The 57,671-nt window shown below is 55.0% G+C and carries 50 protein-coding genes and 1 other RNA gene (1 of these 51 running past the window's edge); 12 read left to right on the plus strand and 39 right to left on the minus strand.

What is annotated here, in order from left to right; translation table 11 throughout:
- Positions 1-134 precede the first annotated feature (134 nt).
- Positions 135-2,702, minus strand: a complete 2,568-nt coding sequence (locus ACFQ14_RS07425) for a calcium-binding protein (RefSeq protein WP_377212094.1) — start codon at positions 2,700-2,702, stop codon at positions 135-137.
- Positions 2,703-2,954: 252 nt separating this feature from the next.
- On the opposite strand from ACFQ14_RS07425, the gene ACFQ14_RS07430 reads away from it, so the two are divergent.
- From ACFQ14_RS07430 to ptsN, 8 genes are all read left to right on the plus strand, one after another.
- The gene (locus ACFQ14_RS07430; RefSeq protein WP_377212095.1) at positions 2,955-3,758 is read left to right on the plus strand and encodes a LytTR family DNA-binding domain-containing protein; all 804 of its coding nucleotides are present in this window, start codon (positions 2,955-2,957) and stop codon (positions 3,756-3,758) included.
- A 96-nt stretch (positions 3,759-3,854) separates the two neighbouring features.
- Positions 3,855-4,469 (plus strand): ribonuclease D, encoded by a 615-nt coding sequence (locus ACFQ14_RS07435; RefSeq protein WP_377212096.1) that lies wholly within the window; start codon positions 3,855-3,857, stop codon positions 4,467-4,469.
- 115 nt (positions 4,470-4,584) lie between these two features.
- A complete protein-coding gene (gene lptC / locus ACFQ14_RS07440) occupies positions 4,585-5,274 on the plus strand; it encodes an LPS export ABC transporter periplasmic protein LptC (RefSeq protein WP_377212097.1) in 690 nt (229 codons plus the stop codon).
- Positions 5,271-5,867, plus strand: coding sequence for an LptA/OstA family protein (locus ACFQ14_RS07445; protein WP_377212098.1), 597 nt, complete (start codon positions 5,271-5,273; stop codon positions 5,865-5,867). Before lptC ends, ACFQ14_RS07445 begins: the two co-directional genes overlap by 4 nt.
- A gap of 166 nt (positions 5,868-6,033) precedes the next feature.
- Positions 6,034-6,750, plus strand: a complete 717-nt coding sequence (gene lptB / locus ACFQ14_RS07450) for an LPS export ABC transporter ATP-binding protein (protein WP_377212313.1) — start codon at positions 6,034-6,036, stop codon at positions 6,748-6,750.
- Between the two features lie 95 nt (positions 6,751-6,845).
- On the plus strand, positions 6,846-8,387 hold the full coding sequence (rpoN, locus tag ACFQ14_RS07455; protein ID WP_377212099.1) for an RNA polymerase factor sigma-54: 1,542 nt from the start codon (positions 6,846-6,848) through the stop codon (positions 8,385-8,387).
- A gap of 113 nt (positions 8,388-8,500) precedes the next feature.
- Positions 8,501-9,076 (plus strand): ribosome hibernation-promoting factor, HPF/YfiA family, encoded by a 576-nt coding sequence (gene hpf / locus ACFQ14_RS07460; protein WP_377212100.1) that lies wholly within the window; start codon positions 8,501-8,503, stop codon positions 9,074-9,076.
- A gap of 35 nt (positions 9,077-9,111) precedes the next feature.
- The gene (gene ptsN / locus ACFQ14_RS07465; RefSeq protein WP_377212101.1) at positions 9,112-9,585 is read left to right on the plus strand and encodes a PTS IIA-like nitrogen regulatory protein PtsN; all 474 of its coding nucleotides are present in this window, start codon (positions 9,112-9,114) and stop codon (positions 9,583-9,585) included.
- A gap of 9 nt (positions 9,586-9,594) precedes the next feature.
- Here ptsN and ACFQ14_RS07470 read toward each other — a convergent pair whose 3' ends face one another.
- The 4 genes from ACFQ14_RS07470 to ACFQ14_RS07485 form a co-directional block, all read right to left on the minus strand.
- On the minus strand, positions 9,595-9,864 hold the full coding sequence (locus ACFQ14_RS07470; protein WP_377212102.1) for a DUF1150 family protein: 270 nt from the start codon (positions 9,862-9,864) through the stop codon (positions 9,595-9,597).
- Positions 9,865-9,942: 78 nt separating this feature from the next.
- Complete coding sequence (locus ACFQ14_RS07475) at positions 9,943-11,205, minus strand: hypothetical protein (RefSeq protein WP_377212103.1); 1,263 nt, start codon at positions 11,203-11,205, stop codon at positions 9,943-9,945.
- Positions 11,206-11,241: 36 nt separating this feature from the next.
- Positions 11,242-12,972 (minus strand): hypothetical protein, encoded by a 1,731-nt coding sequence (locus ACFQ14_RS07480; RefSeq protein WP_377212104.1) that lies wholly within the window; start codon positions 12,970-12,972, stop codon positions 11,242-11,244.
- Entirely contained in the window at positions 12,969-14,252 is a 1,284-nt protein-coding gene (locus tag ACFQ14_RS07485) for a glycosyltransferase (protein ID WP_377212105.1), read from the minus strand. The genes ACFQ14_RS07480 and ACFQ14_RS07485 overlap by 4 nt, the downstream gene beginning before the upstream one ends.
- Before the next feature lie 319 nt (positions 14,253-14,571).
- On the opposite strand from ACFQ14_RS07485, the gene ACFQ14_RS07490 reads away from it, so the two are divergent.
- On the plus strand, positions 14,572-15,963 hold the full coding sequence (locus ACFQ14_RS07490; protein WP_377212106.1) for a nucleotide sugar dehydrogenase: 1,392 nt from the start codon (positions 14,572-14,574) through the stop codon (positions 15,961-15,963).
- Positions 15,964-16,107: 144 nt separating this feature from the next.
- Here ACFQ14_RS07490 and ACFQ14_RS07495 read toward each other — a convergent pair whose 3' ends face one another.
- From ACFQ14_RS07495 to ACFQ14_RS07520, 6 genes are all read right to left on the minus strand, one after another.
- A complete protein-coding gene (locus ACFQ14_RS07495) occupies positions 16,108-16,320 on the minus strand; it encodes a cold-shock protein (protein ID WP_377212107.1) in 213 nt (70 codons plus the stop codon).
- 269 nt (positions 16,321-16,589) lie between these two features.
- On the minus strand, positions 16,590-17,036 hold the full coding sequence (locus ACFQ14_RS07500; RefSeq protein WP_377212108.1) for a universal stress protein: 447 nt from the start codon (positions 17,034-17,036) through the stop codon (positions 16,590-16,592).
- A 94-nt stretch (positions 17,037-17,130) separates the two neighbouring features.
- Complete coding sequence (locus ACFQ14_RS07505) at positions 17,131-17,940, minus strand: ABC transporter permease (protein ID WP_377212109.1); 810 nt, start codon at positions 17,938-17,940, stop codon at positions 17,131-17,133.
- Positions 17,933-18,700 (minus strand): ABC transporter ATP-binding protein, encoded by a 768-nt coding sequence (locus tag ACFQ14_RS07510; RefSeq protein ID WP_377212110.1) that lies wholly within the window; start codon positions 18,698-18,700, stop codon positions 17,933-17,935. The genes ACFQ14_RS07505 and ACFQ14_RS07510 overlap by 8 nt, the downstream gene beginning before the upstream one ends.
- 48 nt (positions 18,701-18,748) lie before the next feature.
- Entirely contained in the window at positions 18,749-19,774 is a 1,026-nt protein-coding gene (locus tag ACFQ14_RS07515; protein WP_377212111.1) for an ABC transporter substrate-binding protein, read from the minus strand.
- Positions 19,775-19,823: 49 nt separating this feature from the next.
- On the minus strand, positions 19,824-22,004 hold the full coding sequence (locus ACFQ14_RS07520; RefSeq protein ID WP_377212112.1) for a malate synthase G: 2,181 nt from the start codon (positions 22,002-22,004) through the stop codon (positions 19,824-19,826).
- A gap of 153 nt (positions 22,005-22,157) precedes the next feature.
- On the opposite strand from ACFQ14_RS07520, the gene ACFQ14_RS07525 reads away from it, so the two are divergent.
- Both ACFQ14_RS07525 and ACFQ14_RS07530 read left to right on the plus strand, forming a co-directional pair.
- Positions 22,158-23,993, plus strand: coding sequence for a cation:proton antiporter (locus tag ACFQ14_RS07525; RefSeq protein ID WP_377212113.1), 1,836 nt, complete (start codon positions 22,158-22,160; stop codon positions 23,991-23,993).
- Complete coding sequence (locus tag ACFQ14_RS07530) at positions 23,990-24,868, plus strand: 50S ribosomal protein L11 methyltransferase (protein ID WP_377212114.1); 879 nt, start codon at positions 23,990-23,992, stop codon at positions 24,866-24,868. Before ACFQ14_RS07525 ends, ACFQ14_RS07530 begins: the two co-directional genes overlap by 4 nt.
- Before the next feature lie 57 nt (positions 24,869-24,925).
- On the opposite strand, the gene ACFQ14_RS07535 is transcribed toward ACFQ14_RS07530, so the two are convergent.
- Positions 24,926-25,090, minus strand: a complete 165-nt coding sequence (locus ACFQ14_RS07535) for a hypothetical protein (protein ID WP_377212115.1) — start codon at positions 25,088-25,090, stop codon at positions 24,926-24,928.
- 262 nt (positions 25,091-25,352) lie between these two features.
- Between ACFQ14_RS07535 and ACFQ14_RS07540 the strand changes: the two genes are divergently transcribed.
- Positions 25,353-27,209: an aminopeptidase P family protein gene (locus ACFQ14_RS07540; RefSeq protein WP_377212116.1), complete on the plus strand. Its 1,857-nt coding sequence runs from the start codon at positions 25,353-25,355 to the stop codon at positions 27,207-27,209.
- Between the two features lie 6 nt (positions 27,210-27,215).
- On the opposite strand, the gene ACFQ14_RS07545 is transcribed toward ACFQ14_RS07540, so the two are convergent.
- From ACFQ14_RS07545 to ACFQ14_RS07675, 27 genes are all read right to left on the minus strand, one after another.
- Positions 27,216-27,512: an AzlD family protein gene (locus tag ACFQ14_RS07545; RefSeq protein WP_377212117.1), complete on the minus strand. Its 297-nt coding sequence runs from the start codon at positions 27,510-27,512 to the stop codon at positions 27,216-27,218.
- Positions 27,509-28,252 (minus strand): AzlC family ABC transporter permease, encoded by a 744-nt coding sequence (locus ACFQ14_RS07550; protein ID WP_377212118.1) that lies wholly within the window; start codon positions 28,250-28,252, stop codon positions 27,509-27,511. The genes ACFQ14_RS07545 and ACFQ14_RS07550 overlap by 4 nt, the downstream gene beginning before the upstream one ends.
- Positions 28,249-30,402 carry an NAD-dependent DNA ligase LigA gene (gene ligA, locus ACFQ14_RS07555; protein ID WP_377212119.1) on the minus strand — a complete coding sequence of 718 codons (2,154 nt, stop codon included), beginning with the start codon at positions 30,400-30,402 and terminating at the stop codon, positions 28,249-28,251. Before ligA ends, ACFQ14_RS07550 begins: the two co-directional genes overlap by 4 nt.
- A 44-nt stretch (positions 30,403-30,446) precedes the next feature.
- Positions 30,447-32,129, minus strand: coding sequence for a DNA repair protein RecN (gene recN / locus ACFQ14_RS07560; RefSeq protein WP_377212120.1), 1,683 nt, complete (start codon positions 32,127-32,129; stop codon positions 30,447-30,449).
- Between the two features lie 143 nt (positions 32,130-32,272).
- A complete protein-coding gene (locus ACFQ14_RS07565; protein WP_377212121.1) occupies positions 32,273-33,142 on the minus strand; it encodes an outer membrane protein assembly factor BamD in 870 nt (289 codons plus the stop codon).
- Positions 33,143-33,291: 149 nt separating this feature from the next.
- Positions 33,292-34,260: a UDP-3-O-acyl-N-acetylglucosamine deacetylase gene (gene lpxC / locus ACFQ14_RS07570; protein ID WP_377212122.1), complete on the minus strand. Its 969-nt coding sequence runs from the start codon at positions 34,258-34,260 to the stop codon at positions 33,292-33,294.
- 419 nt (positions 34,261-34,679) lie between these two features.
- Positions 34,680-36,356, minus strand: a complete 1,677-nt coding sequence (gene ftsZ / locus ACFQ14_RS07575; RefSeq protein WP_377212123.1) for a cell division protein FtsZ — start codon at positions 36,354-36,356, stop codon at positions 34,680-34,682.
- Positions 36,357-36,491: 135 nt separating this feature from the next.
- Positions 36,492-37,817, minus strand: a complete 1,326-nt coding sequence (gene ftsA, locus ACFQ14_RS07580) for a cell division protein FtsA (RefSeq protein WP_377212124.1) — start codon at positions 37,815-37,817, stop codon at positions 36,492-36,494.
- Entirely contained in the window at positions 37,814-38,758 is a 945-nt protein-coding gene (locus tag ACFQ14_RS07585) for a cell division protein FtsQ/DivIB (RefSeq protein ID WP_377212125.1), read from the minus strand. The genes ftsA and ACFQ14_RS07585 overlap by 4 nt, the downstream gene beginning before the upstream one ends.
- Positions 38,746-39,666: a D-alanine--D-alanine ligase gene (locus tag ACFQ14_RS07590; RefSeq protein ID WP_377212126.1), complete on the minus strand. Its 921-nt coding sequence runs from the start codon at positions 39,664-39,666 to the stop codon at positions 38,746-38,748. Before ACFQ14_RS07590 ends, ACFQ14_RS07585 begins: the two co-directional genes overlap by 13 nt.
- 252 nt (positions 39,667-39,918) lie before the next feature.
- Complete coding sequence (locus tag ACFQ14_RS07595) at positions 39,919-40,935, minus strand: nickel/cobalt transporter (RefSeq protein ID WP_377212127.1); 1,017 nt, start codon at positions 40,933-40,935, stop codon at positions 39,919-39,921.
- Complete coding sequence (locus ACFQ14_RS07600) at positions 40,926-41,579, minus strand: DUF1007 family protein (RefSeq protein ID WP_377212128.1); 654 nt, start codon at positions 41,577-41,579, stop codon at positions 40,926-40,928. Before ACFQ14_RS07600 ends, ACFQ14_RS07595 begins: the two co-directional genes overlap by 10 nt.
- 103 nt (positions 41,580-41,682) lie before the next feature.
- Entirely contained in the window at positions 41,683-42,636 is a 954-nt protein-coding gene (murB, locus tag ACFQ14_RS07605; protein ID WP_377212129.1) for a UDP-N-acetylmuramate dehydrogenase, read from the minus strand.
- Positions 42,633-44,036 (minus strand): UDP-N-acetylmuramate--L-alanine ligase, encoded by a 1,404-nt coding sequence (gene murC / locus ACFQ14_RS07610; RefSeq protein WP_377212130.1) that lies wholly within the window; start codon positions 44,034-44,036, stop codon positions 42,633-42,635. Before murC ends, murB begins: the two co-directional genes overlap by 4 nt.
- 5 nt (positions 44,037-44,041) lie before the next feature.
- The gene (gene murG, locus ACFQ14_RS07615; RefSeq protein WP_377212131.1) at positions 44,042-45,208 is read right to left on the minus strand and encodes an undecaprenyldiphospho-muramoylpentapeptide beta-N-acetylglucosaminyltransferase; all 1,167 of its coding nucleotides are present in this window, start codon (positions 45,206-45,208) and stop codon (positions 44,042-44,044) included.
- Positions 45,209-45,211: 3 nt separating this feature from the next.
- On the minus strand, positions 45,212-46,363 hold the full coding sequence (locus ACFQ14_RS07620) for an FtsW/RodA/SpoVE family cell cycle protein (RefSeq protein ID WP_377212132.1): 1,152 nt from the start codon (positions 46,361-46,363) through the stop codon (positions 45,212-45,214).
- A 25-nt stretch (positions 46,364-46,388) separates the two neighbouring features.
- Positions 46,389-47,771 carry a UDP-N-acetylmuramoyl-L-alanine--D-glutamate ligase gene (gene murD, locus ACFQ14_RS07625; RefSeq protein WP_377212133.1) on the minus strand — a complete coding sequence of 461 codons (1,383 nt, stop codon included), beginning with the start codon at positions 47,769-47,771 and terminating at the stop codon, positions 46,389-46,391.
- A gap of 10 nt (positions 47,772-47,781) precedes the next feature.
- Positions 47,782-48,891 (minus strand): phospho-N-acetylmuramoyl-pentapeptide-transferase, encoded by a 1,110-nt coding sequence (mraY, locus tag ACFQ14_RS07630; protein ID WP_377212134.1) that lies wholly within the window; start codon positions 48,889-48,891, stop codon positions 47,782-47,784.
- Between the two features lie 68 nt (positions 48,892-48,959).
- Positions 48,960-50,378 (minus strand): UDP-N-acetylmuramoylalanyl-D-glutamyl-2,6-diaminopimelate--D-alanyl-D-alanine ligase, encoded by a 1,419-nt coding sequence (locus tag ACFQ14_RS07635; protein WP_377212135.1) that lies wholly within the window; start codon positions 50,376-50,378, stop codon positions 48,960-48,962.
- The gene (locus tag ACFQ14_RS07640) at positions 50,375-51,814 is read right to left on the minus strand and encodes a UDP-N-acetylmuramoyl-L-alanyl-D-glutamate--2,6-diaminopimelate ligase (RefSeq protein WP_377212314.1); all 1,440 of its coding nucleotides are present in this window, start codon (positions 51,812-51,814) and stop codon (positions 50,375-50,377) included. The genes ACFQ14_RS07635 and ACFQ14_RS07640 overlap by 4 nt, the downstream gene beginning before the upstream one ends.
- A gap of 10 nt (positions 51,815-51,824) precedes the next feature.
- Entirely contained in the window at positions 51,825-53,534 is a 1,710-nt protein-coding gene (locus ACFQ14_RS07645; protein WP_377212136.1) for a peptidoglycan D,D-transpeptidase FtsI family protein, read from the minus strand.
- Positions 53,531-53,938, minus strand: coding sequence for a cell division protein FtsL (gene ftsL / locus ACFQ14_RS07650; protein ID WP_377212137.1), 408 nt, complete (start codon positions 53,936-53,938; stop codon positions 53,531-53,533). Before ftsL ends, ACFQ14_RS07645 begins: the two co-directional genes overlap by 4 nt.
- Positions 53,935-54,954 carry a 16S rRNA (cytosine(1402)-N(4))-methyltransferase RsmH gene (gene rsmH, locus ACFQ14_RS07655; RefSeq protein ID WP_377212315.1) on the minus strand — a complete coding sequence of 340 codons (1,020 nt, stop codon included), beginning with the start codon at positions 54,952-54,954 and terminating at the stop codon, positions 53,935-53,937. The genes ftsL and rsmH overlap by 4 nt, the downstream gene beginning before the upstream one ends.
- A gap of 297 nt (positions 54,955-55,251) precedes the next feature.
- Positions 55,252-55,652, minus strand: an RNA gene (gene rnpB / locus ACFQ14_RS07660) — RNase P RNA component class A.
- Between the two features lie 55 nt (positions 55,653-55,707).
- Entirely contained in the window at positions 55,708-56,586 is an 879-nt protein-coding gene (locus tag ACFQ14_RS07665; protein ID WP_377212138.1) for a lytic transglycosylase domain-containing protein, read from the minus strand.
- A gap of 297 nt (positions 56,587-56,883) precedes the next feature.
- Entirely contained in the window at positions 56,884-57,483 is a 600-nt protein-coding gene (locus ACFQ14_RS07670; protein ID WP_377212139.1) for a lytic transglycosylase domain-containing protein, read from the minus strand.
- A gap of 162 nt (positions 57,484-57,645) precedes the next feature.
- Positions 57,646-57,671 carry the 3' end of an N-acetylmuramoyl-L-alanine amidase gene (locus ACFQ14_RS07675; protein ID WP_377212140.1) on the minus strand. Its footprint extends 724 nt past the window's final position, so the window shows 26 of its 750 coding nt (coding positions 725-750); the start codon falls outside the window, past its right edge; it ends in the stop codon at positions 57,646-57,648.

Here is a 57,671-nt window from a genome sequence, read left to right on the forward strand (position 1 = left end):
AACCCGAAAAGGAAACATGCGAGAAACGGGATGCTGTCACCCGTCGACTTCGAACGACAGCAGAAAATGAACGCCGAGGGTGTCTAAGAAACTCGGGGCTATTCATAATGACTGCAAGGTCTTTCATAACCGGATCAGTAGAATGTGAAGTCTCCTGCATCCAGCGAGACCACAGATCCAGCATCACCCGCGATATCTATGAAGTTGGATGTGTCCGAATTCAGCGTCACGCGGGCGCTAGATGTGCCGTTGCCGGTGATTGTGAAGTCAGAAAAACTGTCAGCAACTGCCGAAAAAAAGCGCAAATAATCAAGTCCTTGTTCCCAGTCATGGATTGTATCCTGACCGAAGTCTTCGCTGACAAATCTGAATTGGTCACGGTCTTTGCCGCCACGAAGGTCGTCGTCTCCGATGCCTCCTATAAGCGTGTCACGGGCGTTGCCACCGCGAAGGTCATCTTCGCCCGCATCGCCTTGGAGGTAGTCGATGTTGTTGCCGCCAAACAGCCTGTCGTCTCCACCGGAACCGGCAAATCGAGCACGTCCATCGCCGGCACGCATAATGTCATCGGCAGTGCTGGAACCGAGCAGCAATTCTATAGAAGCAAATTGGTCGCCAGTCGTCGCGCCACCGTTCAAAGCTTGGTTGTTGAGATAAACGCGAATGCCCTCATCGCTTGAACGGGCATCGAAACTGTCTCGACCGTTGCCGCCGGAGAAAATGTCCGCTCCCCCTTCATCAATGATGAAGCGATCAATACCTGAATTGCCGTTGAGGCGGTTATCAAGCTCATTGCCCTTTCCGACATGGTTTCCCGCATCGGTGAAAATCAACCGTTCGACATTCGACGTGAGCGTATAGGAGGCGACATCGGTGTAGACGATATCATAGCCACTACCCGCATCTTCGATCACCTCATCACCAGAATTGGAAATATAGTAACGGTCGTTTCCAAGCCCGCCGATAAGATCGGCAGCCCGAACCTCGTCACCCGTGATCGCGTTGGAAAGATCGTTGCCAATAACTGATAATTCATAGCCACCATCGGCGTCGAATTGCAGCGTTGAAATATCGCCATCCGCCTGATCATCCAGTTGGAAAATGAGCTTCGTAAGCGAGCTGGTAAGTTGCCCATCAATTTCTGCATCAAACGCCAAGCCGCTGCCGATTTGCGCTGTATGGAACTCCATAGAATTCTCAAAGAAGTCCAGATCAAGCATAACGCGCTCAAAAGAGCGCAATTCTACAGAGCCGAATGCATATTCTGCCACATCAGGACCAACTGTCATGAAGTTGCTCAAAGTGTCGTTGTCGTCACCACCGTCAAAGACTGCTCCAGCGACCAATTGCTCTGAACTGCTGAAATAGAATGTGTCGTCTCCGTCCCAACCGTAGACTTGCCTGTCGCCATTACCGACCACCAATTCGTCATTGAAAATCGTGCCGATCACTTGGCCCGTCGTATAGGCCGGCGACCCGTTGGGGTCATCGCGCGGGTCAAAAATGGCTGCAAACACATTTGCGTTGATGCTCGCCGTAATGGTGGTGACATAGGTTCCTCCAGCGATAAACCGTCCATCATCAAGCGCCGCGATCGAAGGCTCGCCAACAAAGCCAAATCTAAATAAATCCTGAAGAATGACAAAGTCGCTACCCACTGGCAGTCCGTCGTCATCAAACCGCTGTCCGACTATCTGGTCAGTCGCACCTTTTGTGTAGGCGATTACGAACCCACCGCCCGCAAGAGCAACGACTTCTGGTTCATAATTGTTGTCACTCCCTCCAGTGTTCCCCACAAATTGAACGGGACCGTCAGCAAAGCCTGCATTGTCGAAAAGCTGGAAGCGGATATCCCTGTCGAGGGCATCATCCTCTCTCCACGCAACGACGAAACCACCATTTGTCAAAGCAGCTACGGATACACTGATATCCTCATTAGAATTGGCCGTCGTGCCACCAACCTGAATGTTGCCTCCAATCAACGTCCCATTGGCGGCAATCAGATTGAAGTAGACCCCAAACTCCAGGGTAAACGGATCAAATACAGAAGCCGCTAGAACATGATTGCCATTTGACAGTCGGGCCAGCGCCATACTGTCGATTTCATCGTAGAATAGAAAAGGACTGCTGACACTAGACGATGGCGTGCCATTGGCGCTAACGAAAGTAATCTTCGTATCGTAGAAACCAGTGCTCGCTTGATCGTTGATAGCAACTATGAATGAACCATCAGCGTTCGCGGAAATGGCTGGATCGTAGTCATTCGCAGCGCCAGTTCCGGCATCGATGATAGCTCCGTTTCCAACCAGGTCGATACCTTCTTCATCGGTTCCGAAAATATCCCACCGGCTTTCAGTGTTCGGGACGGGCGGAAATCCGATTTGGTTTGCATAGTTCGTGGCGATCGCGAATTTACCGTCATTCAGAGCAACAAGTTCGAAGTTTGCTGCTGTAAGGTCTTTGGACTTTCCAACGATGGTCTGCGCGCCAATCTGATTGCCCAAGGAATCGAACAATCCACCAATCAGCAAAGCATTGTTTAAGCCATCAGTGGTATCGGCGCTGTTGCTTTTCCAGACCATCAGGATGTTGCCGTTGTCGAGCACAACCGACTTCAAGTGTGTCTGGTCATCGCCGTCAGGACCAACGTCGCCATTGTTCACTCGAAAGCTTTGACGCCAAGTTTCTGGTGTAATGGACATAGGGATTTCCTCCAGTTCATATTGGTGAACAGGCAGAACAGTCCGACTTACGGTGCGCAGGATAGTTGTTGAAACACCCATGCGTGTGCAGCCGCCATTCAGCTCTGCTCACGCCCCTCAACGTCCACGCTATTGCCCTTGTCAGTTAGCGTCTCATATAATTCGTGAACACTTCGATTTATTCGTGAATTCACAGGGTTGGTTCTCAACGCCGACTTAAAAGCACAACAAAGCGAAGAACGGTTTGATCCAATGTGGCGATTACTAACCACAAACTCAGTCGGTCATCATGTTTTGATGGTGTCCGTGCTCACGCTTGTGTTTGCCCGTCTCGGACCTTTCGGCACCTACTATCTCGGACCGTTCCAAAAGCTGTTCTATTGGGGATTGGCGCTGTCTCTGTGTGGCGTCATTTTCCGCAGAATGATCGGTTTTGCGCACAATGGAACCTGGTTGCAAGAACACCATTGGGCCGCGCGTATTTTGGCCGGGGCTGCATTGGCGGCATTTCCCGCTGGTCTCGTGATTGCCGGCCTTGAGGTTGCGTTTCGAGACAATCAAACACCTCTGGCAGACTATCCCCGTTTTGTGTTCCACACGTTTATCATCGGATCGGTCATCGGCACGCTTTGGTTCAAGGTCTTGCTACAACCTGAACCGCAGACCGCAGAAGCCTTCATCGACGCCGACGCAAACAGTCTTCATGCATCCCCACCACAAAACAATCCTTTTCTGAGCCGCCTTCCAGTCAACGAGCGTGACAACCTGCTATCGCTTTCGATGCAGGACCACTACGTCGAGACGTACACAACGCAGGGGAGACACATGCTGCTGATGCGTTTCTCGCAAGCGATGGACGAATTGAAGGGCTTCGCCGGAATTCAAATCCACCGCTCCCACTGGGTCTCTCTCGATGCCGTCATTCGCCTATACCGAAGCAAAGGTCGCACTTTCGTTCTTCTGAAAGATGACCGCTCACTGCCGGTCAGCGAGACGTTCCGAAAAGTTGCGATTGAAACTTTAGGACCAGAAATGAAACCGCCAGCCAAGGTTTAAGCGAGGGTTGATGCACGGCCGCAAACAAGCGTCTCCTTGCATTTCGCCGCCCGTTTGGCATGTAAGGGCATTGTTGATCCACTTTGGGTGATTTGTTTGACCATTACTGTCCACAAGGGCGATTTGCCCGATCTCACGCGCTACGGTGCAAGCGTTGCCATAGACACCGAAACTCTGGGTCTGCAAATCGCACGCGACAGGCTGTGCGTTGTCCAGCTTTCGCCGGGCGATGGCACCGCTGATGTGGTGCAGATCGAAAAGGGCCAGACCAGTGCGCCCAATATTGAAAAGCTGTTGAACGACACGAGCGTCACCAAGATCTATCATTTTGGCCGCTTTGACATAGCCGTACTCTACAACGCTTTCGGCGCAATGAGCGTCAACAATTTCTGCACCAAAATCGCTTCACGGCTCACCCGCACCTATACAGATCGCCACGGTTTGAAAGACCTGTGCCGCGAGTTGTTGGCGGTCGACCTATCGAAGCAGCAGCAATCCTCAGATTGGGCCGCAGAGACGTTATCCGATGCTCAACTCACTTACGCAGCATCCGATGTGCTCTATCTCCACCGTCTGCGCGAAGTCTTGATCGAGCGGCTGTCACGCGAAGAGCGCATGGAAGTTGCAGAAGCCTGTTTTGATTTTCTACCCATGCGCTGCAAGCTCGATCTAATCGGTTGGGACGAAACTGATATTTTCGCTCATTCTTGAGGCGCAAGCGGACGCAAAGGGGGACGGCCCCAAAAACACCGCATTGCTGCGCCAGAGCAAATACCGCGCAGCATCGGGCGCCGTGGGCAGTAAGGTAACGGGGGCAGTTTTCGATATGACAACACAATTGCCAAACCCCGCTGCCGCTCCTGCGGTTCAATCGCAGCCCCGGCAAGCCAACAAGCGCTCCGATGCGGATTTCTCTCACGCCAAACGCCACTCGCGCATAGTTTCTATTTTGCGCAAAGCGCTGCCTGCTTTGGCGGTGGCATGGGGCGTTCTATTCCTGTCCAATGCCACCTTTTCTCTGGCAAACCTGCCAGATATCGCCGTGGATTCCGCTGGCATAGAGGGCGGGAAACTGGTGATGAACGCACCCGTGCTCAGCGGTTTTGACAAACAAAACCGTCCTTTCGATATCAAAGCCGACCGCGCGATCCAGGACTTGACGGACTCATCCGTGGTCGATCTGGAACAGATTAATGCGCTGCTGCCGATTGATGCGAATACCAAAGCGCGTGTCATCGCTGATTTCGGCACATACAACGCAACATCCGAAACCATCACTTTGCGCGAAAACATTTTTATCAATGGTGCGCACGGCATGGATATCACACTGAAAAGCGCCAACATCGACATCAAGAGCGGCACTATGAAAAGCGATGATGCGGTGACTGTGGTATCGAAAGACATGAAAATCAGCGCTGATTCCATTAGTGTGGAAGACAACGGCAAGCGCGTTGTCTTCAAAAACCGCGTTATGACGACGATCAATCCAAGACAGACGGACAAAGCCAAGAAATGACTTTTACTACTTCCCCGCGAACGAATTTTGCTCCGTCAAAACTTGCGATGATTGCAACAGTTGCGTTGGCAACACTCGTGGTCAATGTGCCCGCTGACACTGCCTTCGCTCAAGCATCGGGCAAGGCGTTCAGCGGCTTTTCAGGGAGCAGTAAAGATCCAATCCAGATCGGCGCGGACGAACTGGAAATTGTCGACAGTGAAAACCGCGCAACCTATTCCGGTCGCGTTCAAGTCACACAGGGCTGTTCCACACTCAAAGCGGATAAGTTGACCGCCTTTTACGCGCGCAACAGCAGCGGTGGCGACGGAAACTCGCAAGGCAACATCGAAAAACTGGCGTTCTCCGGCAACGTCTTCGTCTCATCTGGCGAAAACACTGCGACCGCTAAAAGCGGCTCTTTCAACACAGTCACAGAAGACGTTGTGCTTGAAGGCGATGTCATCGTTTCGCAAGGGCGCAACGCCGCGAAAGGTTGCAAGCTGACCGCTAATTTGAAAACCAATGTCGCCAAATTGCATTCTTGCGGCAAACGGGTGGTTACAATGATCAATCCCAATGCCGTTAGACAAGCGGCGAAGCCGTGCAACTAGCACGAACCCTGCCCCAATTGCCGCAACAGGATATATTTCCGTTTTGAAGATTATTAGCCTTCTAACACGCGGCAAACGCGAACCGGACAATCTTCCGGCCGTTAAACAAGCAGGCGGCCCTCACGGGGAGGAGCAGCCGAAAACAACGCCCCGTTCACGCGACGGGGTGCTGCTCGCCCACGGCCTGATGAAAACCTACAAGAAGCGCACCGTCGTCAACGGCGTCAGCCTCGGCGTGCGGCGCGGAGAATCGGTTGGACTTTTGGGTCCCAATGGCGCGGGCAAAACCACCTGCTTTTACATGATAACAGGATTGGTAAAGCCCGACGAAGGCTCGATATTTCTTGATGGCCACGACGTAACCGCCATGCCCATGTATCGCCGCGCACGCCTCGGTATTGGCTATCTTCCGCAAGAAGCGTCAATCTTCCGAGGGCTTTCTGTCGAGCAAAACATCATGGCTGTGCTGGAGGTTGTGGAACCCAACCGCAAAGAACGCGCCCGTAAGCTCGATGAATTGCTGGAAGAGTTCAAGATTTCGCATCTTCGCAAATCCCCTTCAATCGCTCTTTCAGGCGGTGAGCGGCGACGGCTTGAAATTGCCCGTGCGCTTGCGACACAACCGGCCTTCATGCTGCTTGACGAGCCTTTTGCAGGCGTCGACCCTATTGCCGTTGGCGACATTCAGGAACTCGTTCGCCACCTCACCCGCCGTGGAATTGGCGTGCTGATTACCGATCACAATGTCCGTGAAACCCTTGGCCTGATAGACCGAGCTTACATCATCGCCACCGGGCAAGTGCTCACGCACGGCCGCCCTCAAGACATTGTTAACAATCCTGACGTTCGTAGGCTCTATCTCGGCGACCAGTTTACACTTTAGCTTTTCCCATTTGGTATGCTTCTTGCTTAACGTTGCCCCACGCTTTACCAAAACGCGGGGAGCCGGAATTTATCGCGTGAAACCGGGAAGAAGAGATGGGGCTCGCACAAAAGCTCGTTCAGCGGCAAAGCCAGTCTCTGGTGATGACGCCGCAGCTCAGCCAGTCAATCAAATTGCTGGCCATGTCGAATGTCGAACTGTCGTCATTCATTGAGGATGAACTTGAGCGCAATCCCTTCCTGGAACGCGATTCCCGCCCCGATGGCGAAGCGCAAGATGCTCGAAATGACGGGGTAACCGACGCCAAACCAGACGAGAAAATCCGCGATCTGACTGCCCAAAACGATTTGGAAATCAGTGCGGCGGCTCTCGAAGAAAATCTCGGAACCCGCATCGAAAACGTCTTTCCTGATGAGCAGGACTACACACGGGCCGAGCGTCAAAAACCGGCAACTGATGACCTGCGGCTCAGCCCATCCGGCCTCGCCATGTCGTCCAACGGCGATGCTCACGACCGCAGCGTGTCTGATTTTTCCGCTGATACGAAAACGCTCAACCAGCACTTGCTGGAACAGGCATCAATGGCTCAAGCGGACACCACATGCCTGTTCATCGTCAAAGACTTGATCGAAAATCTTGACGATGCCGGTTATCTGGATTGTACCTTGGACGAAGTTGTTCAGCGCCTCTCTTGCTCAGAAGACCAAGCGCAATCCGCACTTTCCCTGCTCCAGAGCTTCGAGCCAGCAGGCGTCGGCGCACGCAATCTGGCAGAGTGCTTGGCTTTGCAATTGCGCGAGAAGAACCGGCTCGACCCAGCCATGCAAACCGTGCTCGACAATCTCAACCTGCTCGCTAAACGCGATTTCGCTACACTCGCAAAACTGAGTGGCCTCGACATGAGCGATCTGCGCGACTGCGTAGAGGAAATTCGAGCGTGCGACCCCAAGCCCGGCACAGCGTTTGAAGCCACGCCCATGCAACACATCTCTGCTGATGTGTTCGTGCGCGCCAGCCACGATGGTTCGTGGCAGATCGAGTTAAACAGCGAGACCCTGCCCCGTGTGTTGGTCAACGAAACCTATGTGACCGCCGTTTCCAGCAAATTGGGCGGCAGCGACGAAAGAGGCTTTGTCGCCGACTGTCTGCAGACCGCGAGTTGGCTGACCAAGAGCCTCGACCAGAGGGCCAAGACCATTTTGAAGGTCGCTGGCGAGATTGTGCGTCATCAAGACGGCTTCATGGTGCATGGCGTATCCCACCTGAAGCCACTGACACTGAAAGAGGTGGCGGAAGCCATCGAAATGCACGAATCGACCGTCAGCCGTGTGACCTCAAACAAATACATGATGACGCCCCGCGGTCTGTTTGAATTGAAATATTTTTTTACCACCGGGTTGAGCGACAGCGATGGCGGCGAAACTCATTCATCTGCCGCTGTTCGGGACCAAATTCGCCGTATGATTGATGCTGAATCAGCAAAAACCGTTCTGAGCGATGATGCGATCGTTGAAGCGCTGAAAGCCAGCGGCATCGAAATTGCCCGCCGCACGGTCGCCAAATACCGCGACGCGATGCACATTCCCTCTTCGGTGCAAAGGCGCCGTGAAAAACGTGTGCAAGAGAGCGTCGGCTGAAAACAGGAGCCTAAAAACCGGCTCGCGAAAACTTCTTCTGTCAAGACTTTCAATGCGCACCGGAAGGTCTATGATTCTGGCTGTAAGGGGCAACCAAACAGGAGAACCGCCGCATGAGCCTTAGAATTTCCGGAAAGCACATGGATATTGGAGACGCTCTCAAAGGACGCATACAAGAGCGTATAGAAGATGCGGTGGACAAATATTTTGGTCATGGATTTTCAGGCCATGTGACAATGGAAAAGCAGGGAGCTTTTTTCATGGCAGATTGCATGCTGCATCTGGATTCCGGTGTCATTCTGCAAGCCAGCGCGCGCGAAGCGGATGCCCATGTCAGCTTTGACCGCGCCGCCGAGCGGATTGAAAAAAGGTTGCGTCGATACAAAAGAAAGCTAAAAGACCACCACGCTGGTGGACAGGGTGCAGAAAAATCCGAAGTGGCCTACACGGTCATGTCCACCCCAAATGAAGATGAAGAATTGGCGGAAGACTTCGCTCCAGCTGTAGTGGCGGAGGGATCTACCTCGGTAAGAACGCAGACAGTGGCTATGGCTGTGATGCAACTTGAGTTGATGGATGAACCCGTCAACGTGTTCAAGAATGCAGCCAGTGGCCAAGTTAACGTGGTCTACCGTCGGTCTGACGGCAATATCGGTTGGGTCGACCCTTCAAGCGAAGCGGCAGGCTGACTGGAAGACTTAGGGCGATAGGGAGCCCCATTTTGATGGATTTGAATGAAATCTTGACGCCGCAAGGCGTGATGTCGCTGGTCAACGTGAATTCCAAGAAGCAATTGCTTCAGGAAGTCGCTGAGCGCGCAGCTACACTCGCCAACGTCGATGAGCGCATTGTTTTCGACGTTCTGCTGCAACGAGAGCGGCTGGGATCGACTGGTGTAGGAAATGGCGTCGCCATCCCCCACGGCAAGCTGCCGGGCTTGGAAGCGATTTATGGCGTATTTGCCCGCTTGAAGCAGCCAATTGATTTCGATTCTATGGATGATCAGCCCGTGGACATTGTTTTCATGCTGCTGGCACCGGAAGGTTCGGGGGCTGATCATTTGAAAGCTCTGTCGCGCATCGCTCGCTTACTGCGCAATCAGGCAACGCTGTCGCAACTGCGTGCGACTACAGACGAAGACGCGCTCTACAGCATCGTTATGTCCACCGAAAATTTGAATGACGCAATGGCGGGCTAGTCAGCCAACTTAATGTCTCTGCATTGCCACGAGGTCATGGTCTTCAGCATCCTGAAGGATCATCGACATCTCGTCGGCAAGCGCCAATGGCTTACCGTCCGCTCCAAAAAGCGCCCACATATTCGTATCGGCTGGCAGGTTTTCTTCCAGGGTAACTTCAATGGGTAGATCATCCGTGTTTACACGGCGGATATAGGCAAGCGTGCTTTTGCCAAACGACGAGAACTCGATCGCCGAGCCAAAAGGCCGAATCCGCTTGTCGTTCTTTTTATCAGTCATAGCAACGCTCCTAACTTATGCCGCACCAACAAGGTGGGCATGAAAGGCGAGCTGTTCAAGAGAACAAAAGCGCTATCCCTATTTCTTGAAATTCAGCTTCGCAACAACGGAGCGCGTATCACGAATAGTTGCGTCAAGCGCAGCCAGCTCTGCCGACAGCGACACAAGATCAACCTCCGCACGAAGACGAGCCCCGACGAGATCCTCGGCGAACTGCTCATCGGTAGCAATGCGTGCATTGCGCTGGGCTTGGGTCATTGCGCGGACAACGTCAGCGCGTTGCTTGCGCAGCGACACCAGTACGGTGGAAATGGAATCACGGATAATCGTCGAACGCCACAAAACCCCGCTACCGATCTCATTGTGTAGGCTTTGCCCTGCCTCACGCGAAATCTCTTCAAGCTCAAAACGACGACCATACAGTGCGCCGAGACGCACAGAAACTTCCAGCGTCGCGGATAAGTCGTTGCCTCGGTTGCCGGCACCGAAACTGTTGCCAATATCAGTGCCGTAATTTGCACTCGCCTGAACCTTCAGCGCATCCACTGTGCGTCGTCGCGCTTCAATATCATGAACCGTGCGTTCAATGCGCATCAAACGGCGGTCAAGCGCACGAAAGTCTGTATCCTGAAATATCTCGACAGCCTGACGACGCCCGGCTTCGCCCCGGGATTGCGCCTCACGCGCCCTCACCTGCTCGATATATTGGCGCAGGACAGTAGCCCCACCGATAGTGATAAAGCCTTCACGCAAAGCACGCGAAATCTCGCCATTAATGCGCAGCAGTTTCTTGCGTTTTGACCGCAGAACGTTGGCACGAGCCAAATAGCCGCTGCGCGACAGGGACTGCGTGGATGTTGTGGTCAATTGAATGAGCTTAGCCGCAATTTCCTGACGTTCGCAACGAGCAAAAGCCAACTCTTCAGTAAGGTTGGCTCGCTTCAAGTCTAGTATGTCGTAACTCATTCCAACATCGAAATCCGCCTCATCGGAAACCTTTGCAGAGAGCGAAGGCGAACGCAGAGACGTGGACGTAATGCCAGCCTGGGCGAGCACGCGGCGGCAGCGAGCGGAGGGCTCTGCCCGAATTTCAGAGGCTGTGCGGAAATATTCACCGTTGGGCTTAAACGCAGCCTTTAGCGCAGTTGAACGGGATTGCGCCTTGCGCTCATTGCGGCGCGATTGCTTCTTCGCAGGGATGGAGCCAGTCGTTTCGGAAACAGACATAAGCGGGGCCATCGAATGATCGTTGCAGCCAGCTAGTGCAGCTACGCCCAGCAGCAGGGACAGCCCGCTCCCCAAGCGCCAATTGCGCCGTTCAAAATCTGTTTTACTCAACATACTCAACTCAAAAACTCACACTGAAGGGCTACACCCTTAAAAGAACATCGGCGCCCGCTTTGCGTGGACGATTTCCTGCGTAACCGAACGCGGGTCGTAAAAATTTGCTTCCATGAATTTGCCGCGCAACGGCTTGCCAAACAGCGGATGGACAGCGGTTGTCTCGCCACTGATAGGCCCGCCAATCGTGCCAACGGCCGAGCACACAATGAGCGTGAACCGGCAACCGACCAGCTTCTCGCCTTCCAGCACCTGATCGGTATTCGTGTAGGGCACGAACAGAACCATGACAGGTGCATCCAGCGCACGAGCCGCAGGTGTTTTCTCCAAAGATGTGAGGTTTGCTGTGATCACGCCGAGCGAATTTTCAAGTTGTGCAACGCGCAGCTTGGCGGAACCCTCTTGTTTTCCAGCGTTGAAGATTTGCGTTTTCGCAAGGATCACATCACGCGCCAAATGGGCCATGTCGGAGCCCGCAGACGTGATGACAGTGATTTCCGGCTTATCAATTTCCTGACGAAGCGACAGCAGGAATTCCAGACGGCGGTTGACCTTGTTCAGTTCCAGCTGCCGCTGGGCGATTTCGTTTTCCACGGTTGCGATACGGTGCAATGTCTCAAGGACTGCAAGCGTACTGCTGTTCAGCGCTTTGCGTGTGATCAACCGCTTGGCGTAGGCGCCTTCAAGGTTTTTGGCGAACGTGCCCTGCCCGTTCAGCTTGTTGAAATCCGCAATCACCCGCTTCAAGCGTGCAATATTTTTGGTGATCTCGAGCTGTTGATAATTCTGCAAAAGGATCTCTTCGTCGATGGTGCGACGCATCAGGTCCAGCTGCAATTGCCCATCTCTCTTGTCACGCTGCGCAGCAGAAAGCTCAACCGAGGCGCTTTTCAAATCTTGACGCACCTGGTTGGCACGCAGACGCATGGAGGAAAGATCGCGCTCCGTTTTGTCGACCAGCGCATGGCCACGTGACAGTTCAAACGGCAGCGACCAACTGGACGACCCCATGAAGAAGACAATCATCGCGCCATAGGTCAAAAACGTCAGGAAAAGCGCCGTCAGAATGACAACCGCCAATTTCTTGTACGCGAAGTTCGCCACTGGCACGAAACGGCGCCACAGTCCTTGGTCAGCTTCGGCAATCTTGGAGATCGATGCTTCAAAGCCTTTTGTGACCATTGATTTTGTTTCAGTTGGTTGAGCAGACTTTGCGGTTGCAACTTCGACAGCGGGCACTTCCGGCTCAACCGGAACATCGGGACGGCCCTGCGCAGATGCGCCGGCTTCTTGGTCGGCCTCTGGTTCCAAAGTGCGCTTTTCGTCCAGCGAAACCATGTTTTCTGACTCGATGCGCACATCGGACCGCGAAGCAAGCACCGTTGCAATTATCGCCTTCGGCTTGATTGGCTCGCACAGAACATCGTGCACGCCCATCAGACTGCCGTAGATTTCCGCGTCATCCTGTTTGCTCAAAACCACGCAACGGCGAGCGGCACGAAGGGCAGCGATAGCAACCACATTCAACGGATTGGCCGCATCTTCGCCGCGCATGTCGATGATCACACAATCGAACGGATGCTCAACATCACGCGCCACCAGCATGTCGATCGCGTCTTTGGCCAACGCCGCATGATCGAAACGGATCGTCTCTTCCTTGCGCTTAAAACTGCCCTTGGCAATGGTAATTTCCATGCCAACGAACAGCACATTTATAGCCTTTTCGGCCTCGCGGCGCTCTACAGCAGAAAGGTCTTCAGCGGTCATGCCGACACCTTCCTTGCACGGGCGGGCGTGCCGCCAAGATCAGCAATATTAATGCTATCTTCAGTCGAGATGCCCGAATTATCAGACTTCTTGCCGCCCCGCGTCTCCCAAGACGTTGTGCCAAGGGTAAACAGGCCAAGCGGCGTCATGGTCAAATAGACGACCGGGAAAACCGCAGCCATCACGATGAACCAAATACCCGATGTCTGCGCGAATTCCGGCAGACGGTGTTTTGTCAGTTCATAAGCAACGGCAAAAATTGTGACGACCAAAGCATGAAACAGCATGGGCATGACGAATTGCAGTTCCATCGTCTTCGACAGCAGGAAGATGGGATAGAAGAACAACAGCGTGCCCATAGAGATGTAGTGGATCAGCACCAGCAGATTAAATTTGTGCAGATGCGGAATCGCTGTAATCAGATCGATCATGTTCGACCGGCGCCAACGTAATTGCTGGTTCAGATAAGCCGGCATGTTCGTTGGCGCTTTGGTAAAGCAACGCGCGGTAAAGCAAAGACGAGTGCGATAGCCCCGTTCAACGATCTTGCGCGTGAGGAACCGATCCTCGCCGTATTTCACTTCATCCCCAAGGAAGGTGCGCGACTCAACATCCTTGTCCACCGCCAGCATCGCCTCGCGCTTATACAGCGTGAGACAGCCCGATAGACACATGACATGGCTGAATGCGTTTTCGACGTTCTTCAGATAGTGATAGCCGACCCAGTATTTCACGGCCTGCATTCGTGTAAGCCAGGTCTCCTTGGCATTCGATACAAACACGCAGCCGCCGACAGCGTCCGCGCCCGTCGTGTACATGTGACGCACGAGTTCGCTGACAACGTTAGAATCCACAATCACATCGGAATCGACCGACATGACAAGGTCGGTATCGAGATCAAGCACTGCGTTTTTGATACCCAAACGCTTACCCATATTGTGTGGGTTCTGAATCAACTCCATCCACGGATAGCGGCGGCAAGCCTCTTGGAGATGTTCAAGAGTATCGTCGGTGGAGCAGTCGTCCACGAATACGATTTTTAGCTTGTCGCGGGGATAGTCCAGCGCGGCAAAGCTGGCAGCCGTTTGCAGAACGCTCGGTCCTTCGCAAAACACAGGAACGACAATCGCGACCGTCGGCCAATGCGGTGGATCTACATTGTAACCTTCTTGCGGACGCCTATCGAGAACACGCAGCAATGACCCAAGCACGTACCTGTTCGTAAACACGATCAGGACGAGCAAGCCAAACAGCCATTCAACTGTTGATATTGCGATCATCGAGTGCCCCCACAATGCGCCTTGGCGAACTGCGAATTTGATTAAACTTTCAAGGCAACTGGTAACGCTCAGTCTGCCCCCGCTCGCATATACTTAAAGGCGAGGAAGCTGCTGATAGAGTTAACGCGGCAGGGAGCGATGGTGGTTTGAGGGTCAAAAGTGCCGACATATTTTTGTTAGTGTAAACAGATAGATAACGCGCGCATCCTCCTCAACATTCTGTTCACCATAAGCACAATTGAGCCACCCCCCATTACACTTTGGTGACGTCCTCTGCCGCAATTTGCCCAAAGATTTTTAGCAGGGGCTAACACGGGCAATGATCTACAATTTACAAAGCGTCAGCAACGCGGCCGAGACGGAAGCGCCGTCCAAACGCCTTACGTTGTCTGAAGTTTCCGAGCAGCCGGTTGATCTTCCAGATGCCGCCACAGCACGCGTTGCAGTTATCGGTTTGGGCTATGTCGGCCTGCCACTCGTATGCGGGTTTTCGCAAAACAACCGGGCAATCGGCTTCGACATCAGCGCGGACAAAATTGAAGAGCTGAAAAACGGCTACGACGCCACTGGCGAAGTTGTTGGCACAGAACTGGCGGAAGCAGACGTCGAATTCACCATTGACGCTGAGGCATTGGCAACCGCGGACGCGATAATTGTGTGCGTTCCAACGCCTGTAAACAGCCGGAACCGCCCTGATTACCGCCCTCTTCTGGCAGCGTCCAAAACCATCGGCCAACATATGAAGCGCGGCGCATTGGTAGTCTACGAATCAACCGTCGATCCCGGCACAACAGAAAACAAATGCCTTCCTGTGCTGGAATCCGTGTCAAATATGAAAGAAGGCGTCGATTTTTACGTCGGTTATTCACCTGAACGAATCAATCCGGGCGATCCAACACGCAGACTAGCCGATATCAAGAAAATCGTTGCAGGTTCAACGCCTTACGTCACTGATTACCTTGTAAAACTCTATTCACGGGTCATCAATGCAAGCCTCACCCCTGCCGCCAGCATCAAAGTCGCAGAAGCAGCAAAGATTCTGGAAAATACCCAGCGTGACGTCAACATCGCGCTGATGAACGAATTGATGGCGCTTTACGACAAAATGGGCATCCGTGCATCAGACGTGATTGCAGCCGCAAGCTCCAAATGGAACTTCCACCATTATCGCCCCGGCATGGTGGGCGGTCACTGTATCGCCGTTGACCCCTATTATTTGGTAGACGCAGGCCGTCGTCATGGCTTGCCAATGGAACTCGTCGCCGCCGGTCGCGCGGTAAACGAACAAACCCCCTATTTCCTTGCGGAAAAGCTGGAGACCATGTTCGAAGAGGCAGGCCAATCTATCGTCGGCAAGCGCATTCTCGTTCTAGGACGTACATTCAAAGAAGACTGTCCTGATACACGCAACTCAAAAACCTTCAAAATGATGGACTACCTTTGGGCTCAGGGAGCGGAAGTCTACAATTTCGACCCAATTGCTGAGGACGACCACTTTGAGGGGGGCCGCGGCACGCGGATTGTCGATGATCCTTTCGACGGCGGCGCTTATCACGCAATTGTTGTAACGTTGGGCCACAAGGTTTTTCGCGAACAACTAGACCGCAACACTCTGGAAACACTGGTTCCACGAGGCGCACCGCTGATCGACATGCGCGGACAATACGATTGCGAAGAAGTCCACGACCACTTTAACTACTGGCGTCCATAAAACAGGCGCAAAACCAAAAAGGGGCACAACCGTATCGGTTGCGCCCCTTATCATGCTTATTACCGTACCTTAAGGTACGGGAAACTCTTCACCTGCAGTAAACAGATGACGGCCCTTGCTTAACGCCTGAGCCGATCTGCAGAATTAGTCAGCTGCCGAAAGGTTATCTGCAGCGAGCTTGCCGCTGCGCTGATCTTCGATCAAATCGAAGTTCAGTTTTTGGCCTTCAGTCAACGTATCCATACCCGAGCGCTGAACAGCGGAAATGTGCACGAATGCATCTTTGCTGCCGTCATCGGGTGCAATAAAGCCGTAGCCTTTGTCTGCGTTGAAGAATTTCACGGTACCGGTCGTCATAGTCGTATCCTGACATAGTAGTATCCCGCCGGCATCATGCCGACGGTGAGGAAACGTCATCATTGTCAGGGGAGATCAAAAACACACGGCGCACCGAATTCTTTGGGCTGCACCGACAAGTCCAACGTATTGGGAACATAGGGGCAAATCGTGGAATTGCAATGACAATCGCATGACAGTTGTACGAATTCGCTCACCATGCACGTTACGCACCGCGATCCCATCAAAGCAAAAACGCCTTAAACCCAGTGGCTTCCTGTCTCCTTTGATCAGTCTTTCGGCTTGAAAACCAAGACTGGAATCTCGCTGTGGCTCACCACAGCGGTCGCTTGGCTGCCCAAAAGCATCCGTGAAATACCATGACGACCGTGTGACGACATCACAATGAGATCTGCGCCAGTCGATTCAGCCGCTTTCAAAATGCCGTTGACGGGGCGCTCTTTCTCGACATGAAGCGTGGTGGCATCTACGCCAACCTCCGAGGCTATCTTTGCAGCATTCTCCAACGTGACACTCGCTTGGTCGCGCGTGGCCTTGTCATAGGTCTCGACGGGGAAAGCCATCGCCAACTCCCCGCCGTTTACGGAGACCAGCGATTCCGTCACGGTAACAACGGTGACTTTTGCGCCCAGTTCTTTGGCCAATTGGCAGCCTTGGCGAACGCCTTCTTCGGCAAATTTGGAACCGTCGGTAGGAAGCAAAATATGTTTGTACATGGCATGGCCCTCCTTATGAGCGGATCGACTATGCGCCTGCTTTCAAGGCTTTTCTTTGATCCATGTCATGTTTTCGTGCGCGGCTCATCCAGCCTTAAACCCTCCAGCGCAGCAAACGCTTTTCAATCATCGTAATCAAAGCACTGATGATCACGCCGAGCACTGACAAAATAGTCACCCCCACGAACAGTCGTTCCAGATCGTAGAGAGACCCAGCCTCAAGAATATACGCCCCTACCCCATATTCCGCTCCCAGCATTTCCGCCGCTACCAGCAAGATAATCGCGATGGCAAGCGACACCCGCAGACCTGACAAAATGCCGGGCATCGCGCCGGGAATAACGATTTTAGAGACAATCGACCACCAGGAAAGCGAAAAACTCTGCCCCATGCGAATGAGGTTGCGGTCCACATTGTCCACCGCTCCGTAAGTCGCCACGACGGTTGGCGTGAATGTGCCGAAAGCGATCAGCGCATATTTCGAACCTTCGTCAATGCCAAACCAGATCACAAACAATGGCAGAAGCGCAATTTTAGGTATCGGAAAAATAGCTGCTACCACGGGCACCAAACCAGCGCGGATCATCGAAAACAGGCCGATCAAGATGCCAACGCCCATGCCCACCGCTACGCCCAGCGCAGCACCGACCACCAATCGGGTCAACGATGGAATGAGGTGCTTCCACAAAAGCCCTGTCTGCCAAAGCTCTACGAATGTCGCCAACACGTCCGAAGGCTTCGGCAAGGTCAGCGACGAAATGAAGCCTGTACGCGTGCCTAGTTCGACAAACCCGATCAAGCAGATAAAAACGATAAGTCCGACCACGCGCCGCGAGGTGGGCGCAAAGCCGCCGCCGCGAAAGGCGACCGGCTTGGCAGCTTCCGGTGCCAAGCGCTCAGGCATCCAGCAGTTCCTTGTCTGCCGCGAGAGCTTCATCGCGCATGAGGTTCCACAGATGCTGTTGGCGCTGCGCAAGGTCATCCATGCGCTGCGGACGTTCAGCCAACGGCATATCGATTTCCATGATTTCGCGAATTTCACCCGGCCTGCGGGAAAGAACGACAATAGAATGGCCCAACCGCACTGCCTCCGCCAAATTGTGGGTCACGTAGACAGCCGTGAACGCTTCCCGCGTCCACAACCCCACAAGATCGTCCATAAGCAATTCGCGCGTCTGGCTATCAAGCGCTGACAATGGCTCGTCCATCAGCATGACCGCAGGCCGCACTGCCAGAGCGCGTGCAATCGCGACCCGTTGTTTCATCCCACCGGAGAGTTGCTTAGGCAGCGCATTGGCAAAATCGGAGAGATTTGTGCGTGACAACACGTCTGAAATAATGGCAGCTCTTTGTTCGCCCGTCAGGGCGTGGTCCTCCAGCACCAACGAGACGTTTTGCTCCACGCTGCGCCATGGCAGAAGAGCGAAATCCTGAAAAATATAGGTAAGCGGATTGAGGCACCCATCGGGCGCTTCCCCCAACTGCCAGACCGTCCCGCCCGTCGGCTGCTCCAGCCCACCGATCAACCGCAGCAGAGTCGATTTCCCACAGCCGGAAGGTCCGACGATGCATACGATGTTGCCAGACGGGATTTCGAGATCAATCCCACGCAAAACGTCGATGTCGCCATAGGCATGGCGGATGTTATCGAGCCGCAGGTCCATAATCCGATCGCAAGACGGCGGGGCGGCCAGGCGCCCCGCGTCTCTAGCCTATTTCTGTTCGACGTACGAAGCGTCGACCAAGGTGTCGAAAGTGATGGTGTCTTTGACCAATTTCTCGCTCTTGAACCAATCCAATTGATCATTCACCGAAGCCGCATTCAAAGCAGCATTCGCGCTGATGCGCATCGCGCCGTTGCGGATGCTTGGTGCCGCCTTTTCATACGGGCGATCAGTGTAGACATATTTGTGGATCAGTTTGACCATCTCTTCGCCCGCTGCCTCACCAGCAGTTTTGTCAACCAACGCCGCGTTGAAGTCCGCAGCGCCCTTCGAGAAGGCACGCAAAAAAGCGACCGTCGTGTCGCGTTTGTTGGCGGCGTTGTCAGCCGACGTGAAGACGACCGTTACCTGATAGTTTGGAACATAATCGGCGACGTTACCGATCATGTGAACTGAGCCACCACCGGAAAGCGGCTTGGCAATGTGCGGAACGATGGACCACGCATCAACCTGCCCGGTTTTCAAAGCGCCAATCACAGCGCCAACCTTTTGCAGCGGCTTATAGGAAAGCTTAATGCCTTCCTTTTCGGCAATCTTCGCGCCCATATAGTGGAATGACGAGCCAGCCTGCGTCACCGCCCAAGCCTTGCCATCCAGCTTCGACGGATCGGTGATACCCGCCTTGAAAGCCGCGTCGGACACCAGAATTTTCTGGCCGTCGATGCCAGCCTCTTCCATCAGCGCGCCGCCGATCACTTTAGCCGCACCTTTTTCCGCTAGCGAAATTAGACCGCCGGAAATCGCTGTTACTGCGTAATCCACATCGCCGGAAGCGACGGCCACGGCCATAGGCTGAGCGGCTTGGAAGAACTTGAACTCAACGTCCAGACCTTCTTCCTTGAAGTAGCCGCGCTCCATCGCGACGAAACTCGCCGCATGGCTGGTGAATCGCAGTGCGCCCACATTGATTTTCGTCATTTCCGCGTAAGAAACGTTGATCGTCAGCGCAGAAGCGAACGCTCCTGCCGCTAGTGCAGTCGCTTTGAGCGCCATCCGGCGTGTGAACTTGGTCATGGTTTTTCCTCCCAGAGTGAATTTATTTTTGGTGACTATAGCAAGCGACTTATGCCGCGGCCTTTTTTTCCAAACGATACTGGTGCAACAGCGGCTCTGTATAGCCACTTGGCTGCTCCTTACCTTTCAGCACCAAATCGAGTGCTGCCTTGAACGCAACAGACGTTTCCCAGTTGCCGTCCATCGGCTCATAGAGCGGGTCGCCTGCGTTCTGGCCGTCCACCACTTTCGCCATTTTCTTCATCGTGGCAACAATTTGCGCTTCGTCAACAATGCCGTGGTGCAACCAATTTGCCATGTGCTGGCTGGAAATGCGCAGCGTTGCACGGTCTTCCATCAGGCCGATATCGTTGATGTCCGGCACTTTGGAACAGCCAACACCCTGGTCGATCCAGCGCACGACATAGCCCAAAATGCCTTGCGCATTGTTGTCGAGCTCGTGCTGGATATCTTCCGCCGTCCAGTTCGGACGCTCGGCCACCGGGATGGACAAAATATCGTCTAGGCTCGCCCGCTCGCGCTTCTTCTTCTCTTCTTGAATGTCCTGCACCAGCACCTGATGATAATGCGTTGCGTGCAAAGTCGCAGCCGTTGGCGATGGCACCCAAGCGGTGTTTGCGCCGCTCATTGGATGGCCGATTTTCTGCTCCAGCATCGCGGCCATCATGTCCGGCATGGCCCACATGCCCTTGCCGATCTGCGCCCGCCCCTGAAGGCCGCACTCAAGGCCGATATCGACGTTCCAGTCCTCGTAAGCCGCAATCCAGGCCGATTGCTTCATGTCGCCCTTGCGGATCATCGGCCCCGCTTCCATCGATGTGTGAATTTCATCGCCCGTTCGGTCAAGGAAACCTGTATTGATGAACACGACGCGTTCTTTGGCGGCCCGGATGCACTCTTTCAGGTTCACCGTCGTGCGGCGTTCCTCATCCATAATGCCCATTTTCATGGTGTTGCGTTCCATGCCGGAAATGTCTTCCGCACGGCCAAAGATTTCATTGGCAAAAGCCACTTCTTCCGGCCCGTGCATTTTGGGCTTCACGACATACATGGACCCTTCCGTCGAATTCACACGACGGCCAGCGATGAATTTGTTGCCAGTGTCGTGCGTCGAAATCAGCGAGGTTACGACCGCATCCATAATGCCTTCTGGAATTTCATGGCCATCAGCATCAATGATCGCCGGATTGGTCATCAGATGCCCGACATTGCGCGTCAGCATCAAAACCTGCGCCTTTAGCTCCATCGGCTCGCCATCAACACCAACGTATTCGCGCGGCGCATTGAGACGGCGCGTCATGACGGTTCCGCCCTTTTCAAAGCTCTCCTCCAGATCGCCCTTCATAAGCCCAAGCCAATTACGATAGGCGGCGACCTTGTCTTCGGCATCGACCGCAGCGATGGAATCTTCGTTGTCCATAATCGACGTCAGCGCCGATTCCAGAACCACATCAGCAATGCCGGCTTGATCGGTAGAGCCAACAGGATGCTGACGGTTGATGACCACATCAATGTACATGCCGTTGTGGCGCATCAGAATGTTGTCGAGCCCAACTTCCGTACCGTTATAGCCGACCAGTACAGCAGGGTCTTTCAATCCCGTTGTAGAGCCGTCGGTCACAGAGACGGTCAGCTTGCCGTCATCGATTGAAAAACCCGTCGCATCTTTCCAAGAACCAGCGGCCAACGGCACGGCTGAATCGAGAAAATCACGCGCCCAAGCGACGACCTTGTCGCCGCGCACCTTGTTATACCCCGGCCCCTTGGCCGCACCGCCCTCTTCAGAAATCGCATCCGTTCCGTAGAGCGCGTCATAGAGCGAACCCCAACGGGCGTTCGCCGCGTTGAGCGCAAAGCGGGCGTTCAGCACCGGTACAACAAGCTGCGGCCCAGCAATATCAGCAATCTCGGAGTCAACATTCGACGTCTCCACGCTAAAGGCTGGTCCCTCTTCCACCAAATATCCGATCTCTTTCAGAAACGCCTTATAGGCCTCCATATCGGACGGCTTGTCCTTGTTTTCGCGGTGCCAGGCATCGACCTTGGCCTGTATCTCGCCACGCTTGGCGAGAAGAGCGCGGTTCTTCGGTGCCAGATCTTTTACCATCACGCCAAACGCATCCCAGAAGTGCGCTTCGTTCACGCCAGTTCCAGGCATCACGTCATTGTTGATGAAATCATATAATTCGCGGGCGACATTCATGCCCCCGGCGCTGATCCGGTCTGTCATGTGTGCTCTCTCTAAAAAAGGCTTGAAAATTCAGCGTTTGAGCTACGCGCTGGCCACTTTTCCGTCAAGGCGTCCAGCTCAAAAGCAACCCAACTTCGCCTGCGACGTTATGGTTGATCTTGCAGCGCTGTGTGCGAAACGATAGGCAATTCCATGGACACCATTCTCATCCAACTTTCGGCCATCGGCATTGCAGGCATGGCCGCGCAGTGGGCCGCTTGGCGCTTTCAAATCCCCGCAATCGCACTACTGCTTGCTGCTGGCTTCCTTATGGGGCCGCTCACAGGATACATCGATCCAGCGACCGACTTCGGCAGCCTCTATAAGCCGATCATCGCTTTTGCCGTCGCAATCATCTTGTTTGAGGGTGGGCTGACGCTGAATTTTGCTGAAATACGCGAAACCTCAAAAGCCGTGCGCCGAATTGTCATTATTGGCGGGCCTCTCGTTTGGCTGTTCTCGACGCTGGCAGCGCACTATGCAGCCGGGCTGACATGGCCAACCGCCGCGGTGCTTGGGGCGATCCTGGTCATCACCGGCCCAACCGTTATCATGCCGCTGCTGCGTCAAGCGCAGTTGAAACACCGACCAGCATCCCTTTTGCGATGGGAAGCCATCGTCAACGATCCTATTGGCGCACTGTATGCAGTGATTGCGTTTGAAGTGTTTCTAGTCTTCCAAGCTGCCAGCCATTCCGTTGGCGCTCTGCTTGTGACATTCGCAATAGCTGCGACTTTTGCGCTTGCAGGCGGTTGGGCCGTTGGGCGCATCATCGCCAGCGCCTTCCTGCGCGGCTTGGTGCCTGAATATCTCAAAGCGCCCATCCTGTTCGCAGCCGTGCTGTTCATGTTCGCCGCCTCTGATGCAATTTTAAAGGAATCCGGCCTGCTAACAGTCACGGTCATGGGCGTCACGTTAGCCAATACCCGGCTGGCAAGCCTCGCCGAAATGAAGCGCTTTAAAGAAACAGCCACCATACTTCTCGTCTCCGGCCTGTTTATCATGCTTACGGCATCGTTTGACGTAACGGCGCTCTATGACCTCGGTTGGCGTGCTGTGCTTTTTGTTGTGCTGGTGCTTTTCGTGGTGCGGCCCATCGCCATTCTCATCGCGACAATAGGCGTTGGACTCGACTGGCAAGAACGCGCACTCGTCGCATGGATAGCGCCGCGCGGCATCGTCGCCGTTGCTGTATCCGGCCTGTTCGGCAGTTCACTGACTGCGCTGGGCGTTGAAGACGGCGGACAGATGACAGCGTTGGCATTCGTTGTCGTCGCAAGCACAATTCTGCTTCACGGCTTCTCGCTCGCTCCCCTATCGCGCTGGCTGAACCTTAAGGCGGCGAACCGGCCAGGCATCCTGATTGTCGGCGGCTCAATCTGGACACAGGCGATGGCTGCAAAGCTGAAAGAGATCGGAGTGCCGGTTCTGGTCGCAGACAGAAACCGCAACCGGGTGCGCGACATTCAGCTGGCTGATATTCCGGTGCATTACGGCGAAATCCTCTCCGAAAGCGCTCACCATTCCATCCAGTGGTCACGCTTTTCGCATCTGATCGCGGCCTCAGATAACGATGCTTACAACGCGCTTGTGTGCAGCGAATTTGGCCCTGAAATTGGACGCAGCCATGTCTACCAGATCGGCAAAAAGGAAGATAAGGGCGAGCGCCAGAGCCTCAACTTCACCGTCGGTGGACGCCGCCTGCTGGACCCTGCGAAGGACTACAGCGAATTGCTGCAAGACTGCTGGCGCGGATGGTCATTCACCGCAACAACGCTGACCGAAGAGTTCGACTACAACACGTTCCGCGACAGCCGCCCGTCTGACATGGCGCTCGTGCTTTGGGTAAAGCCCGATGGGTCGATTACGTTCGCTCAGCAGTCAAACCGCAATGACCCTGGCTTGGGCGACACCATTCTTGCTTTCAGCCCGCCAACACCTGAAAAAACCACTCAAATGCCCAAGTCAAAAGACAAGCCCCTTCCATGAGCCAATCCCGCCTTTACCTCAGCGTCCGCAAGCCTGAGGCGCACCACATTGCTTCCATCCTTGATCCAATTTTTGAAGAAGAAGCACTGTCTACCGCATTGTTTGAAGACAAAGACAATCCGGGCAATTGGTGCTGGTCTGTCTACATTGATGGCAACGCCGTGCCCACTACCCGCAGCTTCATTCAAGACAAACTGGGTGGCGATGCCTTTAGCGCCGAAATTCTAGAAGAAAAACTCGATGACATTGACTGGGTAAGCCATACACTGCGCGATCTGTCGCCCGTCAGCGCCGGTCGCTTTTTCGTTCACGGCTCGCACGACAGGGCCGCCGCGCTCAACAAGCCAGTGGCCGTTGAGATTGACGCTGGCTTGGCCTTCGGCACTGGCCATCACGGCACCACCGCTGGCTGCCTGGATATGCTGGAGCGCATTCTGCGCCGCCGCCGCCCGACCAAGGCAATGGACGTTGGCACAGGCTCCGGCGTGCTCGCCATCGCGCTTGCCAAAGCAACGCGCCTGCCCGTTCTTGCAACCGATATTGATGCCGTATCGGTCAAAGTTGCCAGAGAAAACGCTCGCAAAAATGGCACAGGCGCTCAAATCGTCACCCAGACCGCGACAGGTTTCAATCACCCCGCCTTCGCTCATTTCGGATCAGCAGATCTGATCTTTGCCAACATTCTCGCCCGTCCTCTGGAGGCGCTGGCCCACCCGCTCGCGCAACACCTATCACCCGGCGGCGATGTCATTCTGTCGGGTTTGCTGCCCCACCAGAAGGCACGGATAGTCAGCGCCTATCGCCGCCAAGGGCTGGTGCTTGAACGCGCCCATATACGCGATGGTTGGCTAACCCTGTTGATGAACCGTCCCTGAAACGCAAAAAGGCGGCTCGTTGGAGCCGCCTTTTGAAAGTTTGGTCTTATCCAGCCCTTAGAAAGGGTAGACAGCCGAACCGCGTTTTTTGATCTCGTCGCGCGAGTAACCTGCTTTTTTCAGGGTCTCATCATCAAGGCTCAAAAGAGCGCCGTTTACGTAGCGGCGAGCCTGTTTTTCACGGGCGGCGATCATACGGTCGAAAGTGTTGCGGAAACCCATTTGTTTCTTCCTTCTGATTGTGCGGCCACTCTTGCGGTGGCTCCAGCGCCCTCAGCATCATTGCCTCGGATTGACCTTAACGTAATACAATTGGCGAGGTTAGTTAGTGGGTTTGGCGCAAGCGAGCTATGCGTTTTGTGCATGGTACTTGGTAACGAGTTATTCACCAAGTGCATAACGTCGCACCCCCGAACAAACACACTCTCGCAAAACTCCGGCGAACAATGGTAGACTGCAGCAGTTCAGTGATCAGTGATTTCCTATGACCAAATCTGCTTTCCAAGACTTTTCAGCACCCGCTGCACCTGTTCGTGGTGACTCACGTCTTGTTTCCCTTCGAACACATATGAAGAAAGTTGGCGTAGATGCCGTGCTGGTCCCGCATGCGGACGAACAGCGCAACGAATACCTCCCCGCCTGTGCTGAACGGCTGGCATGGCTCACAGGCTTCACAGGCTCCGCGGGAGCGGCAATCGTTACGCAGGACAAAGCCGTTCTCTTCGTGGATGGTCGCTACACACTGCAAGCTGCAGATCAAACCGATGCAGACCATATCGAAATCGACGATCTCGTCGGAAACCCACCCCACAAATGGCTCAAACAGCAGGGCACCAAAGGCATCGTGTTCGGCATTGACCCTTGGGTGATGACCGAGAATGAAGTCAAAAGCCTGCGCGCAGCGGTTGCATCTCTCGACGGGGAATTGCGACTGCTCGACACCAATCCAGTCGATGCTGTCTGGAAAGACCGGCCCGCTCCGCCGATGGCTGGGGCCCATCTACACGATTTCCAATATGCGGGGAAAACCACTGACCAGAAAATGCCGGAAATTGAGCAAGCCCTGGAAGACGCTGGAGCGGATATGGCGCTGCTCACCGACGCAACCTCTGTGTCGTGGTTGTTCAACATTCGCGGTCATGACGTGGCACACACGCCGCTCGTTCTTGCGCATGCCTTGATCATCAAAGGACAATATCCGCACGTCTTCATCGCGCCGGAAAAGATGGACATTGAGTGCAAAGCCTTCCTCACGCAGTCAGCAGAGCTTGCAGACCCCGTCGCACTGAAACCAACATTAGCCGCACGCGCCAAGGGCAAGAAGGTGCTGCTGGATCCAAATTTGACCCCCTATGGCTTTTTTAATCTGGTTGAAGAAGCCGGCGGCGAAATCATACGTGCGCCGGACCCATGCCGGCTGCCCCGTGCCATCAAGAACGAAGCTGAAATCGAAGGCACACGCACTGCACACCTTCGCGATGGAGTAGCCATCACTACCTTCCTTGCTTGGCTCGACAATCAGAACCCCGGCAGCGTTGATGAGATAACAGCTGCGCAATATCTGGAAAAAACCCGCAGAGCGATGGCTGGAAACAAACCGCTGCAAGACATTTCCTTCGATACCATTTCTGGCAGCGGCCCTAACGGTGCCATCGTCCACTATCGCGTGACCGAAGCGACCAACCGCACGCTTGGCGATGGCGAACTTTATCTGGTCGATTCAGGTGGCCAATACCAAGACGGCACAACAGACATCACCCGAACCGTTGCCATCGGCCAACCACCGCGCGACGCCCGCCACGCTTTCACTCTGGTCCTCAAAGGTCACATCAATCTGTCACTTGCACGCTTTCCAAAAGGCACGCGCGGCGTTGACCTCGACGTTCTCGCCCGCAACGCGCTGTGGCGGCACGGCATGGATTACGCCCACGGAACAGGCCATGGCGTCGGTTCCTATCTCTCTGTGCATGAGGGGCCGCAAAACATATCTAAGCGCGGCATGCAGGAATTGCTTCCGGGTATGATTATCTCCAACGAACCGGGCGTTTACAAAACAGGCGCTTTCGGCATCCGCATCGAAAATCTGGTCTTGGTGCGCGAGGCGGAAGAGATCGACGGCGGCGATACGCCAATGCTTGGTTTCGAGACGCTGACGCTCGCACCCATCGACGCCCGCCTTATTGACCCGACTATGATGAACGATGACGAACTGCACTGGCTCAACGCCTATCACGGCTGGGTGCGGCGCCAACTGACGCCACTGGTCAGCGAAGAAGTCGCCCAGTGGCTGAAACAGGCGACCGAGCCGTTGGCGCGAAACTTGCCACCGGCATCCGCCTGATGGGCATTATCCCACCAAAAACCGCAAACCCACCACCGTTGCCAAGCCAGCGACCAGCGTGAAGGTGAGCGACAGGCGCGTTGCCACAAACGCCGCAACACCAATCCCCAGCGCTTCTACCGGCCCCTTGCTCACCAAATAGGGAGCTACAAGTGCCGCCAGCATCGCCGTTGGAACAGCATCAAGCGCCGCTTCAACCCGGTGGTTGATCGTGCCGAAACGCGACAAGATCACATGCCCGCCAGCGCGGGTGAGATAGGTGCCGATAGCGCAGGCAAGGAACAACCAGACAAGTTCGTTCATGGCGCTGCCTCGCCTTTCGAGGACACTTTCGGTTTGCTCATAGCAGCCGCACACAGGAGCCCTGCAAGCCCGCCTAAAGTGACGTTCCAGGGAGCGCCGATGGTCCACCAGATGACCAATGACGTGGCAACGCTAACCGCCAGAACCGGAACAAAATTCAACGCTTTCCGAAAACCCATCACAAGACCGATGAAATAGACAGGCAGCAGCATGTCGAATCCCCAAGCCGCAGGGTCATCAATCAAAGTGCCAAAAAATGCCCCTATGCCGTTAGCGACCATCCAAGCCGCGTAAAGCATGATGCCGTAAGAAAAGAAGTAGGACGGGTTCAGCACCGTGTTGCGCCGCCTGCTTTCAGCAGCAGCAAACAACGGGTCCATCAGAAAGAAAAACGCACCCGCTTTCTGCACAGTCGAAAACCGCCCCATCGCTCGCCCGATGGTGGCTGAATACAAAACATGCCGGAAGTTGATCGCCACCACCGTCAGAACGATGGCCCAGTAAGGCACCTGTTGGCCCAGCAAATCGAGCATGGCATATTGGCTGGCGCCTGCAAAAATGGTGGCGGAGGCAAAAACCACCTCCCACTTTGGCAATCCCTGTCCCACAGCCAAGGCGGCAAACAAAGCGCCAAAGGGAAGAACGGCGATCATCACTGGCGTCACATCGCGCAAGGCAGCTGAAAATTCGCGGCGGAAATCGACCGCTTCAGCACCACCTATTTCATCCGCCGCACTCACGCACCCACCAAATCGAACCAGCCGTCCTCGTCTATCGTCTCAACACCCAAATCGGCTGCCTTCTTTAGTTTCGAGCCAGCCCCAGGCCCGGCAACCAATAGATCGGTTTTTCCCGATACAGAGCCGGATACCTTCGCCCCCAACCGCTCGGCCATCGCTTTGGCCTCGTCGCGGGTCATGCGCTCCAACGAGCCTGTGAAGACGACCGTTTTTCCGGCAACAGGAGAATCGCTCGCGACCGCTTCCGCGTTTTTCACTGTGATTTCCGCCAGCAAATCTTCGGTGATCTTACGGTTATGCGGTTCGTTGAAAAACCGCACCAAAGCGCGCGCGGCCGTCTCACCAATGCCGTCAATATCGACCAGTTCCTGCCAAGCCTCACTTTCAAAATCACTCGCTTCATCAACAACTTGCATGATTTTCTCAATGCTACCGTAGTGACGCGCCAGCAGCTTTGCATTGCCATCACCGATGTGGCGAATGCCAAGTGCAAATACGAAGCGGTGCAGATCAACTTCGCGCCGCGCGTCTATGGATGCAAACAGATTGGCAGCACTGGTCTCGCCAAATCCATCGCGGTTTTTCAGTCGTGTAAGCGACCGCGCATCGCGCTTCTCCAGCGTGAAAATGTCGGCAATCGTGCTCACCAATCCCCACTCGTAAAACGCCTCCGCCTGCTTGTCGCCAAATCCATCAATGTCAAAAGCGTTGCGCGACACGAAGTGCTTAATTCCCTCCACCGCCTGCGCAGGGCAAATCAAACCTCCAGTGCAACGGCGCACAGAATCAACCTTGCCACTCTTGTCATTAACCTCACGCACCGCCTCGCTCCCGCAAGCAGGACAAAGCGTTGGGAAAACGAAAGGCTGGCTGTCAGACGGACGCTTGGAAACATCCACATCCATGACCTTCGGAATAACGTCACCCGCACGATAGATCGTCACCGCATCGCCAATGCGCAGATCGCGCCCTTCTCGGATGGGTTCGCCGTTTGAGCCAATGCCCGCGATATAATCTTCATTGTGCAGCGTGGCATTGGACACAACCACGCCACCCACTGTTACCGGCTCCAGCCGCGCAACGGGAGAGAGCGCGCCTGTGCGACCGACCTGAATTTCAATGTCACGTAGAATGGTCGTTGCGATTTCGGCCGGAAATTTATGTGCAATCGCCCAGCGCGGACTGCGCGAGACGAAACCCAGACGCGCCTGAAGTGCCAGATCATCAACCTTATAGACCACTCCGTCGATATCGTAATCGAGGGTTGCCCGCTGCTCTTCGATCAAGCGGTAGCGCTCAATCAGGCCGTTCGTGTCCTCAAACCGCCCCATCAGCGGATTGGTCTTAAACCCCCACTGCGCAAACAGGTCTACCATCGCCTTTTGCCCATTACGCGGCAGGCCACTGACAGCACCCCAGGCATAGGCGAAGAAGCGCAAAGGCCGTTGGGCCGTAATGGACGAATCCAATTGCCGCAACGAACCCGCCGCCGTGTTACGCGGGTTCACATAGGTCTGCTTGCCCTCGGCCTCCATCCGAGCGTTCAACGCTGCAAAATCCGCCTTGCCCATATAGACTTCACCGCGCACCTCCACGACATCGGGTACATCAGTGCCAATCAGTTTTTGCGGAATATCTGCAATCGTTTTGGCATTGGAGGTAACGTCCTCACCCACCTGCCCGTCGCCACGGGTGACCGCATGGACCAGAACGCCCCCCTCATAGCGCAGTGCCAATGACAAACCGTCAATCTTCGGCTCAGCAGTAAAGGCAAGCGGCTTGTCTTCCGGCCACTTCAAGAAACGCTTCACACGACCAACAAAGTCGGCCACGTCCTCATCGCTGAACGCATTATCGAGCGACAACATCGGCACTTCATGCGCGATTTTGGAAAACTTGCTTTGAGCGGCCGCGCCAACCTGTTGGGATGGAGAATTGGAACGCACAAGCGCCGGAAACCGAGCTTCAATCGCAGCGTTTCGCTGCCGCAGGGCATCGTAGTCCGCATCAGAAATCGAAGGCGCATCATTGCCGTGATAAAGCGCGTCATGATGAGCAATTTCTTCAGCCAGACGTTCAAGTTCAGCTCCTGCCTGCTCCTCGCTCAGCGCATCAACGTCAATTTCAGAGAGTTTTTCAGGGTCGCTCATTGGGGAAAACGCACAAGACAAAATCGGTGCCCTGCTCTAGCCCCTCATCCTGCTGCCAGCAAGCGCGCCGCTGCCGCACGGGCTTCATCCGTCACTTGCGCCCCGGCCAACATGCGGGCGATTTCTTCTTGGCGGTTATCGCCAAAGATTGGCGTCACTCTGGTTTCCACTTCAGCGCTGGCATTTTCGGCGTCACGCTTGGAGATCAACAGATGCGCCTGCGCCCGCGCTGCCACTTGGGGTGCATGGGTCACGGAAAGCACCTGAACGTGCTGCGCCAAACGCGCCAAGCGTGCGCCAATCGCGTCGGCCACAGCGCCGCCAACGCCTGTATCGATCTCATCGAATACCAGAGTCGGTGCAGAGCCACGATCGGCGAGAGCAACCTTGAGCGCCAACAGGAAACGTGAAAGCTCGCCACCGGACGCCACTTTCATCATCGCCCCCGGACGAGTGCCGGGGTTTGTTTGGACATAGAATTCCAGCGTGTCGCAGCCTTCAGCTGTTATTTCATCCATGTTACGCGTCTGCTCTACGAAAAAACGGGCCTGATCCAGCTTCAGCGCAGGAAGCTCTGCCATCACGCTTTTCGCCAATTGTTCGCCGGCAGCCTTGCGCCTGCTGGATAGATCAAGCGCTTTGTCGCTCAGTGCCGCACGCTTTTCCTTCGCAGCAAGTTCCAATTCGCGCAAACGGTCTTCTCCCGCATCAAGATCGGAGAGATCCTGCGCCAAACGCGCCGCATGGGCCTCCAAACCTTCCACCGGAACGTTGTATTTGCGCGAAGCAGCACGAAGCGCAAAGAGGCGCTCTTCGGCATTTTCCAGCTCCTGCGGATCAAATTCCGACAGGCGCAGCGCATGTTGCAATTCGTTCTCCGCCGTCCCCAGCGCATCAAGCGCAGCATCGAATGCGGCAATCACACCGTCGAGCAAGCCCGGAGCGCTTTCTGATTTACGTTCCAGTTTGCGCACAGCACCGGTGAGCGTCGGGACTGGCGAAGAACCGCTGGTCAAAACTTCGTAGGCTTCTGCAATATCTGACGCTATTTTCTCCGCCTGCATCATCTTCTGTCGACGACCCGCCAACTCTTCTTCTTCGCCCTCCAGCGGAGCCAGAAGGGTCAATTCTTCAACACTTGCGCGAAGATAATCAGCATCACGCGCCGCTTTCTCCACACGCGCTTGGGTGTCTCGCAGTTCCTTTTCCGCCACGCGCCAATCGCGCCACAGCTCGCCTACAGCCAAAACGTGCTTCTGCAACCCGCCGTATGCGTCCACGAGTTCACGGTGAGCGGCAGCATCCACCATAGCCCGCTCTTCATGCTGACCGTGGATTTCTACCAACGCTCGGCCAACTTCTTTAAGTGTTGCGACGGACACGGGGCGATCATTTATGTACGCTCTAGTACGGCCATCAGCATTCTGCGTACGGCGCAGGATGATGCCATCAGCCGGACCGTCATCATCGTGCAGGTCGTTGGCCCTTAAAATTTCGAAAACCGCATGATCAGAGACGACATCAAAAATCGCGCTCACCTGCCCCTGTGGACAGCCAACGCGCACAAGATCACCATCACCCCGCGCTCCCAGCGCAAGCGAAAGCGAATCGAGCAAAATAGACTTACCGGCACCCGTTTCCCCCGAAAGCACGGCCAAGCCGTCGTCGAACTCGATATCGAGTGCGCGGATCAGCACGATGTCACGGATGGAAAGCGCAGAAAGCATAGGGTTGCCCGAAGAAGTCTGACTCGACTTCTATCTAGCCCAATTTCAAACAAACCGCAAAGATGTTTTTGGTTTGTTCTTTTTCAGATCACACCAAAAAGGTCGCAGAGCAACTGAGCTAAGAATGGGAAAGAAGTGGACCGTTATGCACCAGTAATGAGTTTTGCCGCCTTGGAAATCCAAGAACCCTGGTTTTCAGAGGGACGAAGACCACCCGATTCCAGCAATGCATAGCTGTCTTTGTACCACTGGCTGTCTGGGAAATTGTGCCCCAACACAGCAGCTGCCGTTTGCGCTTCGCTGTTCAGGCCAAGCGCGTAATAGCTTTCCACCAATCGAGCGAGTGCTTCTTCAACATGGCGCGTGTCTTCAAATTTCTCGACAACCGTGCGGAAGCGGTTGATGGCTGCCAAATGCTCGCGGCGCTCTTGATAATAGCGTCCAACCAGCATTTCCTCGCCAGCAAGCTGGTCTTTCGCAATACGCATTTTGCGCTTGGCGTCTTCCACATATTCGCTGTCGGGATAGCGCGTCACCACTTCATTCATTGCACGATACGTCTCACGCGCAGATTTCTGATCGCGGGTCACGTCGGAAAGCTGGCGAAAATGGCTCATGCCAACCAGATAGAGCGCATAGGGCGCTTCTTCGTCGGACGGGTACAGCGAAGCAAAGCGTTTGCCGCTCGCGATAACCTCGGGATAATTGCCCTGCTTGTAGGCAAGAAACGTATTCATCACGAGAGATTTTTTGGCAAGGTCAGAATAAGGGTGCTGACGATCCACCTTTTGAAACTTCTTGCGCGCCTCGGTCAGATCACCAGCGTCAATGTTTGCAAGAGCTTCGTTGTATGTTTGGTCAGCAGGAACAGTTGGATCAAGAAAAGCGTTCGTATCAGTTTCCTTTGAACAACCGGAAACAATGAGCGCTGCACACACAGCGCCAAGAGCGGCTTTACCAAGAGGGTAACGCGTCGCGAACGTATGTTTCCCGATCAAAGTCTTATCCGCCATCTTGTGTTTCCTAACACCGTATCGTGAAAGCTGCTTAGAGCGCCTCGCATGCGCCTTATATCAGCACTTACGACAATTTGCATACGCCTCTGCAGGCGAAAAACGCTAAATTTGCGGCAGCGTTAAGGCAGAAAACCGATTGACGTGGCTTAGCTCTTGTCGGCTGCAAATGTTGGTGCGCTTACACGGATCATTTCGCTGCGTTCAGAATAGCTACCAACGCCTTCGGCGCTCACCCATTCATAGGCACTATGGTCTGACAAAAGCGCCTGAAGCGCCAGCGCATTGACCTTGTGGCCGCCGCGATAAGAGCGGAAACAACCGATTATCTGCGCTCCGGCCAAAGCCAAATCACCCACAGCATCAAGCGTTTTGTGACGAACGAATTCATCTCGATAACGCAGGCCCTCTGTGTTGATGATCGTGTTGTCGTCGCCAATCACGACGGAATTTTCCAAACTGGAACCCAGCGCAAAGCCAGCAGCCCAGAGCCGTTCAACGTCTTTCATAAAGCCGAAGGTGCGCGCACGCGAAAGCTCGCGACGGAAAACGTCCGGTGTCAGATCACTTGCAAATTTCTGCTTTCCAATGACTTCGTCATCAAAATCAATCTCGACTTCATAACGGGTTGTATCGCAGGGAGAAAAAGCGCCCCAGGAACCGCCCATATCAAAGCGAACCTCTTTCAAAACGCGCAGATAGCGGCGCGGGCGGTTCTGGTGAACCAGTCCAACGTTATCAATAGCGTCAACAAAAACCTCGGAAGAGCCATCCATAACCGGAATTTCAGCGCTATCCACTTCGATAATAACGTTATCAATGTGCAGAGCTACGAGAGCGGCCATAAGGTGCTCAATCGTCATCACATGCACACCGGCTGGATCACCGATAACAGTGCAGAGCGCCGTAGCGCCCACGCTGGAGGCAACCGCTGGAATGTCACATTGCTGGTCTTGTGGAACGTCTGTGCGGTTGAAAACGATGCCCGTGTCGGCGTCTGCCGGGAGCAAAGCGATGGATACCGGCTTACCGGAGTGAACACCGACGCCGGACAAATCAATTCGTGCGGCTAGCGTGTTTTGCTTGCTGCCAGAAGCAGCGCTTTTAGTCGATGCCATATTTACCCCAGTCCGCGATACAAATGCGGTTTAATTTCGCGTCATTGGGACTATGAACAGTGACGGGGCTTCCCCTTGAGCGGTTTCCCGCAAAGCCCGAAACAGTTGTCACGACTCACCTTCCCCAGCGACGATGAACTCTTACCTAACCGTCAGTTCCAAACCAAATAACGCTTTGTTACGCCATGTAACCACCTTAACAGACTGTTAACGCTTAAATTTTCCACAGAAGAGTGGTAAACAGTCTCTTTGGTAGTCCCTTACAAACAGGGCCGGTCACAACTTCAGTCATGACCAGCCCCCTGCTTAAAGCGTATCGCTAGAATCTTAATCAAACTTTAGCATTACGGCCCGGCGAAGGACGCAATACGCCCGCCGCATTCACATGATATGTCAGCACTGTAACAAGCTGGCACCGCTTAGTTGGCCTGACGGCGCAGAAAAGCCGGAATATCCAACTGATCTTCATCCGTAGCAGGGCGTGCGGCTGTTGCCGGACGACCATGAACATCAAGCGCACCATCGCGTGGCGGCGCATAAGCGCTCACTGGCGCACGCTCAACGGCAGGCTGAGGTGCAGGAACGGCAGGCGCTTCCGGCTTCGGCGCAACTGCCGCAGGCTGGGCGCGTTCAGCATTGTGCGATGTGCCCAATCCATTGGCGAGGCGCTTAAAAAGTCCCATTGGTCCATTGCTTTCCTCTGGTGCAGGCGCGGGCTTGGCGGAAGCCGCCATCTGCTGCTGCGCCATCGGGGAAAACTGGGAAGGATCGGGGATGTTGGAAGCCGCAACGGGCGCAGGGCTTGTCGGCGCAGCACTCGCTGCAATGTCAGCTGGCGAAGGATCACTTGCTTCGGTGCCGATTTCAATTTCCAGAGCGGATTGGAAGTCCGCATCGGAAATTGGATCAGCGAAGTCAGCCGACTCCGGCTGGAAAGGAACTGCATGAGATGGCTCAGCAATTGCTAGCTCTTCTTCAGCTTGCTCGACCGCAGCGCTGGTTTCAGCAATCTCGGCAGCTGCAGCAGCAGCAGGAGGTGTCAAAGCGGCAGTGCGGGCAGCAGCGGACTGGCGCAACCGTTCGGCCGCTTCGTTGAAGCGCTGCTGGCTAGGCTGCGCGCCTTGACCCAAAGCACCATCAATACCCGTAGCGACAACCGAAACACGAATGATGCCTTCAAGATCTTCGTCAAACGTAGCGCCCAAAATGATGTTCGCATCCGGATCGACTTCCTCCCGAATACGGGTAGCCGCTTCGTCGACTTCGAACAGTGTCATGTCGCGTCCACCTGTGATTGAGATCAACAGACCAGAAGCGCCGGACATGGACGTTTCGTCCAGCAGCGGATTAGAGATCGCAGCCTCAGCGGCGTTGATCGCACGGCCTTCGCCAGAAGACTCGCCCGTGCCCATCATCGCGCGGCCCATGTCGCGCATAACGGAACGCACGTCTGCGAAGTCCAAGTTGATAAGGCCTTCTTTGACCATCAGATCGGTGATGCAAGCCACGCCCGAATACAACACTTGGTCAGCCATCGCAAAAGCGTCGGCAAAGGTGGTTTTTTCATTGGCTATGCGGAAAAGGTTTTGGTTGGGAATAACGATTAACGTGTCGACATGCTTTTGAAGTTCGGCAATGCCGTTTTCAGCCAGTTCAAGACGGCGCTTGCCCTCAAAGCTAAACGGCTTGGTGACAACACCAACTGTCAAAATGCCAGCTTCGCGTGCAGCGCGCGCAACCACGGGCGCAGCGCCCGTTCCCGTGCCACCACCCATGCCAGCAGTTACAAATGCCATGTGCGTGCCAGAAAGGTGATCGCGGATTTCGTCAATGCACTCTTCGGCAGCAGCCGCGCCCACTTCGGGTTGCGAACCAGCGCCCAGACCTTCGGTCACTGCAACGCCCATCTGAATGAGGCGCTCGGACTTGGACATCGTGAGCGCTTGCGCGTCGGTGTTGGCAACCACGAAATCCACGCCATCAAGGCCGGAGGTGATCATGTTGTTGACGGCATTACCGCCCCCGCCGCCAACACCGAAAACGGTGATGCGCGGTTTCAGCTCTGTGATGTCCGGCTTGTGGAGATTGATGGTCATGGGTTTGATCCTCGCTTTAGATCGTTGTGGCCTGACGGCTCGGGTTAAGCCGGCACGGGCCGGGCCATTAGTTGGTGAGCACGCCCCGCAGGATCGGTTCGCTCACGATTGCGTATGCGGAACAGCGTTCCACGGTTAAAAACTCTCGCGCAGCCAGCGCCCAACGCGGGCGAAGGCATGGTTCGGTTCACCTGATGCACGGCGTGCGCGCGGTTTGGTGGCAACGAATTCATGGGTAGCAATTTGCGGATAGATCATCAGGCCAGCAGCGGCTGAAAACGCAGCGCCACGGGCTTTCTCCGGCAAACCGCTCACGCCCATCGGGCGACCAAGGCGCACACTCACTCCGAGAATTTGTGCGGCTATATCGTTTGCGCCGCGAAGCTGGCTCGCGCCGCCCGTCAGCACCATGCGACGGCCAAAGCTGGAAGCAAGACCGGCAGAATTAATGCGGTCGCGCAGCATTTCGAACGTCTCTTCAACCCGCGGGCGAATGATTTGTGAAAGTTGACCGACAGAGATCTGGATAGGCTGATTGCCGCCCTCTTCGATGGAAGCAACAGACAGCAATTCGCGTTCATCCATCTGGGTCGCAATTGCCGTGCCGTGACGGACTTTCAACCGTTCAGCGTCATCTACCCTGATTGAGAGACAACGTGCGATATCCATAGTCACGTGGTTGCCACCAACCGCGATCGCATCGCAGGCAATCATCTTACCGTTCACAAAAACCGAAAGCGTTGTCGTGCCAGCACCCATATCGACACACGCCGCACCCATGCGCGCTTCATCGTCAACCAATGCAGCGAGACCACTTGCGTAAGGCGTGGCCACCATCGCATCGACACTCAGGTGAGCACGGTTGATACACATTTCCAGATTGCGCATCGCGGCATGGTCAACGTCGACGATGTTCATATCCACGCCAAGCTGGTCACCCACCATGGTCATTGGATCTTCAATCGCCTCGGTCGCATCCAAACGAAAGCCAATTGGCAAAGCGTGCAGCACAGCACGGCGTTCGTTATAGGCATCAGCGCAACCGCTTGCGAGAACGGCATTAATATCGCGGGCCGAAACTTCGCGCCCGCCCAGCGAAATCTCACCAGAATATGTTTGACTGGTCAGACGTCCCGCCGAGACACTGATAATAAGGGAGTCCACGCTGACACCGGCAGATTCCTCGGCACGACTAACTGCGCGGCGAATAGACTGTTCAGCCGCCTCCATGTCGACCACCGTGCCAGATTTGAAACCCTGACTGCGCTGATAACCAAGACCGGAAACCTCTATCGTGTGCGAACGACCCGGCAGCACGGACGAAACTTCGCGCGGCGTTAGCCGACCGATCAAGCAGCAGAGCTTTGATGAGCCGATGTCAAGAACCGCAATATCGGTTGGCCGCCCGTGGGCCAGAAGACCCGAACGCCAATGCGGGGAAGATGCACCAAAGATACTCACAGGTTGCGCTCCGCCTTTTTCATTGCCTTCGCGCGATCCACCACATATTTCGCCCGCTCTTCGGCAGCCTCCGGCAAAAGCTGCAATGCGATCCGCCCGTTCACGCGCAAATCAACCGTCGCGACCTGACGATCCAGAACGCGGCGCTCTTGCTGAAGCGAAGCCAGAAATTTCAACGCATCGCCCAAGTTTTTCTCCGGCAACTTCACAACAAGTCCGCCATCGAGATTGACGTTCCAGCGGCGGTTGCCGACACGGGAATAGGAGAGAACCCGATTTGCGATTTCCGGGTAATCCGCCGCCAAGGGCAAAATCTCGCCCGCCGTTTCGGCGGCCCCTTCCCCGATCAAATGAGGCAAATGAGAAAAGCGGTTGTTCAACAGATCAGAAATGCCAAAGCGCGAAATCAACTCGCCGCTTTGCTCAACCACCGAGAGATGCTCGTCCTTTTGCCAAACGGCAAAAGCGCGCTTTTCGCGCATTTCGACCACCAATTTTCCAGGATACAGCTTGCGCACTGTGACTTCATCGACCCAGGGCAGCGCCGCAATGCGCTCCCGAGCCGCTTTAGCGTCAAAGCCAACAAGCGAACGTGTTTCCGATAGACCCAGAACCTCGACGACATCCTGCTCGCGCGTCTCTATCTGACCGCTGATGATGATATCACTGGCCTGCAGACCAACGCTTCCGGCAATGCCGGCCATAAGCGCCGGACCGTGCCCGCCCGTGAACGCACCCAAAACCAAACCGCAAACAATGAAACCAACCGCAAGCAGGCTACCCACGCCACTGCGCATCGGCTTGGCGGTTTCGATGTTGCGAACGAACCGACGGCGAACAATGCTGTAAAAGCGCGATACAGCATGGCCCTCAGCCGCGAGCGAACCCGCGCCGGCCAAGGAGCCATCGGCCCCGCCATATCTGCCGTTTAACGACGACAACTTGCGTCCTCCACCATCCACTTGAGCAACTGACCGAAATCGTGGCCCGCATGTTGGGCCAGTTCCGGCATCAAAGATGTGGGTGTCATGCCAGGCTGGGTGTTCACTTCCAGCCAAATCAATTCGCCCGTCCCGTTCACACGATCATCGAGCCGGAAGTCGGAACGCGAAACTCCACGACAGCCGATAGCCTGATGTGCTTTGAGCGACAGTGTCTGAATCTTTTGGTAAATATTTGGTAAAAGATCGGCCGGAAGGATGTGTTTAGAGCCCCCTTCGGCGTATTTAGCCTCATAATCGTACCAGCCGCCGTCGCTGGCGACGATTTCAGTGACCCCAAGCGCCACATCACCCATCACAGCACAGGTCAATTCGCGCCCTGGAATGAATCGCTCGACCATCACCGTGTCGCCATATGGCCAGTCCGAGGAGTACAATTCCTGCGGCGGCGTCGACTGGTCTTCCTTCACAATCAACACACCGAAACTCGATCCTTCATTAACGGGTTTCACCACGTAGGGCGGGTTCATCGGATGCTTTTTCGCAGCCTCTAAACGATCCATAACCTTGGCCTCAGCCACCGGCACGCCAGAGCGTCGAACGACTGTTTTGGCGCGCTCTTTATCCATTGCCAAAGCCGACGCCATCACACCGGAATGGGTGTAGGGAATGTCGAGATATTCGAGCACACCCTGTATCGTTCCATCTTCCCCGAAAGGTCCGTGCAACGCGTTGAACGCCACGTCCGGCTTCAGCGCTTGAAGAACAGCGGAAACATCGCGCTCCACGTCAACGCGGGTGACGCGATAGCCAACATCCTCCAGCGCCGCAGCGCAGGCTTCGCCAGATGAGAGAGACACAGGCCTCTCCGACGACCACCCTCCCATGAGCACGGCCACATGCGTCATGAAATTACCCCTCGCATGACACTCTAAGTGATGCAGAGGAATCACGGCTAAGACACCGAGGCAAGGCTGCTTGCACGGCTTTGATGTGTTGGCTTTGAATCACCACGAAAACAGTCACGCACAACAGATTCAAAAGATTCAATTTTTTGGTCGCGCGACTGCGTTTACTTTTCTTCAAGCGGATTCTCGCAAATGCAGCCTTCAGCGCTCTTGTTAGTGCCAAACAGCGCGAATCATGTGCGCAAGCGGCAATTAGAGGCCCATACCGCGCGACACGGGCGCAAAGGATGCCGCCAGAAGGCCGTAGCCCATGAACAGAAAAAACACGCCGCCGAGCGCCGCAAATGTGTGCGCAGCCCATGCCATGCCGTCGCCTGCACCTGACGATAGCCCCAGAGCAAACGTCCGCATCCGCACCGCGACAAAGGCAACCATACCCACTGTGATCGCCGTACCAAGGCTAATCGCCAACACAGCAAACACGCCTGCGATTTCCAAATCCACAAAGCGAGCAAAAACCAACACCAAAACAGCGCCACTACAAGGCCGTAAGCCAATCGAAAAGATGACGCCAAGCCAGGATTTGATATCCCGCGCCTGCGCAACATCCTCTTGAGTCGGGACATGGCTATGACCGCAGGTAGAGCAAACCTCGCCAGCGCCATGATTGTGCCCATGAGAATGATCGTGATGGTGGTGTCCATGATGATCGTGAGCATGATCATGATGGTGGTGAGCATCAGCTTTGCGCAGCGACAAGAAACCCCGCACAGCGCGCCACAGCAGCCAGCCGCCGATTGCGATAACCAAACCGTAGGAAAGCCGCTCGCTCCAAATCACCGCTTCGCGCGACTGCTTCGGCACCATGTCAAACAGCCAGAACAGGCCATAAACGAGAAAGATCGCGACGAAGCCCTGCATCAGAGCTGACGCAAAAGCCAAACCCAGAGAGCGCCGCACGTTTTCCGGCTGGGTGAGCAAATAGGTCGACAAAATCACCTTGCCATGCCCTGGCCCAGCGGCATGGAACACGCCGTAAAGAAACGACCCAATCACCAGCGACGCGCCAGCAGACAGCCCTGCCCCGTCGGCCATTGTCGACAACGAGTTCTTCATCGCATCGTGGAAATTGCGCTGCTGCTCGAACACATAAACCAGCAGATCGCGGTACAGCGCTTCGCCGGGTCCATAGGAAAAGAATGCCACCAGAAGCACCGCTGGCAGCAAAGCTAACGATACGGCGAAAAATCGCGAACCTATCAGGGACATGAAACGGTCACCCACTCAGCAAAATGGATGCCCAGATCACCCTCGGCGGATTCGTCACGGCCCAAGGAGGCTGCAAAGCTGGCAATATCCTCAGACGGATCAGCCGCATCGATCTTCGCCTCACAGCCTTTGGGCGCACCCACCATTTCAATCGCGTCGGCATCTGTTGAATGGTTCATGGCGATATAAAAATCTTTATCATAGATCGCATAGGCAAACTTTTTCCCCGCAAGCGCGAAAGGCTCTTTGAACGGAACCGTAAAACTCACAGTCAATTGCCGATTCTCAAACACAGCGTCGCCTGCATTAGCCTTCGCCATCGGCGGAACGGGGCCTGCATTTTCGTCAAACCGGGTGAAATATGCATTGCCGTGAATGTTGCCCAAAATCTCCACCAACACAGCATCAATGCCCGCCTGTGTCGGTTGCCCGTCAGCGCCGGTCGGGGCAGTTTCGAGAGCGAATGCCGAGAAAAATTCGTCAAACCGCCACCAGTAACGCATAGCGGCAGCCTTGCCCGCTTTGTCGAAGACTATACCGATCTTCATCTCGACGAATTCATGGGGGTGTGCGCGCGCAGAGAATGTTGCAGCGAGACACAGCCATAGGCTTGCAAACAGGACGGTGGCATTTCGCAGTGTCATCGACGGTCTCGCGACAGCGGGATGGGAAATCGGTTTGTGAAACCGCAACTTACAGGAGCCGTCTAAGAACGGCAATTTTGTGGCCAATGACGCGCTGTCACAGTTATGGCGTAAACGCATTTACTTCGCGCCCCGACTCAAACCGCCCAACCCGCTTCAATTCCCATTCAAGCAATATCCCAGAATTCTCGTAGACCCGCTTACGCACAGTTTCACCCAACGTTTCCAAATCATGTGCTGTGGCTGTTCCGGTATTGATCATAAAATTGCAGTGCATTTGGCTCATTTGCGCGCCACCAACCTCAAAACCCCGCAGGCCAGCCTCGTCAACGAGCTTCCAACTTGAATGCGGTAGGGGGTTCTTAAACGTCGAACCGCCCGTCTTTTCGCGGATCGGCTGGACGGTCTCGCGGTGATGCTGCACTTCATCCATCGCCTTGCGAATATCTTCAGCGGAGGCCACTTCACCTTCGAAAACTGCGGCGGTGAAAATCAAGTCTTTGGAGGCTTGGCTGTGGCGATACGAATATCCCATGTCAGCGTGGGAGAGCACATGCTTCTTGCCCTGCCGGTCGACTGCATGGACCTCCACAACGCGATCCGTCGTCTCCGTGCCATTGGCACCGGCGTTCATGCGCAACGCGCCGCCGATAGCACCGGGAATGCCATGATAAAACGCGAATCCACCCAAGCCAGCCTCCAGTGCGGCGGCGGCGAGCTTTTTGTCTGGTACAGCAGCCCCTGCCTTGAGACGATTACCGCCAATACTTTCCACTTGGCCGAAACCACGGCCGGACAAGCGAATGACAACGCCTTCGATACCACCATCTCGCACCAACAGATTTGAGCCCATGCCCACCACGAGCACAGGCACGTCCTCTGGCAGTAGCTTCAAGAACGCGCAAAGATCATCCTCATCAGCGGGGCTGAACAATAAATCAGCGGGACCGCCCACTTGAAACCAGGTAATCTTGGACATCAGTGCATCGGGCGTGAGCCGCCCACGAAGCTTGTTCACCCCATCGCCCAGTCGTTCCAGAAGGGCTGCACCACTCATGACAGATCTGCCAGTTCCTTCGGCAACGCATGTGCCCATGTGGTGATGTTGCCCGCACCAAGAAAGATCACATAATCCCCCTCTTTGGCGATTTGTGCCACGATGGGTGCAACGTCTTGTGGCCCTTCAATCAACCGTGCATCCCGGTGGCCAGCCGCGCGAATACCGACAGCAAGCGAGGCCGAATCCGCGCCTTCAATCAGCGCCTCACCTGCCTCATAGACAGGCGCAACCAGCACCGTGTCCGCATCGTCAAAACAGCCACAGAATTCCTCAAATAATGAAGAGAGCCGCGTGTAGCGATGGGGCTGCTTGATCGCGATCACACGACCGGGCGCTGCATCCCGTGCGGCTTTCAGCACCGATGCGATTTCAACCGGATGGTGGCCGTAGTCGTCAAATATCTCGACACCCTTCCAGGAGCCCGTATGGGTGAAACGCCTCCGCACTCCTTTGAAGCCTGCAAGCCCATCGCGAATTTGCGTCTCGGTCACGCCAAGACGATGTGCCACGGCAATTGCTGCAGTAGCGTTAGATACGTTGTAACGCCCCGGCATCGGTAGAACGAGATCGGCATAGAACGTTTCGCTGTTCGTCTTGCGATCATAGATTGTAATGTCGAACACAGACTTCGCGCCTTCCGAGCGCACGTTATGAAAGCGCACCTCGGCCTGCTTGTTGTTGCCATATGTAATCAACCGGCGATCTTCGATGCGCGAAACCAGTGCCTGCACTTCGGGATGGTCGATGCACATCACGCCGCATCCATAAAACGGAACATTTTCAACGAACGTTTTGAAAGCCTCTTTGGCCTTATCAAAGGTTCCGTAATGATCGAGATGTTCAGGATCGATGTTCGTCACAATGGCAATCGCGGCGGGCAATTTTAAGAATGAGCCATCGCTTTCGTCCGCTTCCGCCACCATCCAGGCACCATCGCCCATGCGAGCGTTCGTGCCGATGGCGTTCAAAATTCCACCGTTGATAATCGTCGGGTCCAGACCGCCCGCTTCCAGCAATTGACCGACCATGGATGTTGTCGTCGTCTTGCCATGTGTGCCGCCGACAGCAACCGCCTGCTTGAAGCGCATCAACTCGGCCAGCATTTCCGCGCGGCGCACAAGCGGGATGCCGCGTTCAACAGCGGCCATGCGCTCGGGATTACTTTTTTGAATGGCGGTCGACGTCACCACCACCTCGCTCTCCCCAAGGTTCTCTGCCTTATGCCCGACATGGACGGCAATGCCCTTTTCCCGAAGCCGCTGCACGTTTGCACCATCAGCCTGATCAGAACCTTGAACGGCATACCCAAGATTGTGCAGAACTTCGGCAATCGCGCTCATGCCAATGCCCCCGATCCCGATGAAATGAATCAGGCCGATATCGTCTGCCATGCGCATGGGGTTTATCCTTGCTTCCTGTCTCCGGCATCGTTCGCATCCGCTGGTAATGCCGCCATTGCGCCCCCGACGTAGCGTCCTTTTGCGACTTCCACAACCAGATCGGTAAGTTGCTGTGCAGCCCTCGGTTTGCCCGTCATAGCTGCCGCACGTGCCTGTTTTGCCAGCGCCTGCGGATTTTTCATCGCGTTGCCCACCAAGGTTGCAATTTGCTTCGCATCAAGCGTGTTCTGGGGTGCAACAACTCCGCCGCCGCGTTCCACCAATTCTTTCGCATTCGCCGCTTGATCGTGATCCAGCGCAAATGGGTATGGAACCAAAATTGAAGGGCGGCCAACAGCAGCAACTTCCGAAATAGTCGAAGCTCCAGCGCGGCAAATAACCAAGTGTGCTGCCTCCAATCTGCGACCAATACCTTCAAAGAAAGGTGCGACTTCTGCGGTTATACCAGCCGATCCAAGCGCGGCTTTCGCGCCCTCCAACTGTTCTTCTCGCGCTTGAAGGGTTAGGCGGACACGTGCCTTTTGCTCAGACGCCATCAGTGCCAAAGCAGCTGGTATCGCCTCCCCGAAAAACTGCGCACCTTGCGACCCGCCCAAGACGAGCAGATTAAATGGCGCATTGCCGTCCGAGACCGGATAAGGCTCAGATGATTTATCAAGCCGTTCGACTATCTCCAGAATTTCGGGGCGCAGCGGATTACCGGTGATCACCGTATCCGCGGGCAACGTATCGCTTGAAAAGCCTGCAGCAACAGCGACAGCTTTTTTTGCGAGCACTTTGTTAGCACGACCCAATACAGCGTTTTGCTCATGTAAAACCGTGGGCACAGCCATCTGCTGCGCAGCAAAGAGCGGAGGCAGGCTGGGATAACCGCCAAAGCCGACAACTACCGAAGGCTGTAGTTTCTTCAAAAGCGCGCGCGCTGCCAAATACCCACGGACCAATTTAAATGTGGTTTTTGCCAAAGCGATGGGATTCCTCGATCCGAACGTGGCCGAGTCCAACACATGAATTTCCCCACCGGGAAAGCGGTCAGCATAGCGCATGCCACGCTCGTCAGTTGCCAAATGAACCGCCCATCCCCGCGCGATCAATTCTTGCGCCAGCGCTTGAGCGGGAAACAAGTGCCCGCCTGTGCCACCGGCGGAAAGAAGAACGGTTTTATTCATTACTTATACCGCAAACGCCGTTGCACCAGCGGGCTTGGCCCAGCCTCTGCTGTAGCTATCGGCCCGCTTACGGGTCAGCGCAAGAACCAGGCCCATGCCGAAAGCGACCGCGAGCAGCGACGAGCCACCATACGAGATAAACGGCAGCGTCATGCCTTTCGCGGGCAACAGTCGCAGATTCACCCCAATATTGATCATCGCTTGAAATCCAAATTGAAGCACAAGGCCGGATACGGCCAATTGCACGAACCGGTCATGTTCGCGTAAGGCGTGCCACAGACCTCGCATCACGATAAAGGCGAAAATCAGAACCAGGCCCATTGCGAGCACGATGCCGAATTCTTCAACGGTAACAGAAAAGATGAAATCCGTGTGGCTGTCCGGCAGGCCGTTCTTGATACGCCCCTCACCCGGCCCTGTGCCGAGCCAACCACCATTGTTGATGGCTGCAAGACCGCGATCCACTTGGAACGTGTCGCCCGCACCAGTCAGAAAACGGTCAATACGGCCGGAAAAGTGCGAGAAAGAAAAATAGGCAACGGTCAGCCCCGTCAGCGCCGTGCCACCAAGCAGCGCAACCCAAAGCCAAGGCATACCCGCCATAAAAAACATCGCACCCCAGACGAACGACAGCAGCAGGGTTTGACCCAAATCAGGCTGCATCACCAGCAACCCTGCACAAAGACCAAACAGCCCAATAGCAAGCGCGTTGCAGGGAATATCGGGCTGCCGCACGCTTTCAGAAAACAACCACGCGGTAATGACCACAAAAGCCGGTTTCATGAATTCTGAGGGCTGAATGAGGAACGATCCTACTGCCAACCACCGCGTAGCGCCTTTGGCCGAAAAGCCAATGAACGGAATCAGCAGCAAAGCAACAATCGAAGCGCCTAAAACGATAAACGCCACACGCCGCGCTTGGCGCATGGTCAACAATGACGTGCCGATGAGAACACCAATTGCCGGCAGCATAAACATGGCGTGACGCTCAACAAAGTGGAACGCATCAATGCCCAAGCGCTTGGCTACCGGCGGACTTGCGGAAAGCGACAGCAGCAGCCCCATGAACATGAGGCCCAAAAGGGCGGCCAATAGCAGTTTATCGACGGTCCACCACCAATCGGAAATGACACCTTTGCGGGCGCGAGAAACCATCGCGATCAACCTTTCAATCTGGCCTTCAGACCGATTTGAAACCTTGGAGCGCCCTCACGGCCTCCTTGAACGCTTCGCCCCGTTTCTCGAAATTCGGAAACTGGTCAAAGCTAGCAGCTGCTGGAGAAAGCAAAACGATTTGCTCGCCCCCTGCCTGTGCCGAATCTGCGGCAGCATGGTTAACAGCCTCTTTCAATGTGCCCGAAATTTCATAAGGAATCGTATCACCCAGCTGCGCCGCGAAAGCAGGAGCTGCTTCACCCACCAAATAGGCCTTCGAAACGCGCGAAAAATGCGGAGCAAGACTCTCAATGCCACCCGTTTTGGCAAGACCACCGACGATCCAGCGCACTTGCTCAAAGCTCTTCAGCGCTGGCGCAGCAGCCTCAGCATTGGTGGCTTTGGAATCATTGATGAACAGCGTGTCGCCCACGCGCCCCACCTGTTCCATGCGGTGTTCCAAGCCGGGGAAGGTGTCGAACCCATGCTGGATTTCTTCCGCAGACAGACCCACCGCTTCGCAGGCAGCAAAGGCGCAAGCCGCGTTTTGCCCATTATGCGCACCACGAAGCGCACCATTGCTCGCAAGGCTTGCTAGGCGTTCTCCCTGCGAGTTCCGCAAAACGCCATCCGCAAATTGTATCTCAGCATGGCTCTCCTCTTGGGCAGAAATCGTTACCAAAGGAACATTCGCCGCTCCCAGCCGCTCGCCAACAGCAAGACAATAGGCATCGTCACAACCAACAATTGCCAGATCTGAACGTGCGACCAGCTGTTCTTTGATCGCCGCATAGTTCTCAATCGTGCCATGGCGCTCCAGATGGTCAGGCGTGATGTTGAGCAAAACGCCAACATGGGGTGTGAGGTTTGGCGCGAGATCAATCTGATAGGATGAACATTCCACCACATAGACCTGATCGCCACCGGAGCGGATAGGATCAAGATCCAGTACAGCGCGGCCAATATTGCCGCCCATCTGCACGTCACGGTCGGCTTGCCTCAAAACATGGGCAATCAGCGCGGTTGTGGTTGATTTTCCATTTGTTCCCGTAATCGCGATCAACGGCGAGATGCGCCCAGCGGCGGCCATTTCACGACTGAACAGATCAATGTCACCGATGATCTCGACACCCGCCGCATGAGCCAAATCGACAGTCCAGTGAGGCATCGGATGCGTTAGCGGCACGCCGGGTGCAAGCACCAGCGCATCAAAATCCGTGAAGTCCACTTCGCGCAAATTGGCAACACTCAGTCCCTGCCCTTGCGCTTTGACTACGCTGGCAGGGTTATCGTCCCAACACGTGACATCAGCACCACCGGCCACAAGCGCGGCCGCGGTGATCAGGCCCGAACCGCCAAGCCCAAACAAGGCAACTGATTTACCTGCAAATGTCGTGACCGCAATCAAAGCGAAAGCCTCAGCGCAGTTTCAGGGTCGCAAGGCCCAAGAGGGCGAACATGATAGAAATGATCCAGAAGCGAATGACGACCTGGCTTTCGGTCCAGCCCAATTGCTCAAAATGGTGATGGATCGGCGCCATACGGAACACCCGCTTGCCCGTAAGTTTGAACGATGCCACTTGAATAATGACGGACAAAGCCTCGATCACAAACAATCCGCCTATGATCACCAGCACAATTTCGTGCTTTGTCGCGACCGCGATAGCACCCAGCATGCCGCCAAGCGCGAGCGAGCCAGTATCGCCCATAAAGATCGCTGCGGGTGGTGCGTTGAACCAAAGAAAGCCCAGTCCCGCGCCGATTAGCGCCCCACAAATGATCGCGAGTTCACCTGTTCCTTTGACGTGGTGGATTTGCAGATAGTCAGAAAACACGATGTTGCCGGAAAGATAGGCAATCGCTCCAAACGAGCCAGCCGCGATCATCACAGGCACAATCGCCAAGCCGTCCAATCCGTCAGTCAAGTTCACCGCATTGCCAGCGGCGACGATCACGAACGCTCCGAAGACGATGAAGAACCAGCCAAGTTGAAGCACGAAGTCCTTAAAGAACGGAAACGCTAGCGCACTCGACATATCGGTCGGTTTGTTATCAACGGTCGAAATCGCACCGCCATATCGCATGATGAGAAAACAAGCGACACCGGCAATCAGGAATTCCAGCAACAATCGCATTTTGCCGGAAAAGCCCTTGTCGGTCGCTTTGGTGACTTTCAAATAATCATCGTAGAAACCAATCGCACCGAACAACACGGTCACGCCCAACACGGTCCAGACGAGAATGTTGCTCCAGTTCACCCACAGCAGAGTGGAGCCAATAACACCGACCAAAATCATCAAGCCGCCCATCGTGGGCGTTCCAGCCTTTTTGAAATGCGTAGCGGGCCCATCAGCGCGGATAGGCTGCCCCTTGCCTTGCCGCCCACGCAGAGTGCGGATGATGGCGGGTCCAAACAAAAATACGATCAAAGCTGAAGTGAGCAGCGCCCCACCCGTGCGAAACGTAATGTAGCGGAACACATTAAAAAGCGGAATCGTGTCACCAAGTTCTGAAAGGAAATAAAACATCAATTAGCCTTTGTTTCGCCGTTTCCGGCCTATGCGAACCGCACCCAATCCCTCAGCGATTCTAGAAATCAAGTGTCAGCTTCATAGGCTTCCAGCATCGCATCTATCAAGCGAGCGAACTTTAAACCCAAAGATGCTTTCGCCATGACGACATCGCCGGAGCGCAACTGACTCATTAACTCGGGTATCAATTCATCAACGGTATCAAAGTGATGCACGGTCGCCTTGCCTGACAGCGCATCGCGCAGGGCGGTCATTTCTTGTCCTGCAAGATACACAAGATCAATTTTGTTGGCCGTGATGGCTTCAGCCAAATCTGCATGCAATTCGTGGGATGTCGGCCCAAGTTCAAGCATGTCGCCCAGCGCAGCGATACGGCGCCCACGGTTTTGCACACTCGCCGCTGCTAGCAATTCCAGCGCAGCGACCATGCTCTTCGGGTTGGCGTTGTAGCTTTCGTCAATCAGCATCAGCCGGTTATCGCCAAGCCTTAATTTGTGCCGCTGCCCACGGCCTTTGACGGCTTCAAGGTCTGCTAACGCAAGGCCAGCACGGGCGAGGTCGGCGCCGATGAGTTTAGCAACCGTCAGCACGATAAGCGCATTTTGCGCTATGTGTTTTCCAGGCGCTCCAACTTTCACCACCATCGGCGTGCCCATCACATCGACGGTAAGGCAGGAACATGTGTTGTGCAGAACCAGATTTTCCATCCGGGTATCAGCGCCCTTAGCCTCGCCAAAGCGCACGATATTTGAAACCCCCTTTTCCAGCGCAAACGACTTGAGCAATTCAAATCGGGGGTCATCGGCATTCAGTACAACCGTGCCATCGTCTTCCAGACCATCAATGATTTCGGCCTTCGCCCGCGCAATCTCGTCAACGCTAGCAAATGCTCCCAGATGCACAGGCGCAACATTGGTGATGACAGAAACATGCGGCCGCACCAGAGATACCAGTGGCGTGATTTCGTTTGGATGGTTCATGCCGATTTCAAAGACACCGAAATCTACGTCCTTCGGCATCCGCGCCAGCGTCAGCGGCACGCCCCAATGGTTGTTGAACGATGCAACCGAAGCATGAACCGTCCCACAAGAGGATAGCGCCGTGCGCAACGCTTCTTTGGTGGTCGTTTTGCCGACACTACCCGTCACCGCAACAATACGAGCGTGAGAGCGCAAACGGCTTTCGATAGCGAGACGCTCAAGCGCCACAAGCACATCATCAACCACGAGCAAAGCGCCCGTCTCGCCCTCCAGCGCGTCGAGTTTTTCCTGCGAGACAACGCAAACCCCCGCACCATTAGCGCTCGCAGCAGCCACGAATTTGTGGCCGTCATGCACGTCACCCTTGATTGCGAAATAGGCTTCACCAGGATCGATGGTTCGGCTGTCGATGGAAATTCCGGTAATTGCGTCAGGCGCAGCGCCATGCAGCTTTGCGCCCATAGCGTTCTTCATGTCTTCGATTGTCCAAAGAACAGAATTCACAGCGTTGCCTCCAATGCTGCGGCCAAGACTTTGTGGTCGGAGAAAGGCAGAACCTCTTTGCCGACGATCTGGCCTTCCTCATGGCCTTTACCCGCAACCACCAAACAGTCACCAGCCTCAAGTTTGGCAACGGCTTCTTCGATAGCCTTCTTGCGGTCACCAATCTCGATAGCGTCCGGCGTGGCTTCCAAAATTTGCGCACGGATGGAGGATGGCTTCTCTGTGCGTGGATTATCGTCAGTTACGATCACAAGATCGGCCAGCCGTTGCGCAATCTCGCCCATGATCGGCCGCTTGCCCGGATCGCGGTCGCCACCGCATCCGAAGACCACGACCAGCTTTCCAGTTGTATAGGGCCGAAGCGCCTTCAGCACATTTTCCAAAGCTTCAGGCTTGTGCGCGTAATCAACATAGGCAGGCGCACCGTTGCCGGCCTGCCCGATCAGTTCCAAACGACCGGGCGCGCCTTTAAGTCTTTTCAGAGCAGCGAGAACAGCAGCCGGGTCACTGCCGGTAGCAATCGCCATTCCAGCAGCTACCAGCGCGTTCGCAAGCTGAAATTCTCCAGCCATAGGCAAACTCAGAAAATGGATTTCGCCGTCAATGTCCAACTCTGCTTCCTGAGTAAACTGGCGCTGCTCGACCCGTTTAAGTGCGATGAAATTACCCGCCCGTCCGACCGTCTTCACATCCAGCCCTGCGGCCTCAGCAGCCGCAATCGCAGGGGCGGAATAGGCATCGTCGGCATAGATGATAGCAGGCTTGCCCGCATCCATCAGCGTATCGAACAATCGCATTTTCGACGCCAGATAATGCTCAACTGTTGGGTGATAATCCATGTGATCGCGGCCAAGGTTGGTAAAGCCCGCAACCGCAAGGTTCACGCCGTCCAAGCGGCGCTGATCGAGACCGTGGCTGGAGGCTTCCATGGAACAATGGCTCACACCGCTGCCCGCCAGTTCGTCCAGCAATTCGTGGAGCAGAACCGGGTCCGGCGTTGTCAGCGAACCATAATCCGCACGCCCTGGCGCGAACACGCCTGTTGTGCCGATCATCGCGGCTTGCTCACCACAGCTTTCCCATATCTGACGCAAGAAGGAGGCTACCGAAGTCTTGCCCGCCGTTCCCGTTACCGCCGCCATGACAGAAGGTTGGCGAGGGTGAAACTTTGCAGCCATCAAGGCCAACGTCCGACGCGGATCGTCGCTTCGTACTATTGGAACAGCGCAAGCAGCAGTGTCGGCATCCGCCAACACGGCAACGGCACCAGCCTCAATCGCAGCAGGAATGTATGATGCACCGTCAACATCGGTGCCCTTGAGCGCGGCAAACAGGCTGCCTCGCATGACTTTGCGGGAATCCATCGTAATGCTGGAAACGGTTACATCTGCACCGTCGAGGCTCGCGCCTTCGACCAACAATTCGGACAGTTTCATCTCGCTCATGTCAGCGCCTATAGGACGACAATTGGGCGGTATCACGTACATCAAAATCAGGCTTCACGCCAAGCAAAGGCGCCGCGCGAGCGATGATTTTTCCCACAGTTGGGGCAGCGTTCATGCCAGCGGTGGCATACACTTGGCCCTTCTCCGGCTTCGGCTCGTCTATAATAACCAGCACCACATAGCGCGGATTGGTGACGGGGAATGTGGAGAGAAAAGCATTGAAGCGACTGTTGCGCGAATAGCGGCCATTGACCACCTTATCAGCCGTGCCCGTTTTGCCACCGACCAAAAAGCCCGGCACCTCTGCGCGGCGACCAGAGCCATCCAGCACGTTGAGGCGCATCAGATAACGCATCTCGTCAGAGGTTTTGGGCTTAATCACCTGCTTGGCAATCTTGTTTGCATCCTGCACCGAACGACGCATCAGCGTGGGCGGAATGAGCTTGCCACCGTTGACCATTGCAGCAGCAGCCACTGCCGTTTGCAGCGGCGTTGTGGACATGCCGTGGCCAAACGAGATCGTTACTGAAGACAGCTTACCCCAACGCTTAGGCTCCGTAGGACGCGCGATTTCCGGCAGTTCCAGCCCGGTCATGCGATCCAGCAGACCGATGCGCTTGATAAACTCACGATGACCATCAATGCCAACAACATCTGCCATTTTTGCCGTGCCGATGTTGGACGAGTAGATGAACACTTCCGGCACGGACAAAACCCGCTTCTTGCCGTGGAAATCGTTGATCGTAAAACGCCCGAAACGCAGCGGTTTGCGCGCATCAAAGCGGCTGCTCATGGAAACCTTCCCGCTGTCCAGCGCCATTGCGGTGGTAAAAGCCTTGAAGGTCGACCCCATTTCGAACACACCGGCCGACATCCGGTTCAACCGGTCTTTTTTCAGGGCGTCGACAGGGTTGTTGGGGTCATAATCCGGCAGCGACGACATGGCGACAATTTCGCCAGTGTGAACATCCAGCACGACACCAGCAGCGGCAATTGCGCGGTATTTCTCAATCGCCTCGGTCAGGGCAGCACGCATATAATGCTGCACGCGGAGATCGATAGAAAGCTCCACCTTCTCAAGCGCGGCATTCACAGCAAAGCCAGAATTGTGGAGCGCCCGCAGGCCATTGTCATCAAGATGCTTTTCCATCCCAGCAATGCCCTGATTGTCGATATTGGTGTGGCCAAGAATATGGCTCGCAGATGGCCCCGCCGGATAATACCGTTTGTTTTCTTGACGGAACCCAACGCCCGGAAGGCCAAGAGCCAGAATCTCCTGCTGCTGGACAGGCGTGATTTCACGTTGCAGCCACACAAAGCCAGCGCCACTCTTCAGCCGCTTCATGGTCGTGTCAAAGTCGAGATCAGGCAATACCGTGATGAGCGATTCGTAAGTCTCATCAGGATTTTCTATCAAACGCGGTTCGGCAAACAGCGACTTAACCGGAATATCAAGCGCCAGCGTTTCGCCATTGCGATCAACGATTTCCGGGCGCGCGGCAGCTAGGGCAATATCTGCGGTATAGCCAACTAAGTTCGTGCGGTTTTCCTCCGTACCGAGGAAGATCAAACGCCCTTGCACCACCGCAAACAGCGCGACCACAGCGAGCATAACCCAGCCAAGCCTCTGCCGCGTTTGGGCAGCCACGTCGCCTTGCGTAGTGATGGGCTGGGCCAAAACGGAACCAAGGGTGCGCAATACCTTAATCATGGACGGCTCCGAAGGGTGGGCGTTGGCACACGCTCCAACGCACGCATTTCAACAGTGCCAGTCAGGGTTGTATCGTCGCCCTCTTCAAGCGCCTGAAGGATTTTCTCCTTCGGATCGGGGCGCAGCGGCGGCAATTCGTCGAGCGATGCGATTTGGTCAGATCGAAGCTCGGCTAAACCCAATTGGCTCTCAAAGGCTTTCGCCACATTCTCAAGCCGTTCGGGACTGGTCATGATCGCCCAATCGGCGCGCAACAGGGTAATCTTGCGCTCCTCAGCCTCAATCTGCCGCGTAAGCAAAGCAATGCGTTTGGCCGATTGTTCGGCAGAATGTTTGATCTGGAACGTCCAAACCGCACCGCCGATAACAGCGGCCACGAGAACTGCGTCAAGAATACGGATCATTTGCTCCACCCCTTCACGCTTTCAAGATCGGCAAGATTGGGAAGGCCAAACACTGAACGGTCAGCCGCTTTTGGAGCTACGTCAGTGCGAATGGCCCAGCGCAATTTCGCCGACCGCGCACGCGGGTTGCGCTCGGCTTCTGCCTTGGAAGCAAGAACAGCACCGCGCTTGTGTTGTTTAAACGTGAGGTCTTTTTCTGGGCCCATAGGCAGATGACGCGACCCACCCGAATTCTCAGCACGGTCTTGCAGAAAGCGTTTCACCAAACGGTCTTCTAGTGAATGGAAGGTGACAACCACAAGCCGCCCACCGGGCTTCAAAATGCGCTCCGCCGCTAGCAGAGCATCGGCAAGTTCATCCAACTCGCGGTTCACAAAAATCCGCAACGCCTGAAATGTCCGCGTGGCAGGATGCGTGCGCTGATCGTGTTTGCGGCCCAACACTTTTTCCACCAGCGAAGCCAGAACCAGTGTAGTCTCGAACGGTTTCTTTTCACGCTGCTCAACGATTTCAGCAGAAATCCGCGAGGCTTGGCGTTCATCGCCCAAAATTCCAATGATGCGCGTAAGGTCAGACCGCGCAGCGAAGTTCACCACATCGGCAGCGCTCACCCCGGCCTGCTCCATGCGCATATCGAGCGGCCCGTCTTTCTGAAAGGAAAAGCCACGTTCTGCTTGATCGATCTGCATGGAGGAAACGCCGATATCGGCAACCACACCGTCGACACTTTCAAACCCTTGGCCTTTCGCAATCGCGTCAAGCGCGGAAAAACGCCCCTGCTCCAGCATCAAACGCTCGCCGAACGCCTGCACCATAGACTGACCAGCCGCGATGGCATTGGGGTCGCGGTCGATTGCCAGAACATCAAGTCCTTCAATCAGCATCGCACGGGTGTATCCACCAGCGCCAAACGTTGCATCAATGATCGTCTGGCCAGCTTCTGGAGCAAGCGCGTGCAGCACTTCGTCCAGCATAACCGGGATATGGGGGCTGTTGACGTCCGACATGCTGTTCATCCGGTTTTCAAAATCTCTCTGCGCCGAGCGCCATGCGCGGCTGATGGAGACCCCTGCCCATGCGCGTGCTCCCGCACCTGCCGAAGCGCAAGGTGCGGCAAATGCTTGTCGTCTCGCCAAGTCCGATACGCTCAAGGCCAAAACCGCCTATCCCCTTTTGCAAAGCCCAGCGCCAAGCGACGTGAATCACTTGCACCACAGGTTAAGGATATTTGAATCGATAGTGTTAAGGGTTCGTTTACATTCCAAAAACGACGCCGAATTTCGGCGCGCTTAATGGGGAGAAACAAACGGAAAAATGCCAGCCAGCCTGTAAGCCGGGTTCTGTGCCGGTTCAGCTTGCGCTTCCCCTTAGACAGCCATTCATCTGGGGGAAAAATTACTCTTCCCCTCGGTGCGACCAACCCGAACAGTCTCGCCTGGAAACCGGCTAGCCGTGGCTTTCGCCCGACACGCTGTTCCTATTCGGTCTTGCTCCCGGTGGGGTTTACCGTGCCGTGCCCGTTGCCGACCACGCGGTGGGCTCTTACCCCACCCTTTCACCCTTACCCCTTGGCCGAAGCCGAAGGGCGGTTTGCTTTCTGTTGCACTTTCCCTGGGGTCGCCCCCGCCGGGCGTTACCCGGCACCGTGTTTCCTTGGAGCCCGGACTTTCCTCTTGCTCGACAAGCGAGATCAAGCGACCGTCCAGCCAGCTGGCAACAAGGATGTGGCTGTTTTGCGCAGCCCCGTCAAATAAACAAAAAGAGCGGGTCTAAACGCCCTGCGCCATGAGGCGGCGAATGCGCTTGCAATAGCGGCGGCTGATAGGGTTCATACGCTTTGCGCCGTGACCTGCATTGTATTTCAAAATCACATTGCAAAGCTGGCCGCCGCCCAAACGGTGCGCCTTGGCGAGGTATTTCATGCCAAAACGGATGTTCGTGTCAGGATTGTAGAGTTTCCGAAGCGGCCCCTTGTAGCCCATATATCGGGCGGTCGCGGGCATCAATTGCATCAACCCGATTTCGCCGGCCGCACCTTTGGCTTTTGAGCGAAAACTTGATTCCACATGTACCACCGCCAAGGCCAACTTTACCGGAACGCCCGCAGCCTTCGCGTGTTTGCGGATCAAAGGTTCGTAACGCGCCCGACGGGTTGCGTATTTCTTTCCGTGGCGGCGCGTCAGCGATGCAACACGTTGCGTGCTTTTGCGCACTGGGCCAACCAATTCTGCATCAGAAGGCCTATCTGCACGAACCGTTGGACTTGTAGCTACCGGCGCAAAACCGGACTGTGGATCTAGTGAAGCGATAACCACGGATTTTTGTGTGGGGCTCTCACCGGGCACGGAAAATGGGCGGTTAGCAATTTCAGCAACCGCAGTATCTGCGGCACGTGCTTTGGGCAAAGGAACAGTGAGTGGCAGTGCGACAGTCGCCGGCGGCGCATTTTCGCCGGGTATCGCCTGAATGTTAGTGGCAGCTTCAGGAGCGGTTGCAGAGGATGTTGAAGATGGGGCTGAGGGATTAGCCGATGCAATCTGCTCAACACCACCGTTTGCAGGTTGCAATGCGGGAGCGGTCAACTTTATCGGCTGGAACTGCCCCGTAGCGGCATTCTGGCACCCGGCCAACACAGCAAGTGCGAACAAACAGTACGCCTTCGCAATGATACAAAATCTGCTCAAAACTCAATCTCGTGATAAAAACGCTCGTTTGTCGCAGCATCGCTACGACACCGAACAAAATTGCCCTGAAGGCTTCATGCTTAACAGAAACCTAACAGAAATAAACTTCCCCTGCCAGACAGCGTTAATGCGGCCACTTTGTGACGGCCTGACCACAATTCACAGCCGCTGAAAAGTCTTTGTCCGAAAAAGCGCTGCGGTACGAAAAAGGGCCACCTGGAACGCCAGATGACCCTTTCAAAAACTACCGAGCGTTAGACTTTAGCCGCGGCCCGTGATCCTGCGAACCCGTTTGCAATACTTACGGCTAATCGGGTTCATACGCTTAGCGCCATGTCCGGCGTTGTATTTCAACACAGCACCACAATAGGAACCACCGCCAAGGCGGTAAGCTTTACCCAGATACTTCATACCGTAATGTAGGTTCAGGCCCGGATTGTAGAGCTTTCTCAGCGGCCCCTTGTAACCAATCATCCGTGCAGTTGCGGGCATGAGTTGCATCATACCAATCTCACCAGCAGCGCCACGCGCCTTGGGATTGTAAGCTGATTCGACATGAACAACGGCCATAGCGAGGCGAACAGGAACACCGTGACGCTTGGCGTGCTTGGCGATCAACTTGCGATAAGCTGCTTTGCGTTTGGAAAAAGACCCCTTCACGATACGGCCTTCGGGGCGTGCTTTGGCGACTTTGCGAGACTTTTTACGCGCTTTCTTTCGCGTTACCTTTTTGGCGCTCTTAATCTTTTTCTTAGAAAGTGCTTGGCCATTGTAAGTGCTGCTGGCGCTTTGAGTGGTTTTACAACCTGTCAAAAAAGCAGGCAGAGCCAATAGGCCCAGTATCAACGCAAATTGTTTCATAATCTTAAGTCTCCGCCCACAATGCTTAACGCTGGTTAACCATAATGGGTTACTGAAATACTAATCGCATCCGAGCGTGTCCTAGGCTGAGGGTGGTTTGAGTGCAAGATAAGCCTAATCAGACTTTGTAACAGTGATGCAACAATATCACGGGCATAGTGCTCATACACCAGCATCTTCAAGGCTTT

Origin of the sequence: Pseudahrensia aquimaris (assembly GCF_042676045.1) — a bacterium.
Classification (GTDB): Bacteria; Pseudomonadota; Alphaproteobacteria; order Rhizobiales; family Rhizobiaceae; genus Pseudahrensia; species Pseudahrensia aquimaris.

Bases quoted from the DNA above. Each gene is read 5' to 3' on its own strand.
- lptC (WP_377212097.1), top strand. From the start codon at position 4,585: ATGACAACACAATTGCCAAACCCCGCTGCCGCTCCTGCGGTTCAATCG.
- ptsN (WP_377212101.1), top strand. From the start codon at position 9,112: ATGGATTTGAATGAAATCTTGACGCCGCAAGGCGTGATGTCGCTGGTC.
- recN (WP_377212120.1), bottom strand. From the start codon at position 32,129: ATGCTTTCTGCGCTTTCCATCCGTGACATCGTGCTGATCCGCGCACTC.
- ACFQ14_RS07515 (WP_377212111.1), bottom strand. From the start codon at position 19,774: ATGACCAAGTTCACACGCCGGATGGCGCTCAAAGCGACTGCACTAGCG.
- ACFQ14_RS07645 (WP_377212136.1), bottom strand. From the start codon at position 53,534: ATGATTAAGGTATTGCGCACCCTTGGTTCCGTTTTGGCCCAGCCCATC.
- ACFQ14_RS07430 (WP_377212095.1), top strand. From the start codon at position 2,955: ATGTGGCGATTACTAACCACAAACTCAGTCGGTCATCATGTTTTGATG.
- hpf (WP_377212100.1), top strand. From the start codon at position 8,501: ATGAGCCTTAGAATTTCCGGAAAGCACATGGATATTGGAGACGCTCTC.
- ACFQ14_RS07485 (WP_377212105.1), bottom strand. From the start codon at position 14,252: ATGATCGCAATATCAACAGTTGAATGGCTGTTTGGCTTGCTCGTCCTG.
- rsmH (WP_377212315.1), bottom strand. From the start codon at position 54,954: ATGAACAGCATGTCGGACGTCAACAGCCCCCATATCCCGGTTATGCTG.
- ACFQ14_RS07540 (WP_377212116.1), top strand. From the start codon at position 25,353: ATGACCAAATCTGCTTTCCAAGACTTTTCAGCACCCGCTGCACCTGTT.
- murB (WP_377212129.1), bottom strand. From the start codon at position 42,636: ATGAGTGGTGCAGCCCTTCTGGAACGACTGGGCGATGGGGTGAACAAG.
- ACFQ14_RS07475 (WP_377212103.1), bottom strand. From the start codon at position 11,205: ATGTTGAGTAAAACAGATTTTGAACGGCGCAATTGGCGCTTGGGGAGC.
- rpoN (WP_377212099.1), top strand. From the start codon at position 6,846: ATGGGGCTCGCACAAAAGCTCGTTCAGCGGCAAAGCCAGTCTCTGGTG.
- lpxC (WP_377212122.1), bottom strand. From the start codon at position 34,260: ATGGCATCGACTAAAAGCGCTGCTTCTGGCAGCAAGCAAAACACGCTA.
- mraY (WP_377212134.1), bottom strand. From the start codon at position 48,891: ATGTTTTATTTCCTTTCAGAACTTGGTGACACGATTCCGCTTTTTAAT.
- ligA (WP_377212119.1), bottom strand. From the start codon at position 30,402: ATGAGCGACCCTGAAAAACTCTCTGAAATTGACGTTGATGCGCTGAGC.
- murG (WP_377212131.1), bottom strand. From the start codon at position 45,208: ATGAATAAAACCGTTCTTCTTTCCGCCGGTGGCACAGGCGGGCACTTG.
- ACFQ14_RS07565 (WP_377212121.1), bottom strand. From the start codon at position 33,142: ATGGCGGATAAGACTTTGATCGGGAAACATACGTTCGCGACGCGTTAC.
- ACFQ14_RS07535 (WP_377212115.1), bottom strand. From the start codon at position 25,090: ATGGGTTTCCGCAACACTTTCGACCGTATGATCGCCGCCCGTGAAAAA.
- ACFQ14_RS07595 (WP_377212127.1), bottom strand. From the start codon at position 40,935: ATGTCCCTGATAGGTTCGCGATTTTTCGCCGTATCGTTAGCTTTGCTG.
- ACFQ14_RS07480 (WP_377212104.1), bottom strand. From the start codon at position 12,972: ATGACCGCTGAAGACCTTTCTGCTGTAGAGCGCCGCGAGGCCGAAAAG.
- ACFQ14_RS07490 (WP_377212106.1), top strand. From the start codon at position 14,572: ATGATCTACAATTTACAAAGCGTCAGCAACGCGGCCGAGACGGAAGCG.
- ACFQ14_RS07495 (WP_377212107.1), bottom strand. From the start codon at position 16,320: ATGACGACCGGTACCGTGAAATTCTTCAACGCAGACAAAGGCTACGGC.
- ACFQ14_RS07530 (WP_377212114.1), top strand. From the start codon at position 23,990: ATGAGCCAATCCCGCCTTTACCTCAGCGTCCGCAAGCCTGAGGCGCAC.
- ACFQ14_RS07510 (WP_377212110.1), bottom strand. From the start codon at position 18,700: ATGGACCTGCGGCTCGATAACATCCGCCATGCCTATGGCGACATCGAC.
- ACFQ14_RS07500 (WP_377212108.1), bottom strand. From the start codon at position 17,036: ATGTACAAACATATTTTGCTTCCTACCGACGGTTCCAAATTTGCCGAA.
- ACFQ14_RS07670 (WP_377212139.1), bottom strand. From the start codon at position 57,483: ATGAAACAATTTGCGTTGATACTGGGCCTATTGGCTCTGCCTGCTTTT.
- ACFQ14_RS07520 (WP_377212112.1), bottom strand. From the start codon at position 22,004: ATGACAGACCGGATCAGCGCCGGGGGCATGAATGTCGCCCGCGAATTA.
- ACFQ14_RS07640 (WP_377212314.1), bottom strand. From the start codon at position 51,814: ATGAAACTGTCCGAATTGTTGGTCGAAGGCGCGAGCCTCGACGGTGCA.
- ACFQ14_RS07425 (WP_377212094.1), bottom strand. From the start codon at position 2,702: ATGTCCATTACACCAGAAACTTGGCGTCAAAGCTTTCGAGTGAACAAT.
- ftsL (WP_377212137.1), bottom strand. From the start codon at position 53,938: ATGATCCGTATTCTTGACGCAGTTCTCGTGGCCGCTGTTATCGGCGGT.
- ftsZ (WP_377212123.1), bottom strand. From the start codon at position 36,356: ATGACCATCAATCTCCACAAGCCGGACATCACAGAGCTGAAACCGCGC.
- ACFQ14_RS07445 (WP_377212098.1), top strand. From the start codon at position 5,271: ATGACTTTTACTACTTCCCCGCGAACGAATTTTGCTCCGTCAAAACTT.
- ACFQ14_RS07545 (WP_377212117.1), bottom strand. From the start codon at position 27,512: ATGAACGAACTTGTCTGGTTGTTCCTTGCCTGCGCTATCGGCACCTAT.
- ACFQ14_RS07590 (WP_377212126.1), bottom strand. From the start codon at position 39,666: ATGACGCATGTGGCCGTGCTCATGGGAGGGTGGTCGTCGGAGAGGCCT.
- murC (WP_377212130.1), bottom strand. From the start codon at position 44,036: ATGCGCATGGCAGACGATATCGGCCTGATTCATTTCATCGGGATCGGG.
- ACFQ14_RS07620 (WP_377212132.1), bottom strand. From the start codon at position 46,363: ATGGTTTCTCGCGCCCGCAAAGGTGTCATTTCCGATTGGTGGTGGACC.
- ACFQ14_RS07470 (WP_377212102.1), bottom strand. From the start codon at position 9,864: ATGACTGATAAAAAGAACGACAAGCGGATTCGGCCTTTTGGCTCGGCG.
- ACFQ14_RS07600 (WP_377212128.1), bottom strand. From the start codon at position 41,579: ATGACACTGCGAAATGCCACCGTCCTGTTTGCAAGCCTATGGCTGTGT.
- ACFQ14_RS07505 (WP_377212109.1), bottom strand. From the start codon at position 17,940: ATGCCTGAGCGCTTGGCACCGGAAGCTGCCAAGCCGGTCGCCTTTCGC.
- ACFQ14_RS07525 (WP_377212113.1), top strand. From the start codon at position 22,158: ATGGACACCATTCTCATCCAACTTTCGGCCATCGGCATTGCAGGCATG.